This window comes from Nocardia brevicatena NBRC 12119, assembly GCF_000308495.1.
GTDB classification, from domain to species: Bacteria; Actinomycetota; Actinomycetes; order Mycobacteriales; family Mycobacteriaceae; genus Nocardia; species Nocardia brevicatena.
Window position 1 is genome coordinate 57,672 of sequence record NZ_BAFU01000066.1, and the last position, 47,580, is coordinate 105,251.

A 47,580-nucleotide genomic window follows, 5' to 3' on the forward strand; every position below is an offset into this window, starting at 1 on the left:
CCCGGGCAGTCACCAAGGCGCGCGTGGCACATGGCGGCGCGCAGCACCACCTCACCCCACACCTGCGGTTCGGCCGTCCGCATCGCGACCGGGTCGACCTGAGCGGACGACAAGATCTCCTCGAGCCGGTGACGGTGCACCCGCGCGGTTTCGTGGGCGATCTGCTCGGCACGGTCGGCGTCCAGGACTGCCGCGACCCCGTCCCCCGCTACTCGGACGAGTGAGATGCAGCTCCGGTCAGATATCGCCTTTGGCGGCCACACCCGTGATCAGCGGTCGAACAATCGGGGGCATTCCCCGCCACGACGTTTCCTGGACGTCTTCGAGCTCCAGCCCGCTTGCCCGGATCAGCTCGAGGGTGGCACGGTTGCAGTGGCAGCCCTCCGCAAACCGGCGCCACGGGCCGGCGAGGCGGTCTTGCCAATAGGCGAGTCGCGGCGACTGGGAACGTACGTGCTCGAGAAACAGCAGCCGGCCGCGGGGGTGCAACACGCGCTCGATCTCCCGCAACACCGGGTCAGGGTCGTCGACAGTGCACAACACGAGCGTTGAGACGACCGTGTCCACGGTTTCGTCCGCGAACGGCAGTCGTTCCGCCGATGCGTCGAGAACACGCGCCCGACGTCGACTGCGACGCAGCCTCCGCGCCAACTGCGCACGCATCGCGGCCTCCGGTTCGGTCAAGATCAGCTCGTCGAGGCCGTCAGGGTAGTACCCCAGGTTAAGACCGGTACCGCTGCCGAGTTCGACAGTCCGCCCCCTCGCACCGCTGAGCAAATCCCGACGACGAGCGCCCATACCCGCCCTCTCGCCCACCCACAGCAGAGGGTCATACAGCGCCGCGAACGCCCGCGCCCACAGGTTCGAGCCCTCCACCGTTACCGCCGGCACGGCACCACTGCTCACACACTCGACGGTACGCCGGTGGGCATCATCGCGCATGTCCAGCTCGTCGAGCAGGGTGGGCAGCCGCCGGAAGTTCGGCCGCGCCGTGTGCCGGTCACCGGTGCGCCTTACTTTGCGGCCGACGGTGCACATGCCGGGTGTTGATATGCCAGGGAAGGTGCGAACCGATACACCGGTCTCTCGGTCGGGTCGGGCGGTGTGACCGAAGGCCGGACCGCCGGGTACTGCGGTCGATGGAAGGTCACCGGCTCGCTGCTCGGCAATCGTTCTGTGGTGCAGCCATGCCAGGAGTACTGCACCGAGGGCAGTGGGTAGAGAGTCCCCGGCAATGACCAGAACGGTGTCTTCGGGAGCCGGCAGTACATACAGGTAGGTCAATAACGAGGCGACGAACATACCGACGAGCACTGCCGAAACGGTGTGCGAGATCCTGACGTGTGGAGCAACGTCCATCAATACGACAGTGCTTCCCTTCAGGACAACGGCGAGCCCCGCGATCGGGTCCGGTCTCTTCGCAGCGTCCGGTACTCCACACCAGGGCAATCGTCCGAAATCTGTCCTGTCACGTGTTCGGACGCTCGCTCACCGCAAGCGGAACGATGCGACCGACCGGGGCACATACGGCTCGGTCGACCGCCGGCGGGCCGCGAGCACTTGCCCAGTTCCGCACCACGATTCACCGGTGTTTCCCGAGCCGCTTGTATCGAGACCTCCTCGGCCGCCGACGGCATCTCGACAGCGGACAGGAGTGGCCGTTCGGATACATTGCCCAACAACGACAAACGCCCGGCGGGACGGGATCCACCGGACGTTTGTGCGAATCGTTCGCGGAAAACCGCGATATCAGCCCTTGTGCTTCTTGACCTCTTCGGTCAGCTGTGGAGCGACATTGAACAGGTCGCCCACGATGCCGTAGTCGGCGATCTCGAAGATCGGCGCCTCTTCGTCCTTGTTGACGGCGACGATGGTCTTCGAGGTCTGCATACCGGCGCGGTGCTGGATGGCACCGGAGATACCGAGCGCGATGTACAGCTGCGGCGAGACCGTCTTACCGGTCTGGCCCACCTGGAACTGGCCGGGGTAGTAGCCGGAGTCGACGGCGGCGCGGGAGGCACCGACGGCGGCGCCGAGCGAGTCGGCCAGCGACTCGACCACCGAGAAGTTGTCGGCGGAGCCGACACCACGGCCACCGGAGACGACGATGTTCGCCTCGGTGAGCTCCGGACGGTCACCGCCCACGATGGGCTCGCGGGAGACGATCTTCACGACGCCCTCTTCCTGTGCCGGGACCTCGACGGTTACCTTCTCACCGGCACCGGCCTGGGCGTTGATCTCGATCGAGCCCGGGCGCACCGAGATGATCGGGACATCACCGTTGGTCTTGGCCTCGACGGTGTAGGCGCCACCGAAGATGGAGTGCACCGCGGAGCCATCGGAGTTCACGGCGACGACATCGGACAGCAGCCCGGAGCCGATACGGGCGGCCAGGCGGCCCGACACCTCTTTGCCCTCGGCGGACGCGGCGACCAGCACGGCGGCGGGCGAGGCCGACTCCGCCAGGCCGGCGAGTACGTCGACCTTCGGGGTCACCAGGTAGCCCTCGGCGTCGTCGGATTCGGCGACGTAGATCTTCTCGGCGCCGGCGGCGGCGAGGGCGTCGGACAGTTTGTCGGTGGTGCCGGGGACACCGACCACCACGGCCGACGGTTCACCGAGAACCCGGGCGGCGCTGAGCAGTTCGGTGCTGATCTTCTTGAGCGCACCCTCGGCGTGCTCGATGAGCACAAGTACTTCTGCCATTGTCTTATCTCCTGAAGTTTCTCGACCGGTAGGGGCGCGGGTCAGATGATCTTCTGGGCGACCAGGTACTGGGCGATCTTGGTGCCACCGTCGCCTTCGTCGGCGACCTTCTCGCCCGCGGTGCGCGGTGGCTTCGGGGTGGAGGCGGTGACGGTGCTGCCCGCGTTCTCCACACCGACGGTCGACGGGTCGATGCCCAGATCGGCCAAGGCGAAGGTCTGCACTTCCTTCTTCTTGGCGGCCATGATGCCCTTGAAGGACGGGAAGCGCGGCTCGTTGATCTTCTCGGTGACGCTCACGATGGCGGGAAGGGTTGCTTCCAGCTTGAACACGCCTTCGTCGGTTTCCCGCTCGCCGGTGATCCTGTCCCCGTCCACGGTGAGTTTGCGCAGGTGGGTGAGCTGCGGAATACCGAGGTATTCGGCGATGATCGCGGGCACGGCGCCCATGCGGCCGTCGGTGGCCTCGTTGCCTGCGATCACCAGCTCGACACCCTCGACCTGGCCCAGCGCACCGGCCAGCACCCACGCGGTCTGCACCGCGTCGGAGCCGTGGATGGCAGGGTCGTTGATGTGGATGGCCTTGTCGGCACCCATGGACAGGGCCTTGCGGATGGCCTCGGTGGCGCGGTCGGGACCGGCGCACAGCACGGTCACCTCACCGCCCTGGGCCTCCTTGATGAGCAGTGCCTCTTCGACGGCGCGCTCGTTGATCTCGTCGAGCACCGCGTCGGCGGCCTCGCGGTCGAGGGTGTAGTCACCGTCGGTCAGCTTGCGCTCGGACCAGGTGTCGGGAACCTGCTTGATGAGTACGACGATGTTCGGCATCGGTCTTCGTCGACCTCCTGTTCTGGTTACCTGATGGTGGTCGCACGATCCGGGCGGCCGTACGTCCTTGTGAGTAGGTCAGGGCGAGACATTACCCTACGTTAAGTTACTGATGGGTAACTTACCATTCGAGTGTAGTGAAGGGCGCGTCGCAGGACCCTCCGACCACCCGAGCGGCGACGTCTACCAGTAACGTCAGTGGGATGAGCGAGGCCCTGCTTCCCGCCACACCCATCAATACCCACGCCGTCGAGCCACTGCCGCTGACCGGCGAACGCACCGTTCCCGGGATAGCCGAGGAGAACTACTGGTTCCGCCGGCACGAGATCGTGTATGCCCGACTGCTGGACCGCTGCGTCGGCAAAGTGGTCCTGGAGGCCGGATCGGGCGAGGGCTACGGCGCGGACATGATCGCGGCGGTCGCCGACCGGGTCGTCGGCCTGGACTACGACCGCGGCGCGGCCGCGCACGTGCGCGCACGGTATCCGCGGGTGGCGATGCTGCGCGGCAATCTGGCCGATCTGCCGCTCGCCGCCGACACCGTCGACGTGGTGGTGAACTTCCAAGTGATCGAACACCTCTGGGATCAGGCGCGTTTCCTGCGCGAATGCCTGCGGGTCCTGCGACCCGGCGGCGAACTGCTGATCAGCACTCCCAACCGGATCACCTTCTCCCCCGGGCGGGATACCCCACTCAACCCTTTCCACACCCGCGAACTGCACGCCGGGGAACTCACCGAACTGCTGGTAGAGGCCGGATTCCGGATCGAGCTGATGACCGGTGTGCACCACGGGCCCACCCTGCGGGCCCTGGACGCCAAGCACGGCGGTTCGTTCATCGATGCACAGATCGAACGCGCCCTGGCCGGGCAACCCTGGCCCGCCGAACTGACCGCCGACGTAGCCGCGGTCGGTATCGACGATTTCGACCTGACCCCCCACGATATCGACGCCGGCCTGGATTTGGTGGCCATCGCGGTGAAACCTTGAGCAACGCACACATCTCCGACGCGGTTCCCGGCCAGTTCACCCTGGTCCTGCACTCCCATCTGCCCTGGCTGGCCCACCACGGCCGCTGGCCGGTCGGCGAGGAATGGCTCTACCAGTCCTGGGCCGCCTCCTACCTACCCGTCGTCGACGTGCTGAGAACCCTTGCCGCCGAAGGCCGTTCACATCTGCTCACCCTCGGCATCACCCCGGTGCTGGCGGCGCAGCTGGACGACCCGCACTGCCTGGCCGGTATGCACCACTGGCTGGGCAACTGGCAGCTGCGCGCCGACGAGGCGGCCATGGCGGGCAATATCGCGCTCGGCCGGCATGAGCACCGCCTGGCCGCCGCCGCACTCACGGAATTCGAACGGAGCTGGCGACACGGGGCCGCCCCGGTGTGGCGGGAACTCGTCGACGCCGACGCCATCGAACTGCTCGGCGGGCCGCTGGCGCACCCGTTCCAGCCGTTGATCGACGAGCGGCTGCGGGAGTTCCAGCTGGTCGAGGGGCTGGCCGATGCCCGACTGCGCTGGGGCCACACACCCACCGGAATCTGGGCGCCGGAATGCGGTTTCACCCCCGGCATGGAGACCGGATACGCCGACGCGGGGGTGACGCATTTCATGGTCGACGGCCCGGCCCTGCGCGGCGACACCACCCTGGGTCGTCCGGTGCGGGATTCGTCGGTCCTGGCGTTCGGGCGGGATCTCCAGGTCAGTTACCGGGTGTGGTCGCCGAAGTCGGGATACCCGGGCCAGGGCGCCTACCGTGATTTCCATCACTACGACCACGACACGGGTCTGAAACCGTCGCGGGTTACCGGCAAGACCGTCGCCGGGCCGGACAAGGCACCCTACGATCCGGAACTCGCCGCCGCCGCCGTGGAACGCGATGTCACGGACTTCGTACGGACCGTGCGGGAACGGTTGATCGGCGAAACCGAGCGGACCGGCCGCCCCGCCCTGGTCGTCGCCGCCTTCGACACCGAACTGTTCGGCCACTGGTGGCACGAGGGGCCGCAGTGGCTGGCACAGGTGCTGCGCGCGCTGCCGGAGGCCGGGATCACCGTCGGAACCCTGGCCGACGCCCGCGACCGCGGTTTCGTCGGCGAACCGGTAGAGCTCACCGACTCCTCCTGGGGATCCGGCAAGGACTGGCGGGTATGGGCCGGAGACCAGGTGCGCGACCTGGTGGAACTCAACGCCGATATCGTCGGCCTCGCCCTGGACACCCTCGGTAAACTCCGCGCGAACGCCGCCGCGCCGGGCCGCGACCCGGTGGCCGACCAACTGCTGCGGGAGGCGATCCTCACCGTATCCAGTGACTGGGCGTTCATGGTGAGCAAGGACTCCGCTGCCGGCTACGCGCGCGACCGGGCACACCAGCACGCGCACGCGGTCCGGGAAATCGCCGCGGCCGTGGAATCCGGTCAGCTCGCCATAGCGCGCCGATTGGCGGCAGGATGGTCCGTGGCCGACGGCCTGTTCCCAGCCCTGGACGCGCGGCGCCTGCGTGTCACCCCGGCAGAAGGACAACGATGAAGATCTTGATGGTGTCGTGGGAGTACCCACCGGTCGTGGTCGGCGGGCTGGGCCGGCACGTCCATCACCTGGCCACCGAACTCGCCACCGCCGGGCACGAGGTGGTCGTACTGTCCCGACGCCCCACCGGCACCGATCCCACCACCCATCCCACGGCCTCCCATATCGCCGAGGGGGTGCTCGTGGTGGCAGTCGCCGAGGACCCACCGATCTTCGATTTCGGCGAGGACATGCTCGCCTGGACCCTCGCCATGGGCCATGCCATGGTGCGCGCCGGAATCGCCCTGAACAAACCCGGTATCGGCGACGGCTGGAGTCCCGACGTGGTGCACGCGCACGACTGGTTGGTCGCGCACCCGGCTATCGCGCTGGCCGAGTACTACGACGTGCCACTGGTGTCCACCATCCATGCCACCGAGGCCGGCCGGCACAGCGGCTGGGTGGCCGGGCGGGTGAACCGGCAGGTGCACTCGGTGGAATGGTGGCTGGCCAACGAATCGGACGCGCTCATCACCTGTTCGGCGTCCATGCAGGACGAGGTGGAGCGGCTCTACCGCCCCGACGGGGTGCCGCTGACGGTGATACGCAACGGGATCGATGTGGGGGCGTGGGCGTTCCGTCCGCGACTGCCGCACAGCGGACCGCCGAGACTGCTGTATGTGGGGCGCCTCGAATACGAGAAGGGCGTGCAGGACGCTATCGCCGCGCTGCCGCGGATCCGGCGCGCCCATCCGGGTACCACATTGACCGTCGCCGGGGTGGGCACCCAGTTCGAATGGCTGCGGGAACGCGCGCGGGCCCACCGGGTGACGCGGGCGGTGCATTTCGCGGGGCAGCTGGAACACGAGGAACTGCTCGGCTGGTTGCACGGCGCGGACGCGATCGTGCTGCCGAGCCGCTACGAACCGTTCGGGATCGTGGCGCTGGAGGCGGCCGCCGCCGGCACTCCCCTGGTGACCTCCACCGCGGGCGGACTCGGGGAAGCGGTGATCGACGGCGTCACGGGGGCCTCGTTCGAGCCCGCCGATATCGACGGACTGGTCGACACGGTGCGAGCCGTCCTCGACGATCCGGCCGCCGCGCAGCAACGCGCCTACGCCGCGCGGGAACGGCTCACCGAAGATTTCTCCTGGGATGTGGTGGCCGTCGAAACCGTCCAGGTGTACACGGCCGCGAAACGCCGCGTACGTACCCCGCTGGGGCGACCGGAGATCATACGACGCCCGCTTCCGGAGCGGGACCCGAACCAGCCGCTGTAGAGTACTCCCAACCCGCGGCGGGCACGGTCGCTTCCCGCCTCAGTCCGTGGGTTCGAAGGCGAAGACCTCACCGATCCGGGTCGCCACCACCACCTCACCGTCCTGGCCGACCGCCGTTCCGGCGGTGGTGCCCTGCCCGCCCGGCAGCAGGTCGGAGTCGATGGTCGCGCCGGTTTCCGTATCGAAGGTGACCAGGTGCAACCCGTCGCCGAGTGCCACGGTGACGTAACCGGTATGGCCCGCCGTCTGCACCGGCATACCACGTAACGCCAGATCCTTGCGCCCCCATACCGGTTCGGCCCGGTCACCGAGGTCACGCAGGGCGAGCAGATAGCCCTCGTCCCCGGCCGGAATGATCAGCCCGTCGTCGGAGACGGAGATCCCGCGACGCGGTTCCCAGTCGAGATCGGCCGCCCATTTGGTGTGTCCGTCGGCGGTGTCGAGGGCGAGCAGTCGCTTGCTGTTGTCGCCGACGTAGAGAGTGTTGCCGTCGGCCGACAGGGCCGGATCGGTGGCACTGCCGCCGTCCAGGATCTCCACCCGCCACTCCTGGTCTACCTTCCCGTCCGCATAACGCAACGCGACCAGCGCGGCCCGGGGATGGCCCGCCTCCCGGACGGTGACATAGACGCGGCCGGTATCGGTGTCGACGGCCGCGAGAGTGGCCACCGGGCATTCGGGGCCGCCGGTCGCGCAGTCCTCGAGCCCCTCACCCGGGGGCGGCCAGTCCAGGCCGGGATCGGCCAGGAAATCGGGCTGCCCCAGCAGCTGCCGGGTCGGGACCACGCGTTTACCGGTCTGCCGATCGATCACGTCGACCTGGCCCGTGTGGGTAATGCTGAGCAGATTGCTGTCGCCGGTGAACTGCAGGGTCACCGGCACCCCCGCCACCGGGATACGCCAGCGCGGCTGCCCGAGATAGTTCATCGAACCCACCCCGCTGTCGTCGCCGACATAGACGTTGGCCATCCCGTCGAGCAGCGTGGGCGAGTAGGCGGCATTGGGCCCCAATGGGTTGCAGAACCGTTTGCGCCCGGTCTCCATCTGGAAGGTGATGATGTTGCAGTCGGCGTCGGTGCGGGTGGTGACGAACATCTGTCCGTCGTGGGCGAGGGTGAGCGGTTGCACCACCGGTCCGCCCACCGGGCGCGACCAGCTCGGACGCAACGCCCGCGACCCGGTGATCGGGCTGGTGGCGCTGTTGCGCCCATCGTGTCCGGCCGCGGGCCAGCCGAGGCCGGGGCCCACGCCGATATCGTCGGTATCGGTGCCGCAGCCGGTGAGCGCGGCCGTCCCCATCACCACCAGCGCCGCCGCATACGCCAGGGCTCGTCCGGTCCCTGGCACGGCCCGTACGCCGCCGCCGATTCGCACCTGCCGTCTCCCTCTATCGTGGTCCTCACCCCGCGTCCGCGCCGTCCGAGGTTAACGGGAAGGGTATCGGCCCGGGACATGGACCGCGAAAGTAGGCTGTTGCGCAGTACCCGACGGATCGGCGATGACAGGAGAACAGGACGTGACGAGCATGTGGGGCGCACCGTTGCGTTCACGCCGGCGTGGCTCACGGCGGCGTGACCCGCGGCAGGCCCGTTTCCTCACCTCGGCCTCGCTGCGCTGGGTGCTCGCCAACCACGCCTACACCCCCTGGTATCTGGTGCGCTACTACCGGTTGTTCAAGTTCCGCCTGGCCAACCCGCACATCATCCTGCGTGGCATGGTGTTCCTCGGCCGCCGCGTGGAAATCCACGCCACCCCCGAGTTGGGTCGGCTGGAGATCGGGCGCTGGGTGCATATCGGCGACGGTAACGCCATCCGCTGCCACGAGGGTTCGCTGCGCATCGGCGACAAGGTGGTGTTCGGCAAGGACAACGTAGTCAACACCTACCTGGATATCGAGATCGGCGAGTCCACGCTGGTCGCCGACTGGTGCTATATCTGCGACTTCGACCACCGGATGGACGATATCCACACCCCGATCAAGGATCAGGGGATCGTCAAGAGCCCCGTACGGATCGGGCCCGATACCTGGATCGCCGCCAAGGTCACCGTATTGCGGGAGACCCGGGTCGGCCGTGGCTGTGTCCTCGGCGCGCACGCGGTGGTCAAGGGCGATATTCCCGACTACAGCATTGCCGTCGGCGCACCGGCCAGGGTCGTGAAGAACCGCAAGGAGGCCTGGGAGGCCGGGGCGGAGGCACGGGCCGCGTATGCCGTCGCGCTGGAGGACATCGAACGGAAGAAGAACGGTGCAGGCCGGCAGGCATGAACCGGCGGGCCGCGGCCCTACTTCAGCGACTCCATCTTCTTGACGACCCGCTGCACGGTGAGCCACGTGCGGGTGGTGATGTTCTTGCCGTGGGTACGCTCCAACCAGGCCATGAAGTTGGGGGTGGTGGGGGTGCTGTTGTCGATGACGGCGAGAAATACGCGGGCGGCGGGGTCGTAGCCGACGACACGGGTGCGCGGATCGGGATCGCCGGGTGGTTCGACCGGTGCGCGGCCGGCGCCCTTGAGAAAGGTCGCGGTCAGATAGGTGCTGCGGCCGTGCGTCAGCCCTTCGAACGGATCGCTGTCGAGCAGGGCGCGCAGTTCGGTGTGGTCACGGATGATCGTGCCGCCCGGGATACCGAGTTCGGCGTTGAGGGCGTTCTGGACCCGGTCCTCCAGAACGGAGACCTCGGCCGGGTCGGCACGGAATACGATATTGCCGCTGGCCAGGACCGAGGCCACCGATTCGAATCCGAGCCCGGTGAACACCGCGCGCAGTTTCTCATTGCTCATATTCGGGTTGCTGGGCATGATCCCCCGCAGCAGCGCCGTGTACATCATCATGGACAGACCGTAGCGCCGCGCACCGACAACCACTCGGCATTCGGCAGCCCCTCGATACACCGGGTGTGTTTTCCGGGTCCCGGATGTGTGCGGCCCCGCCGGCGACTCGGCGGTCAGCGCCCTGGGCGGGCACCACTCGGCACCCAGAGCTCTCCCCGGATACGTCCCACGACGTACGACGCGATCCGAACGAACGGTGACGCAGTGCGTTTCGGTTCGGGCACCGAAAGTGCCGCTTCCCTTCCCATCCGTGAACCCGGTGAAAACTGTTCATAAAATAGAGGGATAATCCCTATTGATAATTTCGCGCTCGTATCGTCCCGCGAACTCGCCGCAGACCTTCTGCAACCATCGGGAGCACCGAAAATTCCCGAAAATGGTGCTCTTACGCAATATTCATCGATAATCGTGGTCGCTCGCCGTTTGCCCGACCGTACGCGGACGGCAATATTTTCGCGCCGCGCTCATCGACTGTCCGCCTACGGTGACAATATGCCTTCCACACAATAGGAATACGGCTGTTCACGGATCTATAGACTCATCGCAATGACGGAGTTCCCCACGGGCACAGCAGAATCTACCTTCCCCGCGGTTACACGCATGCTGCTTCGATCCGACGGCTCGATGACAAAACTGTTGGAAGCCCTCCTCGGAGAACCGCTATTCCTCGACTTACTGGAACAGCGCCGTACAACCGCAGACGAACTGCCGGACGAGACGAGGTCGGCCCTGGGATGCCGGGAATCCGATCCGGTGATCCTACGCCGATCCGTCCTGGTCACCGAAAGCGGCAGGGCCGTTTCCGAGAACTCCGTCGCCATAATGGCAGAGCACGAACTCGCACCCGTCCTCACCGACAAACGAACGCCTATCGGCCACAGCATGTCCGCCGCCGGGCGGTATATCGCGCGAACGGTTCTCACCACCGGGGTCACCAACTGGACCGCATCGGGGCACCGGAACGGAGCTCGGTGCGTATACAAGGAAAGCGTTCTACATGACCATGTCTTCGCACCGGTGGCATACCTGCACGAAAGGATAGATCCCGCGTTCGCGCCGCTGGAGAGAAGTTCGTGAAGGTATTGGTCGTCGGTGCCGGAATAGATGGTCCGGCACCGACATCGAGCCCGCATGCCGGCGCCCATCGATGGTGTCCGAGAACTGCGACCACTGGACACCTTCGGCCGCAGTGTTCGGTGCATCGCGGTGAGTCGCAGGCCCTGCCGCTCGCGGAGGCACGGGACCGCCTCGACGACCCGGTGACCGGATCACGGGCGTACGAATCCGCCCGGCCGAACGCGGTGAACGCCATCGTGCTCGCCACTCCCGATATGCCGATGGGCCGAGCGCTGCGGCCGGTGGCCGAACGCGCGCCCGAGGGCTGTCACCGCACCGGCGCGGCGTAGCCTACGAGGTCCCGTGTTCCGCACCGCGGTGTGCGGTGCAGAGGAAAACGAGCGGGCTGCGGCCTATTCGGGTGATGACCACGGTATACGGTCGGGTACCCGCGGGCTTCAGGCGCTGTCGCAGCCGATCGGGGTCGACGTCCACCCCGCGGACCAGGATTTCCAGGGGTCCACAGTCGCGCCGGCGGAGCTCCGCGCGTAGCGACTTCTCCCGGAAGTCGAGGCGGTCCAGGATGCGGAACCCACGGACGCCGTCGGGGACCTGGTCGCCGGTGAGGTACGCGATTCGCGGATCAAACTGCCACAGACCGTACCGCGCCGCATAGTGGCGCACCAGGCCGGCGCGGACCACGGCACCATCCGGATCGATGATCCACTCTCCCGGTTCGCGCTCGGGAATATCGTCGGGGTCGGCGTCGGTGAGCGTCATCGTGGCGCCCCTCGTGGTGAGGACGGTCGCGCGGCGGGTGATGCCCGGATCGGTGAGACCGGCGGACCAGAGGCAGGCCTCGCGAACGGAGCCGTCCAGCGACACGAGTTCCACCTCGCCCGGCCAGGCCAGGCGGTCGAAATCCAGGCCGGGTGCGCATTTCACGGCCAGATCGCGTCCGGCGTAGGCGTCGAGCAGCTCCGGGAGCGGCGGTTGCAGTTTCGCCGGGTCGTAGGTGCGTCTGCCCTCCGCGCGGCGTGCCGGGTCGGCGATGACGACGGTGTCGGTACTACAGGGCCGCAGTGCATCGGCGCGGACCAGGACGATATTCCGCTTCGACGGGACCGCGCCCGTCGCCGTGGCCGCCGGCACATCCCGGTGCGCCAGGTTGTACCGGGCCATCCTGAGCCGGACGGTATCCAGATCGCTACCGATAACGGCCGGACAGACCCGCGCCAACTCGGCGAGCTCCGCACCGATGGAACAGGTCACGTCGTGCACGGCGCGACCGGCCAACCGCGCGGCCCGATGCCGGGCCACCGCAGTAGGGGTGGCCTGTTGCAGGGCGTCGTCGGTGAACAGCCACTGCCGCGCGTCGGTCAGCTTGGCCGCCGCACGGCGACGCAACCGCACCGTTTCGACGAGCGCCGCCGCCCGCGCACCGTGCTCTCGACGGACCCGCTGCACATCGCGCACACGGGTAGCCGGGGACAACTCCAATCGGTCGACCTCGAGCAGCGCGACACCACCGGCCGCACTGGTGAGGTATTCGATATCCGCCGGATCGAAGTCGTATCCCACTTATTCGGCGGTGACCGGTTTCACCCCGGTGATCATGGCGTTGTAGAAGAACCGGCGCGGCACCACACGGCGCATGACCTTCTCGTCCACCCAGCTCAGCCCCAGCCATGCCCGGTACATGGCCATCCGGTAGCGCCAGGTGAGCTTCTCCTCCGGAACGGCGGCCTCGAAGGTGCGCACCGGCCAGCCCCACAGGGCGGCGGCGAACTCCTCGGTGTGTGCGGCGACATCGACGGCGCCCGCGGAACGGGCCATGGCCTCGAGTTCCGACGGGTCGAAGGTGTGCAGGTCGACCACGGCCTCCAGTGCGGCAGCCCGGGAGGATTCGTCCAGCTCGGCCTGGGGCCGCCGCCAATCCCGCAGGAACGGGAGTTTGGTGATGGTGGTGGTGGCCTTCCAGGTGATGTTGCCCAGGTTGCGGGCATAGAGGTTGCCGACGGTGGTCGGCTCGCCGGCGAAGACGAAACGGCCGCCGGGCCTGAGGACGCGCAGACATTCCCGCAGCGACAGTTCCACATCGGGGATGTGGTGCAGGACGGCGTGGCCAACGACCAGGTCGAAGGTATTGTCGTCGTAGGGGATGGTCTCGGCGTCGGCGACGCGACCGTCGACGTCCAGGCCGAGGTTCTCGGCATTACGCAGCGCGACCTTCACCATGCCGGGCGACAGGTCGGTGACCGAACCGCGCTTGGCGACGCCCGACTGCATCAGGTTCAGCAGGAAGAAACCGGTACCGCAGCCGAGTTCCAGCGCCCGCTCGTACGGCAGCTGTACCGGGCCGACGGCGGCGTCGAAACGTCCGCGGGCGTAGTCGATACAGCGCTGGTCGTAGGAGATGGACCATTTGTCGTCGTAGGTCTCGGCTTCCCAGTCGTGGTAGAGGACCTGGGCGAGCTTGGTGTCCTCGAAAGCTGCTTCGACCTGCGCCGCGGTGGCGCGCGGGTTCGGTGCGGGGTCGTCTGGGCGTACCGTCATGGTGGCACAGCCTAATGGACAGGGCCGGACGCCGATCCGCCGCCGGTCACGGGCACGGCCCGGGCGTAGGCGACCGCCATCAGCGGCCGACGAACCGCGCGGAGCCGGGGCCGTTCCGGGCGTAGGAGCGGGTGCCGATCAGCCGGTCCTCGGTATCGAAGAGTTCCGCCCATTCGGTGCGAGCCCGGTCGTGGCCGTGCGCGCCGGCTTCGAATACGGCCTTCGCGGCGGCGAGGGCACGGGCCGGGCCGGCGGTGAACTGACGGGCCCAGGCGACAGCGGCCGGGTAGACGTTGTCGGGGGCGACGATCCGGTCGACCAGGCCGATACTCAGCGCCTCGTCGGGGGAGACGAAACGGCCGGTGTAGACGAGGTCCTTGGCGGCGCCGGAGCCGACGAGGCCGGCCAGCCGGCGGATACCGGCGAGCGGGATGAGTCCGGCGTGGATCTGCGGAAAACCCAGCTTCACATTGTCGCCGGCGATGCGGCGGTCGGCGCCGAGGGCCAACTCCAGACCGGCGCCGAGGGCGTAACCGCTGATGGCGGCGACCGTGGGCTGCGGGACACGGGCCAGGCAGCCCAATGCGTGCTGCAGATCCGCCGCCATGGCGGCGGCCCGGGCGCTGTCCAGTTCGGTGAGTTCGGCGAGGTCGTCGCCGGCGCAGAACACCCGTTCGTCGCCATAGACGACCAGGGCCGCGACCCGCGGATCGGCGGCCACTTCGGCGGCGGCCGCCGCCACCTCCCGCACCACCTGGGCATTCAGCAGGTTCACCGGCGGGCGGTTGATCCGCAGCACCGCTACCCGGCGCGGGTGCTCGCCGTCGAGCTGATCCAGGGTCACGAATTCGGCCATGGACCCAGACACTACCGGGTGCCCTCCGGTTCGTTCGCACCCGCGAAACCGCCGAGCAGCGACGGATCGGTATTCCGGATCCCCGTGGACCCGACCAGCCGCGACGGATCGGGCAGCTCGGCGAAATACCGCTCGTTGTTCGGGAACCGGAGCAGTTTCCTACCGGCCACCTCGCCGAACTCCGGCCGGATGGGCGTGATGTCGGGCTCCGCGGCGAGGATCTGCGCGGTGGAGTCGTAGCGGCTCAGCGCGTCGAGCTGCGACCAGGTGGGTGGCAGCAGCACATGCTCGCCGGCCCGCCAGGTATCCAGCGCGACGGCCGGGGTGCACCACTGCACATGATCGGTTTCCGAGGTCGCGCCGTCGGCCAGCTGTCCGTCGGGCAGTACCGCGACGAAGAAGTGGGTGTCGTAGCGGCGGGGTTCGACCGTGGGGGTGACCCAGCGCGCCCAGGGACGCAGCAGGTCGGCGCGCAGCACGAGTCCCTCCTCGGCCAGGAACCGCGCCAGTGTCAGTTCCCGGCTCTCCACTTTCGCCCGCGCCGCCCGGTAGCCGGCGGTATCGGCCACCACCGTATCGGCGGTGGGACCGGCCAACAGCACCCCGCATTCCTCGAATGTCTCCCGCACGACCGCACAGACCAGCGCCTTCGCCCGCGGTTCGGTGACCCCGTACCGCCGCGCCCACCACCGGGGCGGCGGCCCGGCCCATTCGATGTCGATCTCCGCGTCGGAGGGGTCGACCCGCCCACCGGGGAACGCCGTCATCCCCGCCGCGAAGGCCATGGCCCCCGCCCGCCGCTGCAGGAACACCTCCGGCCCCCCGGCGCCATCCCGGACCAACATGACCGTCGAGGCGTCCTTGGCCTCCGGCACCTCCGAAGAATCCGGCACTGTCGTCTCACTCACACCAGCACACTAACCGCCTCACCACCTCGGCACCCGGCTCACCCCGTGTTCCCCGCCCCCACGGCACAACTTCCACGAACTGCCGCGTATCCGCTCCGAGTGTCCCGCGTTCGAACCGCACTGTCCGGCGCATACACGTAGAGACCGAAGTCGGCCAGGATCGGACGAACACGAAACCACGACAAGGAAGCCCCGGTCGAGAGCCGGCGAAGGCAACCGGCACGAATGTGCCCCCTCACCTCCGTACGACAGGCGCACCCTCGTGTAGAGACCGCACCTTCGTATAGGGACAGGGCTCGAACACCCGCCGCTGCGCGACGGACAAACCCCGGGATCACGCCCCTGCTGCCTCGCGCTGGTCCAACCGAAGCGACATCACGCGGAAAGGGAAGATCCGAGATGGCAGGGGCACAACCCACGCCACCAGGAGGCGACACAATCCGACATGGCCCGTCCCGGCGTCCGAACCGCCCGGAGCGACGTCACGCACCGGCGGCACAGGGGAAGACAAACCCCAGGCTCACGAGACCATAAAGGGTTGCGGCCCGTCTCGCGTTTCAGCGACCGAAGCGCATGCGCCGAAGGCGGCGCCATTAGACACGACTGCGGTGGCGGCCCAGACGGCGCGCGCGGCGGGCGAAATAGCGGCCCTCGACACGGTCCAAGGCGATGGACTGGCGGAATGCCTCGCTGAGGTTCTCGGCGGTCAGGACGTCGCCGAGCAGCCCCTGGGCGACGACCTCACCCTCGTTCAGCAGCAGACAGTGGGTGAAGCCGGGCGGGATCTCCTCGACATGGTGGGTGACCAGGACGGTGGCGGGGGCGTCGGGGTCGGCGGCCAGATCGCCGAGGCGTTCCACCAATTCCTCGCGACCGCCCAGGTCCACACCGGCGGCCGGTTCGTCCAACAGCAGCAGTTCCGGGTCGGTCATGAGGGCGCGGGCGATGAGGACGCGTTTGCGCTCGCCCTCGGACAGGGTGCCGTAGGTGCGGTCCAGGAGATGTTCGGCGCCGAGGCTTTCGAGCATGTCGATGGCGCGGTCGGTATCCATGTCCTCGTAGCGTTCCCGCCAGCGGCCGAGAACCGCGTAACCGGCGGAAACCACCAGGTCGAGAACCCGTTCATCGGCCGGCACCCGGGCGGCCAGCGCCGCCGAGGACAGGCCGATCCGTGGACGTAGCTCGCTGATGTCCACTTTGCCCAGGATTTCGCCGAGCAGGTGGGCGGTCCCGGAGGTGGGATGGGTCTCCGCGGCGGCCACCCGGAGCAGCGAGGTCTTGCCCGCGCCGTTGGGGCCGAGGACGACCCAGCGTTCGTCGAGTTCGACCCGCCAGGTCACCGGGCCCACCAAGGTGTGCCCGGAACGGCGGACGGTAACGTCGGTGAAGTCGATGAGCAGATCGGGATCGGGGTGTGGCACGCGCTCCATCTTGGCTCGAGGTGACCGGGTATGCGCCATCGGGCCACACCGTACTCAGGAAACCGGACCGGCCGGTGTGGCGATAACCGTCATGGAACCGGGGGCAACTTCGGTGAAACCGGCATCGCGGACCGCCACGGCCGTGCCGGCGGCGACCATACGGCTCAGCCGGGCCCAGTGCTCGGAGTCGGCTTCTCGGACGGCACAGCCCAATCCCCGCTGCGCCCACTGCCTCGCCTCCTCCAGGGGCAGGGCACCGGCGAGCAGCATACCGGCGTGGCCGACCTGGGCGGCGGCCTTGCCGAGGGTCATCTCGAGAGCCGAGTTCACCCACAGCACCGGCACATCGGATGGCGGCGGACCAGGGTCGTCGTGTTCCAGGTCGGTGCCGCCGATCTGCAGCCGGCGAATACGCTGATCGACCGCCCCCACCGGGCCTGGCACGAATGCCCGCGCCTGCGCCCCGTCGATATCGACGGTGACGCCCTCCACTTCGTTCGCGGCACGCCACTGCGCCCCCCGGGCCCGCCGCGCCACCTTCCGGATACGGGACCGCTTCCAGGCCAGATACCGCTGCTCCCACTCCCCGCCCGGCCCCACTCTCGGGTCCAGACACAGCGCCACGGCCGCGGCGGCCGCCGCGGCGAGCAGCGCGCTACGCGGCGGCGGATCGGTTTTGGGCAGGTGCAGCACCATCTGCATGGCCTGGACCAAAGCGGGATCCTCGGGGTCGCCGCCACCGCCGTAACCGGCCGCCAGTTCCGCGTGGCGCGCGGAGAAACCGCTGTCCGCCGCCACCGAAAACACCGGCCGCGTCGATTCGTCGGTCCGGAGACAATCGTCGGGCCCCTGCCCCACGGAGTCATATTCTCGGCAGCTCACCGCACTGTCCGGGTTGATCGGTTCCACCCACTCTCCCATGCCAAAAATCGACTTCGGTCAGCCTACCCAGCGACCGCGAGCGATTTTCTCTCGTGCGGCGCCGCCGGGCGCCCGATCGAATCCGTCACCGTCGGACCCACCTCGGCCCTGAACCGCCCGCCCCGATGTGCCGAGTCTTACGAGGCCCACAAAGGGTTGCGGCCTGTCTCGCGTTTCAGCGCCCGAAGCGCATGCGCCGAAGGCACGAGTCTCGGGCGCCGAAACGCGAGACCCGCCAGGGCCGCAACCCCGCGCCGCCGGAGGCGGCGCAATCAGACACAGCGCCATTAGAGCGGCACTCGGCGCAGCAGCCCGTCCTCGGCGTCGGCGGCTTCCACCTCGTCGCGGGTGACACCGAGAATGAACAGCACCGCGTCCAGGTACGGCTGCGACAGCGCGGTATCGGCGACCTCCCGCAGGGCGGGTTTGGCGTTGAACGCCACGCCGAGACCGGCCGCGTTCAACATATCGATATCGTTGGCGCCGTCACCGACGGCGATGGTCTGTTCCATCGGAACCCCGGCCTCGGCCGCGAACCGGCGCAGCGCCGACGCCTTGGCGGCCCGGTCGACGATATCGCCGACCACCCTCCCGGTGAGTCGCCCGTCCACGATTTCCAGGGTGTTGGCCTGCATGAAATCGAGTTCCAGCTCGTGGGCGAGCGGTTCGATCACCTGCCGGAAACCGCCCGAGACCACCCCGCAGCGAAAACCCAGCCGCCGCAGCGTGCGGATGGTGGTGCGCGCGCCCGGGGTCAGCTCGATACGCGCGGCGACCGCCTCGATCACCGACTCGTCCAACCCGGCCAAGGTCGCCACCCGCTGGCGCAGGGATTCGGCGAAGTCGATCTCGCCGCGCATGGCCGCTTCGGTGACCTGCCGGACCTGCTCCTCCACCCCGGCGTGCGCGGCCAACATCTCGATCACTTCCCCCTGAATCAGGGTGGAGTCGACATCGAAGACGATCAGCCGCTTGGCCCGCCGCGCCAGACCCGCCCGCTCCACCGCGATATCGACCCGCTCGGCGACCGCGACATCGGCCAGTGCTGTACGCAGCTGCTCGTCGGCGGCGGACTCGGGCACGGTGACCAACAGCTCCATCCCGGTCACCGGATAGTCGGCAATACCCCGGATGGAGTCGATATTGACCCCGAGTGTGGCCAGCTGCCGGGATACGGTGCTGAACGCGTGCGCGGTCACCGGGGCGCCCAACACCACGACGGCGTGTGTGGAGACGGGGCCGCGGGTGGGATCAGCGTCGATATCCACCTCCACGGTCATACCAACGGTGTTCATCGCCTCCTCGAGTTCGTCCTGCAGCGCCTCCGGATCGCTCGGGCGGGTGATGAGCACCCCCAGGGTCAGTCGACCACGGATCACGACCTGTTCGACGTCGAGCAGACTCACCCGATGCCGCGACATGGTCGCCAACAGCACGGACGTCACACCGGGCCGGTCGGGTCCGGTCACGGTGACGAGAACGGTGGTCTCGGCCAAATCAGTGCGCTCCTGTGTCTGATTGCGCCGCCTGCCGGCGGCGCGGGGTTGCGGCCCTGCGGGTCTCGTGTTTCAGCGCCCGAGACTCGCGCCTTCGGCGCATGCGCTTCGGGCGCTGAAACGCGAGACGGGCCGCAACCCTTTGTGGTTTCGCGAGCCCGGGGCCTTGCCCTTTCTGCGCGGTGTCGCCGGCGCGACGTGGGTCCGGTCGGCCGGGGCCTGGAGTGGGTCCCGACCACCAGGGTTGGGCCGTGCGGGGAGAGGGCGGGTGTCATCCGTGTCTCTACACGAGTGTGCACCCGCCGTGGGGGTGACGGGTGCACACTCATTGCGAACTGATGGCTTCCGCTAGCTCTTGACCAGGATTTCCTCGTCGTGGGTTTCGTGTTTGCCCGTGCCCCAGCCGACATGGGCCTCCGCGCGCATGCGCTCGACCATATGCGGGTAGTGCAGTTCGAACGCGGGACGCTCGGAGCGGATCCGCGGCAGTTCGTAGAAGTTGTGCCGCGGGGGCGGGCAGGAGGTGGCCCATTCCAGCGAGTTGCCGTAACCCCACGGGTCGTCGACGGTGACCACCTCGCCGTACCGGTAGCTCTTGAAGACATTCCACAGGAACGGCAGCATCGACGCGCCCAGGACGAAGGCGCCGATGGTGGAGACGGTGTTCAGGCCGGTGAAGCCGTCGCTGGGCAGGTAGTCGGCGTAGCGACGCGGCATGCCCTCGGCGCCCAGCCAGTGCTGGACCAGGAATGTCATGTGGAAACCGATGAACGTGGTCCAGAAGTGCCATTTCGCCAGGCGTTCGTCCAGCATGCGGCCGGTCATCTTCGGGAACCAGAAGTAGATACCGGCGTAGGTGGCGAACACGATGGTGCCGAAGAGCACGTAGTGGAAGTGCGCGACCACGAAGTACGAGTCGGTGACGTGGAAGTCCAGCGGCGGGCTGGCCAGGATGACACCGGACAGACCACCGAACAGGAAGGTGACGAGGAAGCCGATGGAGAACAGCATCGGTGATTCGAACGTCAACTGTCCCTTCCACATGGTGCCGATCCAGTTGAAGAACTTCACCCCGGTGGGAACCGCGATGAGGAAGGTCATGAAGGAGAAGAACGGCAGCAACACGGCGCCGGTGGCGTACATGTGGTGCGCCCACACCGCGATGGACAGGGCCGCGATACCCAGGGTCGCGTAGACCAGGGTGGTGTAGCCGAAGATCGGCTTGCGGCTGAACACCGGGAAGATCTCCGACACGATACCGAAGAACGGCAGCGCGATGATGTACACCTCGGGGTGGCCGAAGAACCAGAACAGGTGCTGGTAGAGCAGGATGCCGCCGGTGCCCGGATCGTAGATGTGGCCGTTCAGGTGACGGTCGTAGGCCATACCCATCAGCGCGGCGGTGAGCAGCGGGAAGGCGAGCAGCACGAGCACGCTGGTGACGGCGATGTTCCAGGTGAAGATCGGCATCCGGAACATGGTCATACCGGGTGCGCGCAGGCACACCACGGTGGTCAGCATGTTCACACCGCCCAGGATGGTGCCCAGACCGGAGACGGCCAGGCCCATGATCCACAGGTCGGTGCCCACACCCGGCGAGTGCAGGATGTCGGTGAGCGGCACGTACGCCGTCCAGCCGAAGTCCGCGGCGCCGCCCGGGGTGATGAAACCGGCGGTCGCCATGGTGGCGCCGAACGCGTACAGCCAGTAGCTGAACGCGTTCAGGCGCGGAAAGGCGACGTCGGGGGCGCCGATCTGCAGCGGCAGGATGATGTTGGCGAAACCGAACACGATCGCCGTCGCGTAGAACAGCAGCATGATCGTGCCGTGCATGGTGAACAGCTGGTTGAACTGTTCCGGGGAGAGGAACTGCAGGCCGGGACGTGCCAGTTCACCACGCATCATCAGGGCCATCAGGCCGCCGATGAGGAAGAACGCCATCGAGGTCGTCAGGTACATGACACCGAGGACCTTGGGGTCCGTGGTGGTGACCATCTTGTAGATGAACGACCCCTTGGGACCGGTCCGCGCCGGGAATGGGCGAGCCGCCTCCACTCGAGGGACTGGCTTCTGGGGCTCTACGGCAGTCACTGATCCTCCTGAAGGTGCCTCGGGTCGCTCCGCAGGCTCCACTGTCAGCGGCCCTCCCGCGTACGGGAGGGCCAAGGGTTCGCTTGCGCTCTTCGAATCGTAGACCGTGCCTCATCGCCGGGCCGATCGGGTCCTACTCTGTGTCGTATACGGCGGGCCCGACGGGGCGGGTGGTCCATCGGAGCCGGCCCGATCGGGCCCTGTCCGGCACCGATGAGTTCCGGAGCCCGGACCGGGTGTTCCCGCCGGGGGCGGCCGATCCGGCCGGATGACGGTGCCGCTCGGCCCGAGCGGAGCCGGGTTCGGCGTCGGCGGCGAGAAGAGCCGAACCGCTTCGGGCATGTACCCTCACCGGCATGCCGGTGAGCGCTGTACGCACCCGAATCCGCACTGTTCGCCCGGGCAGGCCGCTCGGGCGGACCGGCCGCCTGGTCGGCCGGTCCGTGATCGCGGCTGCCTGTGTGGCGTTGGGCGTCTCCGGTTGCGCCGGCACACCGGACGATTCCGCGTCCATCATCCGCACCACCACGAAGATCGCGGGCGCCGGAGTGGTCGGGCCGGGGCGCGATACGACGCGCGCGTGCGCGCTGCCCACCGCGCCCGACCCGGCGGCCGGCCCCACCCGCGCCATCACACACGCCGCGGGTGTCTCCGAGGTGCCCGCCGATCCGCAGCGCATCGTGGTGCTGGGGACTTCGGCACTCGACGCCACCTGCGCCGTCGGCCTGTGGGAGCGGGTGGTCGGCGCCACCACGGTGCCGGGTCCGGTCACCCAGCCGTCCTATCTGGGTTACGGCGTGCTGGAAATCCCGGGCGTGGGCACGGCCAACGCTCCCGATCCGGCGCTCATCGCGCAGCTGAAGCCGGATCTGATCCTCGGTGGGGTTTCCACCGACAGTGCCGGATACGACGCGCTGCGCGCCATCGCGCCCACCGTTCTGGTCGGCGAGCACGACTCGTGGCGGGACGAGTTCACCGCGCTGGCGACCGCCATGGGCCGCGCCGGCGCCGCCGACGCCGCGCTCGGCGCCTACCGCACCGAGGCCGGTGAGATCGGCGACACCCTCCATTCCCGGCTCACCCAGGCCTCGCTGGTCCGTTTCACGGCCGACGGCGGCGAGGTCGTGGGGTCGGATACCTTCGCCGCGGGTGTGCTCGCCGATATCGGCGCCCAGCGCCCGACCGCGCAGCGGGGTCGTTCGTTCCCTCTCGACGAGGCCGACCCCGTGCAGGCCGAAGGCGATGTCATCTATGTCATGTTCGCGGGTGAGGCCGGGCTCGAACACGGTAAGTCCGTGATGGAATCCGATCCGTGGCTCGAACTCGGCGCGGTGAGCGATCAGCGGGTCTTCGTGGTGGACGACGCACTCTGGCACACCACCGGCCTGACCGCGGCCCGGGCGCTGCTCGGCGATATCGCCGATACGCTCAACGCCTACGGCGGCGACTGAACCGTCAACCACCCCTTGGGGGTGTGGTTTGCCCACCTGTGGTGGGTGTGGACCAGCGCTGCGGGGGGCTGTCGTAACCCCGCGGTGGCAGGATTCTCGGATACATACCCATCCGGCTCCTCAACCCGAGGGATACCCGCCATGTATACATGGTCCGCATCGCTTGTCGCCAACCTCCCCACCGTGGCGTCGCCCCAGGCGTTTCCCGAGGTCGATCCGAACGCGGTGGTGGTGTCGAGCGTTGACTGTGATCTCACCTATCCCGAATCGGACCGCCGACCCAACCGCCTCGCCCGGGTACCGCTGCGGCACCGGGACGAACCGGGCACCCGAATAGCGATCTCGGTCGACTCACCGATCGAACGGGTCATGGTCGAACACGCCGTCCTCGAGATCGACGGCACACCGGTGTACACCGATTCCGACGCCCCGCTCACCACAGGCGACCACCCGGCGGCCCAGGGATCCGCCTGACCCTGGTTCCGCGCCGGCCGCGCGATCCGTCCACTCGGGCGCGCGGCCCGATATTCACCGGTACCGCCGTGCTCCGCGCGCTGCGGTACCGCAGCCTCCTTCAGAGAGCACCGGCCCGATCGGAAGGTAGGACACTTCATGGCACAGCCTTCTTCTCCGTCGACCTATACCGCTGTCCTCCTCCCCAACGGTGCGTTCGGACTCTCGGCGGCCCAGCGCGGGATCTGGTTCGCCCAGCACATCGCGGGCGATACTCCCATTTCCATCGCCCAGTACGTCGAACTGAGCGGTCCGGTCGATATGAATCTGCTCGAAGAGGCCTTCCGCCGCGCCGGTCGCGAATTCGGCACCGGATATCTGCGGCTCATGGAGGTGGACGGGCACCCGTTCCAGTTCGTCGACCTCACCCTGGAGGACAGGCGGCGCGTCATCGACCTGCGCGGCGAGCCCGATCCGGAGGCGGCCGCCCAGTCCTGGATGCGCGCCGAGTACACCGCACCGCTGGACCCGCTCACCGATCGCCTGGTGTGCGTGGTGATGCTGCGGGTCGGTGCCGAGCGCTGGTTCTTGTATTCGCGGATCCATCACCTCGTGCTGGACGGGATGGGCGCTCTTGTGCTGGTGCAGCGTACGGGCGAGCTCTACAACGCGGCGCTGGAAGGCCGGGAACCTCCGGACACCAGGGCCGACGAGCTGTCGAAGATCGTCGAGTCGGATATCGCCTATCGCGGCTCGCGACGCTTCACCTCCGACCGCGAGTACTGGCGTGAGCATCTGCGGGGTATGGCCGATCCGGTGAGCCTGGCCGGTCGCACCACCGAGGTGAACGCACATCCGAACCGGGTGTCGGGTGCGCTGTCCGACGAGACGGCCGCGCTGCTCGACTCGGTCGCGGCCGCGGTGTCCTCCGGTATCGCACCGACGATGGTGGCGGCATTCGGTGCGTACCTGTCCGCGATGACCGGCGCACCCGAGGTGTCGTTGAGTCTTCCGGTGTCGGCGCGCACCACCGCGAGCCTGCGCCGCTCCGGCGGAATGGTCGCCAATGTGGTTCCGCTGCGGCTGCGCCTATCGCCGACCACCACCGTGGGCGAGCTGATCCGCGCCGCACAGGGCGAGCTGACCGGCGCGCTGCGGCGGCAGCGTTATCGGCAGGAGGACATCATCCGCGATCTCGGGCTGCCGATGGACGAGAGGGCATCGTTCGGGCCGTCGGTGAACCTGATGATGGTGGACACCCGGGTCCAGTTCGGTTCCGTCACCGGACGGCTGCACGTATTGACCTCCGGGCCGATCGATGACCTGTTCGTCAACCTGTATCCGGGGGTGGGCGCGAACACCACCCATATCGATTTTCAGGGCAATCCGGACCTGTACAGCGATGAGGAATTGGCGGCGCAGCATCACCGGTTTCTGCGCTTTCTGCACCGGTTCCTGGAAGCGGGCCCACACGCGCCGCTGTCGACGGTATCGGTGTTGTCCGAGGACGAGTGGGCGGAGCTGGTGCCGATTTCCGGTCCCGCCGCGGACGAGATCCGAACGCTGCCGGAGATACTCGCGGCGGGCGCCGCGCGCGACCCGGACGCGCCGGCGCTTGTGAGCGGGTCGACCACGCTGAGCTACCGCCGGGTCGACGAGTACACGAACAGGCTGGCCCGGACGCTGATCGCCGCGGGCGCGGGACCGGAGCAGAGTATCGCGATTTCGATTCCCCGGTCGATCGAATCGGTGTCGGCGGCGATCGCGGTGATCAAGACCGGGGCGGCGTTCGTGCCGATCGACCCGAACTATCCGGCCGATCGCATCGAGCACATGGTCTGCGACAGCGGTGTGATCGCGGGGGTGGTCGTCGAGGCGACCCGGACCGTGTTACCGGATACGGTGCACCCGCTGATCTTGGACGATCCCGACACCGAACGGGCCGTGGCCAAACGGGACGCGTCCGCGATCACCGGTACCGAGCGCCGGTCCACTCTGCGACCGGACCATCCGGCGTATGTCATCTACACCTCGGGTTCGACCGGCCTGCCCAAGGGCGTGTCGGTATCGCATCGCGGGTTGGCGAACCTGACCGCGAGTATCGTGGCCGGCGCGGATGTCGACGCGGAGGCGGTGGTGGCGCACACGGCGTCGCCGAGTTTCGACGTCTCGGTCGAGGAGCTGCTGCTCGCGCTGTCCATCGGCGCCACTGTGGTGGTCGTTCCCCCGGCGGCGTATGCGGGCGAGGAGTTGGCGCGGGTGTTGCGCGCGCATCGGGTCACCCATCTGGATGTCACGCCGGCGGTCGCGGAATCGCTGGCTCCGGAGAGGGTGCCGCAGCTGCGCACGGTGATCGTCGGGAGCGACGCCTTCGCCCCGAAACTACTCGACATATGGGCCGGTCGCAGGCTGATCAACGCCTACGGACCGACCGAGACCTCGGTGACGGCCACCATCACCGAGCCACTCGCCCCCGACGAGGAGGTCTCCATCGGCTCTCCGGTGCGCGGCGCGACAGCGGTAGTGCTCGACCCGTGGCTGCGGCCGGTGCCGGTGGGCACGACCGGCGAACTGTATCTCGGCGGCCCCGGGACGGCCCGCGGCTACCACCGCCGCCCCGGGCTCACCGCCGAGCGTTTCGTCGCCGATCCCTATCGCCTCGGTGCCCGGATGTATCGGACCGGAGATCTGGTGCGGTGGCGCCGCCGCGCCGGCCGGTTGGAACTGGAATACCTGGGCCGTGGCGATTTTCAGGTGAAGGTGCGCGGTTTCCGGATCGAGCTCGGGGAGATCGACGCGGTCCTGCAACGGCATCCCGACGTGGACTTCTCGATCACGGTCGGCACCCCGGCCACGTCGGGTGCCACCGCGCTGGTGTCGTATGTCCTGCCCGCACCGGGAGCCGATATCGTGCCGGAGGGGTTGCGTGCCGCGGCCGGCGCGGCGCTGCCCGCCTTTATGGTGCCCGCGGCGGTCATGGTGTTGGACCGGATTCCGCTCACCCCGCTCGGGAAGGTGGACCGTACGGCGCTGCCGGCACCGGATTTCGGCGCCCGGGAGCCGGCGGGCCGGGCGCCTTCGACTCCACGCGAGAAAACCCTGGCCATGTTGTTCACCGAGGTGCTCGGACTGGAATCGGTGGGCGTCGACGAGAGTTTCTTCGCGCTCGGCGGCGACAGTATTGCCTCGATCCAGCTGGTGTCCCGGGCGAAGGCGGCCGGATTGGTGTTCGGTGCGCGGGATGTATTCGAACGCAAAACCGTGGCCGCGCTGGCCGAGGTGACGGGTGAGGCCGCCACGCCCGAGGTGCGGGAGCTGCCCGGCGGCGGGATCGGCGAGATCGAGCTCACCCCGGTCGTGCGGGCCATGCTCGACCGGGGAGATACCTGGCGACGGTTCGCTCAGGCCGTGCTGGTCGGGCTACCCCCGCGAACGGACCGGACGCACCTCGTCGCGGGGGTGCGGCGCCTGCTGGATCACCACGATCTGCTGCGCTCGTCGCTGCGACGCACCGGATACGACTGGAAATGGTTTGTCGCCGAACCGGGTTCGGTCGAGGCCGACGCGCTGGTGGAGGTGGTGCCCGGGGGTCCGGATATCGAGTCGACCTGCGAGCGCGAGGTGCGGCGCGCCGCCGATCTGCTCGATCCGGAGGCCGGTATCGTGGCGCGGTTCGTACTGATCGAACGAGCCGACGCCGATCCGCTGTGCTGGCTGGTACTGCACCGCCTGGTTACCGACGGTGTTTCCTGGAGAATCCTGCTGCCCGATCTGGCGACCGCGGTGAGCGCCCCCGATACCGGGGTCCTCGCACCTATCGGCACCTCGTTCCGGCGCTGGGCGAAAGGCCAGGTCGAGCATGCGCGCGAGCGAATCGGTGAACTGCCGGTCTGGCAGCGCGTCCTGGCGACACCCGACCGGCCGTACGGTTCGGCCGGCCTGGACCCGACGGTCGACACGGTGGCCACCATGGCACGGCGGCGCACCGTTCTCGCACCGGATCTCGCCGATACCGCGCTCACCACGATGCCCGACCGTTTCCACTGCGGCGCCGACGATGTCCTGCTCGCCGCGCTGGCCCTGGCCGTGGCACAGTGGCGCGGCCGTGACCGGATGCTGTTCACCCTGGAAGGGCACGGCCGCACCGACACCGTGGTACCGGGCGCCGATATCGCGCACACCGTGGGCCGGTTCGCCGGCGTGTATCCCGTGGCCATCGATCTCACCGGTATCGATACGACCGCCGCGTTCTCCGGTGGTGCCGCGGCGAGCGAGGCCGTCGAAACCGTCAAGGAGCAGTTGCGGTCGCTGCCGGACAAGGGCATCGGCTACGGCATGCTCCGCTACCTGTGCGCCGAGACCGCCGAAGCGCTCGCGGACGCGCCCACCCCCCAGCTGAGTTTCGACTACCGAGGCCGGGCGAGCGCCGGCAACCATTCCGTCGGGCCGTGGCTGCCGCGCCGCTTCGAGACCACCCAGGACGACCGGGCGCCACTGGCAGCCGTCGTCGATGTCGATGCCGTGCTCACCGACGCGGGCCTGGAGGTCACCTGGGCCTACGCCTCCCGACTTCTCGACGCCGCCGATATCGACGCACTGGCCGGGCTATGGGCCGACGCGGTGCGCGCACTCACCGAGCATGCGCGCACCCCGGACGCGGGCGGGTATACCCCGTCGGATTTCCCGCTGGTCCCGGTGACCCGGCAGCAGATCGACACCTGGGAACGCGAGTACCCGAATCTCGTGGACGTGTGGCCGCTGTCGCCGCTGCAGCACGGCCTGCTGTTCCACGCAATGTACGACCCGGATACCGCCGACGGCTATACGGTGCAGTCGCGGCTCACCCTCGCGGGTACCGTCGACCCGACCCGCCTGCGCGGGGCCGCCCAGGCGGTGGTCGACCGGTACGACAATCTGCGTGTCGCCTTCGTCGAAACCGCGGACGGCCCCCGGCAACTCGTCCTCGCCGCCGCCGAGATCGCCTGGCAGGACATGGATCTCACCGATATCACCGATCCCACGCTGCGCCGGCGGGAGCTCGACCGGATCATTGCCGCCGACGCGCGCACCCGTTTCGGACTCACCCGTCCCCCGCTGCTGCGCTGCACCCTCGTCCGCACCGAACCGCAGATCTACACCCTCATCCTCACCAACCATCACCTCGTCCTGGACGGCTGGTCGGCACCGCTGCTGGTCCGCGAACTGCTGACGCTGTACGCCACCGCGCACGACACCGTCGATACATCCGTGCTGCCGCCGGCGCGCTCCTACCGGGACTTCCTGGCCTGGCACAGCACCATCGACACCGCTGAGTCCCTGGCGGTGTGGACCGAATCGCTGGCCGGTGTCGACACCCCGACCCGCGCCCTACCCACCCCGGCCGGGGTCGAGGGCACCGGCACCGGAACGGTTTCCACCGACCTGCCGCACGCCACCGTCGCCCGGCTGGAATCCGCAGCCCGCGAGGCCGGCGCCACCGTCAACACCTTGGTTCAGGCGGGCTGGGCCATGGTGTTGTCCGTACTGACCGGCCGCACCGACGTGGTGTTCGGTTCGACGGTATCCGGCCGCCCACCGCAACTGGCGGGAGTCGAGGAGATGATCGGCCTATTCATCAACACCCTGCCGGTGCGCGTACGACTGGACCCGTGGGAGCGGGTGCGCGACCTGTTGGCGCGGGTACAGAGCGAACAGGCACGTCTACTGGATCACCAGCACATCGGGCTGGCCGCGATCCACCAGGCCGTCGGCCTCGCGGAACTGTTCGACACCCTGACCGTCGTCGAGTCGTACCCGATCGACCGTACCGCCCTGTCGGACGCGCTCGATATCGCGGGGATGCGGGTGTTCGACATCGACTGCACCGACGCCACACCGTATCCGCTGAGCCTCATGGTGATACCGCTGCGGGGCCGCGAGGGCCGCGACACCCTGCGAATCACGGTGAAATACCTGGTCGACCACCTGGACGACAACGCCGCCCGAACCCTGCTGGACCGTTTCGTGCGGATGCTGACCCAGTTCGCCGAGAACCCGGACAGCCCGGTGGCCCGGGTGCAGTCCTGCGACGACACCGAACGCACCGCGCTGCTACCGGTGCGCGGTGCGCCCTCGGGGCCGCCACGCACCCTGCCCGATATCCTCGCCGACGGCGCTCGGCTGGGTGGTGACGCCATCGCGGTCACATCCGACGGGTTCACCATGAGCTACACCGAGCTCGATGCCCGGTCCAACCGTTTCGCCCGGCTGCTGCTGCGACGCGGGATCAACCGCACGGTGTTCGTGGTGGTGGCGCTGCCCCGGTCGCCGGAGTCGGTGGTCGCGGTATGGGCGTTGGCCAAAACAGGGGCGGCGCTCATTCCGCTGGACCCGAAACACCCGGTGGAGCGGATCGAGCATATCCTCGCCGATTCGAAGGCACCCCTCGGTGTCACCGTCACCGCGATCGGCGAAACCCTACCCGGCACCGTCGACTGGTTGCTGCTCGACGATTTCGACACCATCCGCCGGATGATGGCCGTGTCCGACGCACCGCTCACCGACTCCGAACGCGGCGGGCCGATCGCACTCGATCAGGCCGCGTACCTGATCTACACCTCCGGTTCCACCGGTAAACCCAAGGCCGTACTGATCGGTCACCGCGGTGTGGCGAATCTCGTGCGGTGGCAACAGGAAACCCTGGACCTGGACCCGACCGCACGGATACTGCAGGTGGCCTCACCGGGATTCGACGCCTCGGTGTTCGAACTGCTCACCGCGCACGGCGTGGGCGGGCGGCTGGTGGTCGCGCCGCCGGACGTCTACGGCGGCGCCGACCTGGAACGGCTGCTACGCGCCGAACAGGTGACGCATGCGGTGATCACACCGTCGGCGCTGACCACCATGAACCCTGATGGACTGGATCGGCTGCGGGTGCTGTCGGTCGTGGGCGAGGCGGTATCTCCGGAACTGGTCGAACAATGGGCACGGGGCCGGCGCATGGTGAACCTGTACGGCCCCACCGAATTCGGTATCTGGGCGACCGGTCCGGCCGAACTCGCCGCGGGCGAGCCGATCACCATCGGCGGACCCGTCCGCGGCGCCGACGCCATGGTGCTCGACAGCTGGCTGCGTCCGGTGCCGGTAGGGATGGTCGGTGAGCTGTATCTGGCCGGGGCCGCCCTCGCGCGCGGCTATTTCAACCGTTATGCCCTGACGGCGGGACGTTTCGTCGCCGACCCGTACGGCACACCCGGTGAGCGGATGTACCGCACCGGCGATATGGCACGCTGGACCGTCGGCCGCGACGATACGCTCGAACTGGAGTACCTGGGACGCAGCGATTTCCAGGTCAAGATCCGCGGCCTGCGTATCGAACTCGGCGAGATCGACGCGGTGCTGTCGCAGGACGCACAGGTCGAGTACGCGGTGTCCGTCGGCCGGGCCGGGCCGACCGGGGAAACCGTGCTGGTGTCCTATGTGCTGCCGATCGACGGTGCGGCTGTGGATGCCGACCGGCTGCGCGAGCGGGTCGCCGCCGAACTGCCAGGATATATGGTGCCGAGCCATATCGTTGTCCTGGATTCCATTCCGCTCACCCCTGTCGGCAAACTGGACCGCGCCGCCCTCCCGGTACCGGATTTCACCGACACCCGCCGGCCCTATCTCGCACCGCGCACTCCGGTGGAGGAAACCGTCGCCGCCGTATTCGCCGAAGTGCTCGGCATCGAGCGGGTGAGCGCCGAGGAGTCGTTCTTCGAACTCGGCGGCAACTCCCTGAGCGCCACCCAGGTGATCGCCCGGGTGAATGCGGCCCTGGGCTCCATGGTCACCCTGCGCGATCTGTTCGACGCACCCACGGTCGCACGGCTGTCATCGCGGGTCCGGTCCGTCGGTGACGGCGGTACCGGCCACGTCGCGCTCGCTCCTCGGGTCCGCCCGGACCGGGTTCCGCTCTCCCCCGCCCAGCAGCGTATGTGGGTGCTCAACCGGATGGACCCGACCACCACCGCCTACAACATCGTGGTCCCGCTCCGGCTCACCGGCGAGCTCGATATGGCCGCTCTGCGCTCGGCTCTCTCCGATGTGGTGGGCCGGCACGAAACCCTGCGGACCGTCTACCCCGCGGATGCGGAGGGCCCGCACCAGGTGGTGATCGACACCGAAACCGCCGCACCGCGCGTCACCGTGGTCGACACCGCCGACGGCGCCCCGCTGCGCGCATGGGTCGATGCCCTGGCGGGCGCCGGTTTCGATATCACCGCCGAGCCTCCGCTCCGCGTCGGCGTATTCCGTCTCGGCACTTCCACCCACGGGACGACGGGGGCGGAGGCCCCGGCGACCGATGGCGTCCCAGTGCACGTCGTCGTCCTGGTGGTGCACCACATCAGTGCCGACGGGGCGTCCATGGTGCCGCTGGCCGCCGATCTGGTGGCCGCGTACTCCGAACGCGTATCCGGCGTCGGCACCACCCGTGTCCCGCTCACCGTGCAGTACGCCGATTTCGCACTCTGGCACCGTGAAGTCCTCGGCGAGGAGTCCGACCCGAACTCCCTCGCGGCACGGCAACTCCGGTTCTGGACCGACGCCCTCGCCGACGCACCGGAACTCCTGGAACTGCCCACCGACCGTCCGCGCCCGGCGGTGCAGTCCTTGCGCAGCGCCGATATCGGTTTCACGCTGGAGGCCGACCGGCATCGCGCTCTGGTGGAATTCGCGGCAGCGCACGGTATCAGCCTGTTCATGGTCGCGCACGCGGCGCTGGCGGCCCTGCTGGCCCGGTTGAGCGGCACCGGCGACGTGGTGATCGGCACCGCGGTCGCCGGACGTGGGGACCGGGCGCTGGACACGCTCGTCGGCATGTTCGTCAATACGCTGGCCTTGCGCACCCGGGTGGATCTCGACGCCGAGTTCGCCGAGTTCGCCGCCGCCGTGCGGTCGACGGACCTGGACGCGCTCTCCCATGCCGATATCCCGTTCGAACGGCTGGTGCAGGTGCTCGACCCGAATAGGTCGACGGCCCATCACCCGGTGTTCCAGGTATCGCTGAGTCTGCAGAAATTCATCGAACCAGAGTTCGAACTGCCGGGGCTGCGCATCGATATCGCGGATTTCGACCGAAGTTCCTCACCGTTCGATCTGATGCTGGACCTGCGCGAACATATTGTCGGCACCGAACCGGCCGGACTGGACGGCGTGCTCACCTACGCCACCGATCTCTTCGACGAGGCCACGGCGCTGTCACTGGTCGCCCGGTGGCGTCGCGTACTCGACGCCGTCTGCGCGAACCCGCGGGTGCGGCTCGCCGATATCGATATCCTCGACGATCTCGAACGCGCCACGCTCACCCCGGCGCGCGGTCCCCAAAGCGTCACGCCGACAACGCTCACCCAGGTGTTCGCCGGCGCCGCCGCCCGGTATCCGGACCGCCCGGCACTGGTCGTCGACGGGGATACGACGACCTACCGTGAACTCGATACCCGCGCGGGAGCGCTGGCCCGCCGGCTGTGTCGGGCGGGTATCGGCCCGGAATCGGTGGTGGCGCTCGGGCTGCCCCGTTCGGCCGAACTGCTCACCGGGATCTGGGCTGCGGCGAAGATCGGGGCGGCCTTCCTGACGGTCGACCCGAAACACCCGGTGGAACGGGTCGACCATATGCTCACCGACTCCGGCGCCGCGGTTGGCCTCACCCTCTCCGCCTACCGCCCGCTGCTGCCGGACAGCACACAGTGGATCGTGCTCGACGCCCGCGAGGCAGCCGAATACCGGTTCGGCGCCGAGGATTCGCCCGGGTACGGCGACGAACCGCCCACCCCGCCCCATCCCGACCACCCGGCGTGGCTCGTCTACACCTCCGGGTCGACCGGAACCCCCAAGGGTGTTTCGGTAAGCCATCGCGGTATCGCGGATCTGACCGTGGCGCAGCGCGAGCTGCTCCGCCTGGACGAATATTCCCGGGTATTGCACGTGGCCTCACCGAGTTTCGATGCCTCGGTCTTCGAGGAGATCATGGCGTTCGGCTCCGGCGCCGCTGCCGTGGTAGCGCCGCCGGAGATGTGCGGCGGTTACCCGCTCGCCGACCTGGTCCGCGCCGAGCGGGTAACCCATATGGTCATCACCCCGTCGGCGCTATCCACCCTGGACCCGGCCGAGGTGAGCGGTGTCCGGGTATTGGCGGTGGTCGGGGAGGCGGTGAGCACCGAACCGGTCGCGCGGTGGGCTATCGACCGTACGGTGGTCAACCTGTACGGACCGACCGAATCCACCATCTGGGCAACGGCTTCCGCGCCGCTGGTGGCCGGCGAACCGGTATCCATCGGTACCCCGATCCGAGGCACGTCCGTGCTGGTACTCGACGACCGGCTACATCCGGTGCCCGTCGGGGTGCCCGGTGAACTGTATCTCGCGGGCCCATCCCTGGCCCGCGGCTATCACGCGCGAGTCGACCTCACCGCCGACCGTTTCCTCGCGAATCCGTTCGGCGCGGCGGGCGAACGGATGTACCGCACGGGGGATCGGGTTCGGTGGACGCGCGGCGCCCGCGGTTTCCACCTGGACTACCTGGGGCGCACCGATTTCCAGGTGAAGGTCCGGGGCCGACGCATAGAACTCGGCGAGATCGACGCGGTGCTCGGTCGTCTCGAAGGTGTGGAGACCGCGGTGACCCTGGGTGTTCCCGGCCCCACCGGGGCGATGGCCCTGGCCGCCTATCTGGTGCGCGTCCCCGGCGCGGAACTCGATATCGCCCGGATCCGGTCCGCCGCCGCGGAAATCCTGCCCGATAATATGGTGCCGTCCGCGTTCACGGTCCTCGACGAGCTCCCCCGCAACACCGTCGGAAAGCTCGACCGTGACGCCCTTCCCCCACCGGTATTCCGCACCGACCGCGCGGAATACCGGGCTCCGGCGACACCGACCGAGCAGGCGCTGGCCGCCCTCGTGGGCGAACTCCTCGGCGTCGACCGGGTAGGTGCCGAGGATTCGTTCTTCGCGCTCGGCGGCGACAGTATCCTGGCCATCCAACTGGTGTCGCGAGCCCGGCAGCGGGGCATCCACTGCACGCCGCTGCAGGTTTTCGAACACCGCACGGTGGCCGCCCTCGCCGCCGCGGCCGATAACACCGGCCCCGCGCCGACCCTCGACGAACTGCCCGGCGGCGGTATCGGCGAATTCCCGCTCCCCCCGATCGGGCGCTACATGCTCGACCGCGGCGGCGACTACAACCGTTTCGCCCAGACCGCCGTCCTGGAACTGCCGATCGGTATCGAGTTCGATCGGCTCGTCACGACCCTGTCGGCCGTCGTCGACCGGCACGATATGCTCCGCGCCCGGCTGATCGTCGACGACGAGCCGCGGGTGTCGGTGCGCGAACCCGGTTCGGTCGATGTGGCGTCACTGGTGCACCGTGTCGAGTTCACGGCCGCCGACAGCATCGAATTGCGCGAATACGCGGCCGGTGAACTGGACACCGCCATGAACCGGCTCGATCCGGCCCAGGGCATCGTCGAGCAGTTCGTCTGGCTCGACCCGGTCGGCGATGCGGGTGCCCGGCACCGGCCGGGCCTGCTCATCGTGGTCGCGCACCATCTGGTGATCGACGGTGTCTCCTGGCGTATCCTGATCCCGGACCTGATCGCCGCTTGGGCTCAGGTATCGGCCGGCACCGAGCCCGTCCTCGCCGAGACCGGCACGTCGATGCGGCGCTGGGCGCATGCCCTCGTCGAGGAGGCACACAGCGAACGCCGGGTCGCCGAACTTGCCTACTGGCGCGATATCGTTGACGGTCCCGACCCGCTGGTCGGCTCCCGCGAACTCGAGCCGGCCGTGGACCGCACCGACACCCTGCGCACAGTCGAACGCGAAATACCCGGCGAGACCACCAAGACGCTGCTCACCACGCTGCCCGAGCTCACCGGAGGCACAGTGGACGATATCCTGCTCACTGCCCTGTCCTTGGCCCTCATACGCTGGCGTACCCCCGCGACGGGGCCGATAGAGGCCCCCGAACCCGGCGCGCTGATCCGGCTCGAAGGACACGGCCGCCAGGAGAACGTGGTTCCCGGCGCCGACCTGTCGCGCACTATCGGCTGGTTCACCAGCCTCTACCCGGCGCGGTTCGATCTCACCGGGATCGATATCGACGAAGCGCTCGCGGGCGGCCCGGCACTGGGCGAGGCCCTGTGCACGGTGCGTCGGCAACTGCGCGCGGTACCCGACAAGGGCATCGGTTTCGGCCTGCTGCGCTATCTGAACCCGGATGCCGCCATATGGCTGCCGGGCCGCCTGCCCGGACGGGTCGGCTTCAACTATCTCGGCCGTTTCTCAACCGGCGATATCCCCGCCGGTCTGGCGGGGCTCGGCTGGGTGCCGACCGACGAACTCGGCGATCTGCGCGCCGACGAATCCCCCGACGTACCGCTGCACACCGCTGTCGACGTGAACGCGGTGGTCATCGGTGACCGACTGCGGGCGGGTTTCGGCTATCCCGCGACCTTGCTCGACCGCGACGAGGTCACCGCCCTGGCCGACCTGTGGTCGGTCGCCCTCGCGGCCATGGCGGGGTTCGCCGAAACCGCGGCGGCACGGACGTTCACCCCGGACGAGCCGCCGGCGCACCGGGTGGCCACCGCGGAGACACTCGGCCGTACGGCGCTCGGCGCAGGCCCGGAACCCGCACCGAGCAGGCTCGGTCTGGACGTGGTGCTGCCCATCCGCCTCGGCGGCACCGCGCCCGCGTTGTTCTGCATTCACCCGTCCTCCGGTATGGCCTGGCCTTATCTCGGCCTCGCGAATACGCTGCGTCCCGGCCGCCCGATCTACGGCCTGCAGGCCCCCGGTCTGAGCGGCCACGAATCACCGGGTTCGATCGGGGAATTTGCCGCATGTTACGTGCGGGAGATCCGCACCCTCCAGCCGACGGGCCCCTACCATCTGCTGGGCTGGTCGTTCGGCGGGCTCATCGCCCACGCCGTCGCCGATGAACTCGAACGGTCGGGCGCCGAAGTGGGCGTGGTCGCCCTCTTGGACACCGATACCGCCGATATCGACGGCGACAGCATCGAACGGCTCACCCCGGCGGCGTTCGTCAACACCTTCGGCTCGATATTCGATATCCCCAGCGTCCCGCCGGAGGCCACCGCGCACGAGACCACGGAACTGATCCGGGAGCACCTCGGCGGGGTGGCGCTGATCGACGCCGAAGCCCTCGAGCGGATGGCCGTATCCTATAACGCGTCCGCACGCACCCGGACCGGCTATCGGCGTCCGGTGTTCGACGGCGATATCGTGTATTTCCACGCAACTGTGAACAGCTCCCCCATTTTCACGCCTTACGGCTGGCGGCGGTACGTCACCGGCCTGATCCACAATCACGAGATCGACGTCGCCCACGACGAACTGGCCACACCCACTGTCCTGCCGATCATCGCGCGGATCCTCGACGAATACCTGGGAGACGAAGTATGAGTTCGGAAAACGGTGTCATCGTCGCCGGAATCGAGAAATCATTCGGCGCCGTGCAAGCGCTGCGTGGCGTGGATTTCACGGCGGAACCGGGCGAAGTGCTCGGTATACTCGGCCCGAACGGCGCGGGCAAGACCACCGTCGTGAATATTCTGTCCACCCTTATCGCCCCCGACGCCGGCCGCGCGATCGTCGCCGGACACGATGTGGTCGCCGATCCCGCCGCGGTGCGTCGGTCGATCATGCTCACCGGTCAATACGCCGCACTCGACGATATGCTCACCGGTCACGCGAATCTGGTGATGTTCGGCCGGCTGATGGGCCTGCGCAAACGCGCCGCCCGCGTCCGCGCCGACGAACTTATCGCCGAATTCGACCTGGAACACGACGCGCACCGCCCGGTGGGCACCTATTCGGGCGGTATGCGCCGGCGGATCGATATCGCGTGCGGGCTCGTGGTCCGCCCGGATGTGGTGTTTCTCGACGAGCCCACGACAGGTCTCGACCCGCGCAGCCGGCAAGGGGTGTGGGATCTGGTGGGCGGTTTCAAGAAGGCCGGTATCACCACTTTGCTGACCACCCAGTATCTGGAGGAGGCGGACGCCCTCAGCGACCGCGTCATCGTTATCGACCACGGCCTGGTGATCGCCCAGGGCACCGCCGACGAACTCAAATCGAGTACCGGCGACAGCTACTGTGAGATGGTCCCGCGGACTCTCACGGACCTGCCCGCCATCGCCGCGGCATTGGGTGCGCTGCTTCCGGACGAATACCGGACGGCGCTGGGCCCCGAGTCCGATCGGATCACCATCCCGGCACCCGATGGCGCTGTCACCCTGGCCGAGGCACTGCGCCGGCTCGACAGCGCCGGAGTGGAACTGATCGATATCGCCTTGCGCAGACCGTCGCTCGACGATGTCTTTCTCCACCTCACCGGGCGTATGGCGAGCGGTACGAAAACGGCGGACACGTCGACCGACACCGCCACACCCGACGACGCTTCTCCGCTGCAGCGTCCCGCGCAGCGGTCGGTGACGCGATGACCACGGCGGTCTGGTTGGCCCAGACACGGGCAGCCCCGGCGCGGGCCCAGCAGTGGTGGGTCCTCACCGCCCGCCTGATCATCCCCGCGGTGCGGTCCGGCGAGGTGTTGACCTCGGTCCTGGCGCCCGCCGCCTTCACCGCCAGTTTCTATATTCCACTGAAAACGATCATGACCTTCTCCGGCACCGGTTTCAGCAGTTACGGGCAGTTCATGATGCCGCTGGTGGTCCTGCAGGCGGCGGCGTTCACCTCGATATCGGCCGCCTTCCGGGCCGCCACCGACGCGGTCGCCGGTATCAACCGCCGCTTCGGCGCCATGCCGATCGGCCCGCTCGTCCCCACCGCGGCCCGCATGTCCGGTAATGTCTTCCGGCTGCTGATCTCCCTGAGCGCCGCCCTGGTCTGCGGGCATGTCATCGGTTTCCGTTTCTACCTCGATACCTGGCACACCCTCGGATTCCTGCTGCTGGCCCTGCTCATCGGGGCCGGGTTCACCCTGGGTGCGGATGTGCTCGGCACCCTGTCCCGCAGCCCGGAGGGCACCTCCGAGGCGCTGGTGCTGCCACCGTTGATCTTCGGCATGCTGTCGACGGGGCTGGCCCCGGTACACCAGTTCCCGTCCTGGGTGCAGCCGTTCGTCCGCAACCAGCCGGTGTCCCAGTTCGCCGCCGGGCTGCGTGCCCTGGCCGGGGACGCCCCACCCTATGCCGGACACGTCACGTGGTCGCTGATGCTTCCACCGCTGGCCTGGGCGCTGGGGGCGATCGCCGTCTATATCCCGATTTCGCTTCGTCTCGGCTCGAGGAGGCTCTGATGCCGCCCACCGCCATTACGGCCGAGCCGGCGACCACGGCTCGAAACGTTTCGGAGCATTCGGGGTTTGCGTTCGTACTGCACACCATGATCCAGACCCAACGCCTGCTGTACCGCTGGGTCCGCAGCCCGGTCACCCTACTGGAGGCGCTGATCATCCCGTGCCTGCTGCTGCTCATCGTGGACACCGTGGTCGGCAACCAGATCAGCCGGTTCACCGGTGAGGACGCCCTCTTCGGTTCGGTGCCGATGGTCGCCCTCGTGGGCGCGCTCGCCGGGGCGGTGGCGAGCGGGGTGCTGCTCGGCCGGGAACGCGAGGCGGGCCTGCTCGCCCGGTTCTGGGTGCTGCCGGTGCACCGCGCCTCCGGTCTCGCGGCCCGTGTCCTCGCCGAGGGCTGCCGGATTCTCGTGGGCACTCTCGCCGTCGTCACGGTCGGCTTCCTGCTCGGGTTCCGGTTCGAACGCGGCGTGGCGGCCACGCTCGCCTTCTTGGGCATCCCGATCCTGTTCGGCCTGGCCTTCGCCACCCTCGTCACCGCCGTCGCCGTCTACACCGCCAAATCCGGATTGGTGGAGGGCATCACCCTCCTGACCTCGCTGATGATGTTCTTCAGTACCGGGTTCGTCCCCCTCGCCGCCTACCCGAACTGGATCCGTCCCGTGGTCGGCAACCAGCCCCTGTCGGTGGCGGTCGACGCCATGCGCGCCCTCGCCTACGACGGCCCCCTGGCCCGGCCGCTCACTCTCACCCTGCTCTGGTCGCTCGGGGCCCTCGCCGTGTTCACCGTTCCGGCCGCCATCGGCTACCGCCGCGCGAGCCGCCGCTGACCCGCGGAGCGGCTCTCGACGTGAGCGGCAGGCCGCCGCCAACGGGCACGGGTGCTCACCCACGCACTCCACCACTTCGGACCGGCCCTCCAGGCCGCGCACGACCTGCCCGGCGGTGGCCGTGCGACCACGCTCGGTGAGGAAGATCCCACCGGTGCGCCCGCGATGGGAATCCACCAGCCCCAGCTCGACCAGTTCGGTCACCGCTTTGGCGATGTAGTGCTCCGACGCGATCACCTGTCGGGCAACCGGCTCGACGGTGACCCGCTCCACCGCGACCCCACTGACGGCCAGACGCATCATCACGCGCAGACCGAGGTCGGTGAACGGGACAGATGCATGAGAGCACCCTAATGAATTCGGTGTACCTAAGACGGATTTTGCTCACGGGCGGTGCGGTGAGCGAACGCCCGCACCCACCTCCGAACTGAGAAACGCAGGGTTTTCCCTACATTGCGCGCAAAGGTCTTCACATCGAAGAGAGGAAAAGTTATCAATGAGGCTTGTCCCCCTCGGTGCTCCGAGCCACCGACGCAGTGTAGAAGTCCCGCATGTCACCTGTCCCCCTGTCCTCACCGATCCCCGCGCGTCGGCACATCGAGATCCGGCAGCCCGAGATGCACCCCGCCCGCCCCGCGATCGCGGAGGTGGACGGCCGCATCGGTGAGTACCGCATGGGCACCCGGCGATCCCCCCGACCCGATCATGTGACCAGAGAGCGTCCCCTATGAGCAGTACCCGTTTGATAACCGCGGCCCTGTGCGCCGCCGCCGGATCGACCGCGTTATGGGGTTGGCGCTCGTACCGCACACCCTCCCGGGTCCCGTCGGGTTACACGGCCGCGCCACTGGTGCTCGAGGGGGCGGACGCGATTCCGTTTATCGGCGTCGTGAACCGGCTGCGCAATGTGGTGACCCGTCCCGTGGACATGGTGCACGACGCGGCACGGTCACACGGCGCGGTGTTCACCATCCGCATTCCGACCCGGTTCGACCTGACCTATCTGCTGGATCGGTCCGCATACGACATGGTGCTCTCGCTACCGGCCGACCACGCGGCGATGGGGCCGGTGTTCGGCAATGTCCCCACCGTGGGCTTCTGGTTCCCCCGGCGGTTCGACGACCATGATTCCCTGCAGGAGTTGGCGCTCACCGGCAGACGGATCATGGCCGGCCTCGTCTCCCCGCAGCGGCTCGCCGACCTGGAGCCCTTGACCAAAACCGTCATGCACGCGCACATGGGCCGTTGGTCCGGCACCGTCGACCTCGCTCGCGCACTGCATCCGGCGATCTACGAGATATCGGGCCGCTTCTTCACGGGCGACGAGTTCTGGGATCGCTACGGTGCCGACATCACCCCCGCCCTCCGGGCCATCGCCGACGGTATCGACGTTCCGCGCGCGACACTCGCGGTGACTCCCTGGAAACTGTTCATGCCGGAGTTCCATGGAACCCGCCGACTGGTGCGCGTCCTGCGGGATGCCGACCGCCATATGCCGGATTCACCGCTTTTCCAGGCCATTCGGAAGGCGGGAATCCATGAGCAGGATGTGCTGTGGATGGCGATGTACATCCTGTGGAACGCCGTCACCTACCCGGGCAGCTACGGTTTGTGGACACTCGTGGACATCGTGAGCGAACCCCGCGTCCGCGATGCCGTGCTGAACTCCACCGACCGTACGACGTACCTGAGTTGGTGTCTGTGGGAGACGATTCGGCTCAATCCGGTGTCGTCTCTCGTCCGCGCGTTGCACGAACCGCTGGTCTACGAACGCGAGGATATCCGGTACTACCTTCCGGCCGGGACGATCGTCGGCGTGGCGCCGTCACTGCTCAACCGTGACCCGGCGATATGGAGCGAACCCGACTCCTACCGGCCCGAACGGTTCCGCGACATGCCCAATCCGCGCCGCGCGCTGTTCGGTGCCGGGCCGTTCGGGTGCGTCGCGACGGAGTTCTCCCGGCTGCTCGTGGCCGGTGTATGCGAGGAGATCCTCGACAACGACTCGGTCCGACTGCTCGGCGATCTGCCGCAACGTCGCTGCCGCGTCCACCTCACCTATCCATCGGGACCCGTGCACACTCTGCTCACACCCGTCGGCGAGACTCAATGAGCCGAGCGGCATTCGACCTGGCGGTCTATATCGCGGCCGAACCCGCGGCCGTCAGGGAAGTCCTGGTGGACATCGACGGATACACGCGAATCCATCCGCTGGTCACCAGGGTGGACCGGTTGCCCGCGACCACCTCGTCCGCGGATTCGGGGACGGATCGCTACCGGGTCCACGACCGCATGAAACTCGGTTCCCTGACGGTCTCTTTCGCCTATCGCGTGGATATAGCGGTCACCGAGACGGGAGACATCGTCTCCGATTCCTACCGTTTTCCGGGTATCCGTCTGCACCATGTCACCACGTGCAGGCCCGAGAAGGAAGGCTCGCTCGTCTACGAGCACGTCGATATCGTGGCTCCCCGCCCGCTGGTGGCGACGGTTCACCGGAAGGGACTCCACGCGCATCGCATCATGTTCGGGCAGCTGAAAGCCATCCTGGAGAACGGATAGATGTACGAGGCTGTGACATATTCACAACGAGGCCTGCCGTCCTCGCCGGATATCGAAACCACTTTTGGGGGAACGCGGTTCGGCGTGTTGGACCGGCAGGTCCCCGACGGTCGGATCGACCGTGTGCAGTGGCCGACACCCCCACCCGCGGGCAGCCGCGCAGGCAGGCGTCAGGTGAGTCGGGTCGGTGCGGTGGGCGAATTTTTCGGGTTACCGATCCAGGTACTGGACCGGACATGCTCGATCGGTGACGCGGCGTTCTGCCACGCTCGGATCGAAACCGACGAATTCTTCCTGGCAGGCAAGCCCGCGCCGGTGTCCCGGTTCGCCGGCCCGATCACAGTGGTCACCGGGTCCTGTCTCCTCCCTTATGGCACCGTACGCTGGTATACGGCCGACGGTGACACGGTGCCGTATCGAGACGTGTTCGAGGCCGGGGCGCCGCTGGCAGGAGTTGTCGCCGACGAGTGCCTGTCGCTGTACGAGGCCGAAACCGTCCTGCGGCTCAGCAGGGTCATCACCCGACTGGGGCTCGCGCACCAGGTGGTGCTCGATGTGCCGCGTGAGCAGTACTACCTGACCATAGCGGCGATTCGGGCGCGACGGGAGGTATCGGCGGAGACCGCCGCGGCATGGTGTGAACTGGTCGATCGGCGTCACCGGCTGCTGGTCCACGCCTTCCGGGTGGCGTTGGGCGTCAATGCCCCGGTAGCGCTCGCCCTCAGCGGTGTCGGCGAGTTGTTACGGGAGTCGACCGTGACCGCCGCTCCCATAGACCTGCGCTCTGTGCACGAGATGTTGCGGGGGCCCGAGCCGATGTGGCGTCTGCTCGGACCCGCCGCCGACCTACACGATCTGCAGATCCTCTCCTATGTCGCGACGCTGCTGCCTCGGCCGGGGCAGGCGACGCTGATGGTGGACAGCCCCTCCGAACGCAAGCTGGTTCGACGTGCCCGCGAGTTTTCGCCCAACGCTCCTCTGGCGGCCCTGTTCGCCATGGAGCAGTTCCGGGTGGCGGGGAGGGGCCCGTTCCAAAACCTCTACTACGGAGATATCGGCCGGGTCTTCCACGACGAGGCCGGGAACTCGTTCGACACCGCGGGCCTGCTGGCAGCTGCCGGTGTGCGACCACGATCGCATCGGCTCGCCGAGGTGCTGTTCGGCGGCCACGACCCGGAAGGTCGATGCGGATGCGTTGTCGACGGGCAAGGTCCCACCGAGGCCGGGGTGTTGTCGTGCGGTTCGGGCAACGCCCCATAACCGAACCGAGCGCACTTCCGCCACCGGCTCCGTCGTGATGTACCCGCCGGGCTCGTGGATGGGCGCGAGGGGCACGGGACCACCCCGTGACCCCGGCCGGGGAGGTTATGGCGCAGCCCGCAATACAGCGCGCGCTTCCATCAGTGCGAACCCGAGCAGATTCAGCCCCTGCCACCGAGTCGGGTCCTCGGCACGTGGATCCTCGGCCGTCAGGCCGATACCCCAGATCCGGTCCACTGGACTGGCTTCCGCCAGCACGCGGTCGGCGGTGTGCACGAGGAAGTGTCGGAGCTCTTCGTGCCGACCGAATTTGGCGATGTTTCCGGCGACCACGATTTCGTAGCGGTGTGCCTCCCAGAGCGATTCGTCGAATCCGCTGATCCGGCGGCCCAGGGACTTGGCCTCTCCGGGGTGCGCGGCCGCCCGCACCTGTTCGGCGACCTCCAGATCCCCGAACAACATCGCCTTCCGCCACATCATGTAGTGCTCCGCCGTGCGGAAGGACACTCCGTCGACGGTGAATTCCGCCGGCCACCACTGGCTCAGGCGGCCGGCCCCGATCGTCCCGTCCCTGCGGGGACGATGCCCCCAGAACAGCAGATATTTGACTCGCTCCCCGTTGGCCAGAACGTCGATCAGCTCGGTGACACTACGCGCCCGCATCCCGGTAAGTCTGCCCGGCTGTCGCCCCGACCGCACTCGGATTCTCGCCGGTGCCGGCCGACTGTGGGCGAGGGTTTCCGATCCGGGCCGCGCGGCCGATGCCTCCGGTCGCTTCCTCTTCGCCACGGCATAGTGTGTCGTCGGTCTCTGTTCAGCGAATCAGGCCCGGGCACGTGGTCCCTCGGGGCTTGTGAGATTGCTCGCCGGTTCTGTGTGGGCGTTTGGTCTCTTCGGCGCGAACCTGGCCGAGATGTTCTGGAGGAACGAGTTTTACGATGTCCTGACGTGAGGTGACCATGAGTTTCCGGAAGATCGTTGCCATTTGTGCGTCGACCGTTCGGGAGGAGGTACCTCGACGGACCGCGATGGCGGGGTTGGTCCATCCCGCTGCGGCCAAGATCGCGACCTCGCGTTCGGCGGCCGAGAGTTCCTCCCACCGTGACGGGGCGTTCTTCCTGGCGGGGTGGTCTATCGCCATCTTCTCGATGGACAGTGTGCCCAGCGCCAATGCATGCACCTCGCCGAGTTCGGAACGCAACAAGGAACCCTGCCGGTAGGCGGTCGCGAACGCCTCCTGCCCCAGCACTCGGCGGCAGACCTCTATGGTCTTGTTCATTTCGGCGGCGATGAGCGCCAGATCACCGAAATTGATACCCGGCCCCACGTACAGCACCGCAGCACCTCCGACGAGTCGAGCGGTCTCGGTCGCCTGTTTCTCGAGCTCGGCCGGGTTCGCGTTCCCGGCGGCGATCGAATTGCTGATGATCTGAGCCCGTGCACGGTGCAGAATGTGTAGCGCGAACGCCCCACCCCACTCATCACGCGCGTCCACCTGGAAGGCCAGTGCCGAGCGACCGACGGTCAACGCTTCGGCGGGATCGCCATATTTGGTCAACGCGACCGCTCGAGCCAACTGGGCCCATATCTTCGCCAACCCGGCTTCAGACCTGGTGGCATGATCGAGGTGACGCTGGGTGATTTCCAAGGCCTGCCGTGCGGTGCCGAGGAAACCGGCGGCCAGTGCCTCGTAGAGCTCGCTCCTCCCCTCCCCACCGCGATCACCGAGGGTGCCGAATTTTTCGCGGGCCCGTTGCAGCACGGTGATGGCTCTCGGGTCGCGGTGGGCCATCAGCAGTTTCGTTCCCCACAGGAATTCGACAGCGGCGGACAGGCCGATATCGCTTTCCGGGTGCTGCCGCCAACCGCGCTCTGCGTCCGGATCGTCGATGCAGGCGGCCATGCATTCGTCGAGTATCCGGTCGGTGTCTTCGTTCCGACCCTGCAGTACGGAAAGCCACCCGAGCGTGGTCATGGCGGCTATTTGAAGTTCGGTCGGCTGTACGTCCAGGGCACGGGTCCCCTGTAGTGTGCGCTCGATCCATCGACGCATTTCCCGGGGGGAGCCCTTGATGATCGGCAGGGCGACCAGTCCTGCGGCGATTTCTAAACCCACTTGCGGCTCGTCGGAAGTAAGACTTTTCTCGATCGCGGTCACGATATTGTCCCAAGCCGTGCGAGCTCCCCAAATATCTTGACCCGAGCTGAACCATTCGACCTGTGCTTTTACGACTTTATCCCGGTAATAACGGCGGTGGCGGCGCTCGAGCCGCGCCGTTTCATCTACTTGGTCGGTAGAACGTTCCTCCAGCCGTTGCGCGGCGAAAATTCTAATACTCTCCAGTAGGGAATAACGCACCATCGTCGGGGTGATATGAGCCGCCACCAGCGACTGGTCCACCAACCCCTCGAGCAGGCCCTCTATTTCCTGTCGTGTCAGGTGTAGGCCCCGGTCATCGTCGGGTGGGACACCCTCATCGTCCGCACACACCACCTCGATGGCTTCCAACCCGGCACCGATATCGGAAAGGGAGTCGGTGCCATCCTCGGGATTGGTGTCGTAGCCGGCGGCGAAAACGGACATCCGGTCCAATAAGAGCTGTTCTTTGGCCGAACACAGATCGTAGGACCAGGCGATGACATCACGGATCCCCTGATGGCGTGGGTCGGCTCCCACCCGTGGCCCATGGGACCAATCCATCCGCCTGTCGGTGGCCTCACCACTCAATTCCCGAGCGATCGCCGCCAACGGCCGGTGAAGTAGCCGGGCGGCCGCCAAGCGAATATACAGCGGGTTGCTGTGCGCGTGTCGACAGATCAGATCGGCCATCTCGGCCTGGCGGGTGTCGGTTAGCGGATGACCGGTGAGTTCGGCGCGCCACCGGAACAAGGCGACGGCCTGGCGCTGCGACAACGGCGGAACCACGACGACATGCTCATCGACCCACCTTATGGGGTGGCGACTGGTCGCCAAGATGGTCAAACCCGGCACCGCTTCCGTCAACTCCATGATCAGCTCACCGACAGCGTCCAGAACATGTTCGCAGTTGTCCAACACCAGCAACGTCTGCAGATCCCGTCCAACCTCATCGGTGCTGGTCAACGCATCGACCAACGCATCCCAGGACGAGCGGTCCGCGACATCGGGAGCAACGACCGAACGGGTGACCTCGTCCTCGACGGCGGCCATATCGGCACCTTTGGCCAGTCGGGCCAATCGCGCCCAATACACCGGTCTGTGCGTGGCCCTCCCGAATCGACGACCGGCCTCCGTGGCGAGCCGTGTCTTTCCGATACCCCCGGGACCGATCAAGGTGATCAACCGGGCGGAACCGGTCAGCAGGGCACCGATCCGGTCCAACTCCGGATCACGTCCGATGAAGTCGTCCATGGCAGGTATCTGATCTCCACGCCGCCCGGAACCTGTCATCATGCCACCCCAGCTTAGCCACACCTCCGAGTTTCGCCGGCGGCGGTCCCGTACCTGTCGGCGCCCGGCCCGAAATCCGGAGGGGCGGGCCGAGCCCGGCCGACCACGCCCAAACCCGGGGTGACTCGGCCGGTATCGGTCGGCCGACCGGGCTTTTCTGCCGAACGCGACCGATTCGGCGAATTGCCGCCAATCGACTTGACGAGCGGCGGACCGGGATGTCATTATCGAAATGGGAAGACACCGAGAAATCGGTTGTCTATTTTTTCACGCCCTCGACATCTGTTGATTTTGGGTGTAATTTCAGACATCGCGCCGGGTCGCGTGCTGTCCAGCTCTCGAAATACGAAATGACTGTGGAAGGGCACTTTCTGCGTGTCGCTTCCACCCGTTGGTGTCGAGTTGCGTTCGGTCAGTGTCCAGCACGGTGCGCAATCCGCAATACCGGCCACAGGACAAGCAGATATCGTGACCGCCGCGCGTATGCGTGGGCGGCGCGAGGTGCTGGAAGGACGCATCTTGGCAGTCTCGAGTCAGACCCAGGTCAATGCCGCGATACCCGTAGATACCGGGGTTCCCGGAGCACCGAAGCGGGTCTCTTTCGCCACACTCCGTGAGCCACTGGCTGTTCCGGGGTTGCTGAATGTCCAGACCGAGTCGTTCGAATGGTTGATCGGTGCGCCTGCCTGGCGCGAACGAGCAGCGGCGCGCGGCGACTCGCTCGCGAGTGGACTGGAGGAGATACTCGAGGAGCTCTCCCCCATCGAGGACTTCGCCGCGACGATGTCGTTGACGCTGTCCGAACCCCGCTTCGAGGAGGTCAAAGCCTCCATCGAGGAA

Annotated in this window: 33 protein-coding genes and 2 pseudogenes; 19 read left to right on the forward strand and 16 right to left on the reverse strand. The window is 67.8% G+C overall.

Going from position 1 to position 47,580, the window contains the following annotated elements; all coding sequences use genetic code 11:
• Positions 1-23: 23 nt before the first annotated feature.
• Entirely contained in the window at positions 24-224 is a 201-nt protein-coding gene (locus ON20_RS17895) for a hypothetical protein (RefSeq protein ID WP_157228879.1), read from the forward strand.
• A 13-nt stretch (positions 225-237) separates the two neighbouring features.
• On the opposite strand, the gene ON20_RS17900 is transcribed toward ON20_RS17895, so the two are convergent.
• The 3 genes from ON20_RS17900 to ON20_RS17910 form a co-directional block, all read right to left on the reverse strand.
• Positions 238-1,038 (reverse strand): class I SAM-dependent methyltransferase, encoded by an 801-nt coding sequence (locus tag ON20_RS17900; protein WP_245547296.1) that lies wholly within the window; start codon positions 1,036-1,038, stop codon positions 238-240.
• A gap of 711 nt (positions 1,039-1,749) precedes the next feature.
• Positions 1,750-2,706 (reverse strand): electron transfer flavoprotein subunit alpha/FixB family protein, encoded by a 957-nt coding sequence (locus ON20_RS17905; protein WP_040836971.1) that lies wholly within the window; start codon positions 2,704-2,706, stop codon positions 1,750-1,752.
• Positions 2,707-2,747: 41 nt separating this feature from the next.
• A complete protein-coding gene (locus ON20_RS17910) occupies positions 2,748-3,533 on the reverse strand; it encodes an electron transfer flavoprotein subunit beta/FixA family protein (protein WP_040836973.1) in 786 nt (261 codons plus the stop codon).
• 203 nt (positions 3,534-3,736) lie between these two features.
• On the opposite strand from ON20_RS17910, the gene ON20_RS17915 reads away from it, so the two are divergent.
• Genes ON20_RS17915 through ON20_RS17925 form a run of 3 tightly spaced genes read left to right on the forward strand, consistent with a single transcriptional unit; the run spans position 3,737 to position 7,322 of the window.
• A complete protein-coding gene (locus tag ON20_RS17915; protein WP_040836976.1) occupies positions 3,737-4,522 on the forward strand; it encodes a class I SAM-dependent methyltransferase in 786 nt (261 codons plus the stop codon).
• A gap of 11 nt (positions 4,523-4,533) precedes the next feature.
• Entirely contained in the window at positions 4,534-6,063 is a 1,530-nt protein-coding gene (locus ON20_RS17920; RefSeq protein ID WP_086009019.1) for a 1,4-alpha-glucan branching protein domain-containing protein, read from the forward strand.
• On the forward strand, positions 6,060-7,322 hold the full coding sequence (locus ON20_RS17925; RefSeq protein ID WP_040836979.1) for a glycosyltransferase family 4 protein: 1,263 nt from the start codon (positions 6,060-6,062) through the stop codon (positions 7,320-7,322). Before ON20_RS17920 ends, ON20_RS17925 begins: the two co-directional genes overlap by 4 nt.
• 39 nt (positions 7,323-7,361) lie before the next feature.
• Here ON20_RS17925 and ON20_RS17930 read toward each other — a convergent pair whose 3' ends face one another.
• The gene (locus ON20_RS17930; protein ID WP_245547297.1) at positions 7,362-8,696 is read right to left on the reverse strand and encodes an outer membrane protein assembly factor BamB family protein; all 1,335 of its coding nucleotides are present in this window, start codon (positions 8,694-8,696) and stop codon (positions 7,362-7,364) included.
• 142 nt (positions 8,697-8,838) lie between these two features.
• Between ON20_RS17930 and ON20_RS17935 the strand changes: the two genes are divergently transcribed.
• Positions 8,839-9,588, forward strand: coding sequence for an acyltransferase (locus tag ON20_RS17935; protein ID WP_040837034.1), 750 nt, complete (start codon positions 8,839-8,841; stop codon positions 9,586-9,588).
• Positions 9,589-9,605: 17 nt separating this feature from the next.
• Here the strand turns inward: ON20_RS17935 and ON20_RS17940 are convergent, their stop codons facing one another.
• Positions 9,606-10,154, reverse strand: a complete 549-nt coding sequence (locus tag ON20_RS17940; RefSeq protein ID WP_040837036.1) for a DUF1697 domain-containing protein — start codon at positions 10,152-10,154, stop codon at positions 9,606-9,608.
• Between the two features lie 600 nt (positions 10,155-10,754).
• On the opposite strand from ON20_RS17940, the gene ON20_RS17945 reads away from it, so the two are divergent.
• Entirely contained in the window at positions 10,755-11,231 is a 477-nt protein-coding gene (locus tag ON20_RS17945; protein ID WP_157228880.1) for a chorismate pyruvate-lyase family protein, read from the forward strand.
• 119 nt (positions 11,232-11,350) lie between these two features.
• On the forward strand, positions 11,351-11,560 hold the full coding sequence (locus tag ON20_RS17950) for a hypothetical protein (RefSeq protein ID WP_040836982.1): 210 nt from the start codon (positions 11,351-11,353) through the stop codon (positions 11,558-11,560).
• Position 11,561: 1 nt separating this feature from the next.
• On the opposite strand, the gene ON20_RS17955 is transcribed toward ON20_RS17950, so the two are convergent.
• The 4 genes from ON20_RS17955 to ON20_RS17970 all read right to left on the reverse strand — a co-directional run bounded on the left by ON20_RS17955 (position 11,562) and on the right by ON20_RS17970 (position 15,467).
• A complete protein-coding gene (locus ON20_RS17955) occupies positions 11,562-12,791 on the reverse strand; it encodes a class I SAM-dependent methyltransferase (protein ID WP_040836984.1) in 1,230 nt (409 codons plus the stop codon).
• Positions 12,792-13,766 (reverse strand): class I SAM-dependent methyltransferase, encoded by a 975-nt coding sequence (locus ON20_RS17960; protein WP_040836986.1) that lies wholly within the window; start codon positions 13,764-13,766, stop codon positions 12,792-12,794.
• A 79-nt stretch (positions 13,767-13,845) separates the two neighbouring features.
• On the reverse strand, positions 13,846-14,622 hold the full coding sequence (locus ON20_RS17965; protein ID WP_040836989.1) for an enoyl-CoA hydratase-related protein: 777 nt from the start codon (positions 14,620-14,622) through the stop codon (positions 13,846-13,848).
• Positions 14,623-14,633: 11 nt separating this feature from the next.
• Positions 14,634-15,467 (reverse strand): NUDIX hydrolase, encoded by an 834-nt coding sequence (locus ON20_RS17970; RefSeq protein WP_169332353.1) that lies wholly within the window; start codon positions 15,465-15,467, stop codon positions 14,634-14,636.
• A 103-nt stretch (positions 15,468-15,570) separates the two neighbouring features.
• Between ON20_RS17970 and ON20_RS39020 the strand changes: the two are divergent.
• Positions 15,571-15,798 (forward strand): annotated as a pseudogene (locus tag ON20_RS39020) (cytochrome c oxidase subunit I); the annotation flags it as partial.
• A 325-nt stretch (positions 15,799-16,123) separates the two neighbouring features.
• On the opposite strand, the gene ON20_RS17975 reads toward ON20_RS39020, so the two are convergent.
• The 4 genes from ON20_RS17975 to ctaD all read right to left on the reverse strand — a co-directional run bounded on the left by ON20_RS17975 (position 16,124) and on the right by ctaD (position 21,459).
• Positions 16,124-16,960, reverse strand: coding sequence for an ABC transporter ATP-binding protein (locus ON20_RS17975; RefSeq protein ID WP_040836991.1), 837 nt, complete (start codon positions 16,958-16,960; stop codon positions 16,124-16,126).
• A 45-nt stretch (positions 16,961-17,005) separates the two neighbouring features.
• A complete protein-coding gene (locus ON20_RS17980; RefSeq protein ID WP_083865014.1) occupies positions 17,006-17,872 on the reverse strand; it encodes an aminoacyl-tRNA hydrolase in 867 nt (288 codons plus the stop codon).
• Between the two features lie 287 nt (positions 17,873-18,159).
• The gene (gene serB, locus ON20_RS17985) at positions 18,160-19,368 is read right to left on the reverse strand and encodes a phosphoserine phosphatase SerB (RefSeq protein WP_040836993.1); all 1,209 of its coding nucleotides are present in this window, start codon (positions 19,366-19,368) and stop codon (positions 18,160-18,162) included.
• Between the two features lie 348 nt (positions 19,369-19,716).
• Positions 19,717-21,459 carry an aa3-type cytochrome oxidase subunit I gene (ctaD, locus tag ON20_RS17990; RefSeq protein ID WP_040836996.1) on the reverse strand — a complete coding sequence of 581 codons (1,743 nt, stop codon included), beginning with the start codon at positions 21,457-21,459 and terminating at the stop codon, positions 19,717-19,719.
• 356 nt (positions 21,460-21,815) lie between these two features.
• Here ctaD and ON20_RS17995 point away from each other — a divergent pair, with 356 nt between their 5' ends.
• The 6 genes from ON20_RS17995 to ON20_RS18020 all read left to right on the forward strand — a co-directional run bounded on the left by ON20_RS17995 (position 21,816) and on the right by ON20_RS18020 (position 39,488).
• Positions 21,816-22,910: a helical backbone metal receptor gene (locus ON20_RS17995; RefSeq protein ID WP_083865015.1), complete on the forward strand. Its 1,095-nt coding sequence runs from the start codon at positions 21,816-21,818 to the stop codon at positions 22,908-22,910.
• A 141-nt stretch (positions 22,911-23,051) separates the two neighbouring features.
• Positions 23,052-23,384: a hypothetical protein gene (locus ON20_RS18000; RefSeq protein WP_051162726.1), complete on the forward strand. Its 333-nt coding sequence runs from the start codon at positions 23,052-23,054 to the stop codon at positions 23,382-23,384.
• Positions 23,385-23,522: 138 nt separating this feature from the next.
• A complete protein-coding gene (locus ON20_RS18005; protein WP_040836998.1) occupies positions 23,523-36,806 on the forward strand; it encodes a non-ribosomal peptide synthetase in 13,284 nt (4,427 codons plus the stop codon).
• Positions 36,803-37,846, forward strand: coding sequence for an ATP-binding cassette domain-containing protein (locus tag ON20_RS18010; protein ID WP_083865016.1), 1,044 nt, complete (start codon positions 36,803-36,805; stop codon positions 37,844-37,846). The genes ON20_RS18005 and ON20_RS18010 overlap by 4 nt, the downstream gene beginning before the upstream one ends.
• Positions 37,843-38,661 (forward strand): ABC-2 transporter permease, encoded by an 819-nt coding sequence (locus tag ON20_RS18015; RefSeq protein WP_040837000.1) that lies wholly within the window; start codon positions 37,843-37,845, stop codon positions 38,659-38,661. The genes ON20_RS18010 and ON20_RS18015 overlap by 4 nt, the downstream gene beginning before the upstream one ends.
• Entirely contained in the window at positions 38,661-39,488 is an 828-nt protein-coding gene (locus tag ON20_RS18020) for an ABC transporter permease (RefSeq protein WP_040837002.1), read from the forward strand. The genes ON20_RS18015 and ON20_RS18020 overlap by 1 nt, the downstream gene beginning before the upstream one ends.
• Before the next feature lie 27 nt (positions 39,489-39,515).
• On the opposite strand, the pseudogene ON20_RS34545 reads toward ON20_RS18020, so the two are convergent.
• A pseudogene (locus tag ON20_RS34545) lies at positions 39,516-39,800 on the reverse strand (RrF2 family transcriptional regulator); the annotation flags it as partial.
• Between the two features lie 239 nt (positions 39,801-40,039).
• On the opposite strand from ON20_RS34545, the gene ON20_RS36495 reads away from it, so the two are divergent.
• The 4 genes from ON20_RS36495 to ON20_RS18040 are packed head-to-tail and all read left to right on the forward strand — an operon-like array spanning position 40,040 to position 43,310.
• Positions 40,040-40,219, forward strand: coding sequence for a hypothetical protein (locus ON20_RS36495; protein ID WP_157228881.1), 180 nt, complete (start codon positions 40,040-40,042; stop codon positions 40,217-40,219).
• Positions 40,216-41,601: a cytochrome P450 gene (locus tag ON20_RS18030; protein ID WP_040837004.1), complete on the forward strand. Its 1,386-nt coding sequence runs from the start codon at positions 40,216-40,218 to the stop codon at positions 41,599-41,601. Before ON20_RS36495 ends, ON20_RS18030 begins: the two co-directional genes overlap by 4 nt.
• Positions 41,598-42,050, forward strand: coding sequence for an SRPBCC family protein (locus ON20_RS18035; protein ID WP_040837005.1), 453 nt, complete (start codon positions 41,598-41,600; stop codon positions 42,048-42,050). Before ON20_RS18030 ends, ON20_RS18035 begins: the two co-directional genes overlap by 4 nt.
• 12 nt (positions 42,051-42,062) lie before the next feature.
• Positions 42,063-43,310 (forward strand): hypothetical protein, encoded by a 1,248-nt coding sequence (locus ON20_RS18040; RefSeq protein ID WP_218002543.1) that lies wholly within the window; start codon positions 42,063-42,065, stop codon positions 43,308-43,310.
• Positions 43,311-43,415: 105 nt separating this feature from the next.
• Here the strand turns inward: ON20_RS18040 and ybiA are convergent, their stop codons facing one another.
• Both ybiA and ON20_RS18050 read right to left on the reverse strand, forming a co-directional pair.
• Positions 43,416-43,973, reverse strand: a complete 558-nt coding sequence (gene ybiA, locus ON20_RS18045) for a riboflavin biosynthesis intermediates N-glycosidase (RefSeq protein WP_040837007.1) — start codon at positions 43,971-43,973, stop codon at positions 43,416-43,418.
• Positions 43,974-44,124: 151 nt separating this feature from the next.
• A complete protein-coding gene (locus ON20_RS18050; protein WP_218002544.1) occupies positions 44,125-46,743 on the reverse strand; it encodes a LuxR C-terminal-related transcriptional regulator in 2,619 nt (872 codons plus the stop codon).
• 498 nt (positions 46,744-47,241) lie between these two features.
• On the opposite strand from ON20_RS18050, the gene ON20_RS18055 reads away from it, so the two are divergent.
• On the forward strand, positions 47,242-47,580 hold a 339-nt coding region (locus tag ON20_RS18055; RefSeq protein ID WP_245547301.1), incomplete at its 3' end, for a hypothetical protein.

Excerpts from the sequence above, each read along its gene's own strand:
- ON20_RS17945 (WP_157228880.1), top strand. The coding sequence starts at position 10,755 with ATGCTGCTTCGATCCGACGGCTCGATGACAAAACTGTTGGAAGCCCTC.
- ON20_RS17910 (WP_040836973.1), bottom strand. The coding sequence starts at position 3,533 with ATGCCGAACATCGTCGTACTCATCAAGCAGGTTCCCGACACCTGGTCC.
- ON20_RS17925 (WP_040836979.1), top strand. The coding sequence starts at position 6,060 with ATGAAGATCTTGATGGTGTCGTGGGAGTACCCACCGGTCGTGGTCGGC.
- ON20_RS17970 (WP_169332353.1), bottom strand. The coding sequence starts at position 15,467 with ATGTTGGTCCGGGATGGCGCCGGGGGGCCGGAGGTGTTCCTGCAGCGG.
- ON20_RS17915 (WP_040836976.1), top strand. The coding sequence starts at position 3,737 with ATGAGCGAGGCCCTGCTTCCCGCCACACCCATCAATACCCACGCCGTC.
- ON20_RS17975 (WP_040836991.1), bottom strand. The coding sequence starts at position 16,960 with ATGGAGCGCGTGCCACACCCCGATCCCGATCTGCTCATCGACTTCACC.
- ON20_RS18005 (WP_040836998.1), top strand. The coding sequence starts at position 23,523 with ATGGCACAGCCTTCTTCTCCGTCGACCTATACCGCTGTCCTCCTCCCC.
- ON20_RS18030 (WP_040837004.1), top strand. The coding sequence starts at position 40,216 with ATGAGCAGTACCCGTTTGATAACCGCGGCCCTGTGCGCCGCCGCCGGA.
- ON20_RS17980 (WP_083865014.1), bottom strand. The coding sequence starts at position 17,872 with ATGGGAGAGTGGGTGGAACCGATCAACCCGGACAGTGCGGTGAGCTGC.
- ON20_RS18015 (WP_040837000.1), top strand. The coding sequence starts at position 37,843 with ATGACCACGGCGGTCTGGTTGGCCCAGACACGGGCAGCCCCGGCGCGG.
- ybiA (WP_040837007.1), bottom strand. The coding sequence starts at position 43,973 with ATGCGGGCGCGTAGTGTCACCGAGCTGATCGACGTTCTGGCCAACGGG.
- ON20_RS36495 (WP_157228881.1), top strand. The coding sequence starts at position 40,040 with ATGTCACCTGTCCCCCTGTCCTCACCGATCCCCGCGCGTCGGCACATC.
- ON20_RS17900 (WP_245547296.1), bottom strand. The coding sequence starts at position 1,038 with ATGTGCACCGTCGGCCGCAAAGTAAGGCGCACCGGTGACCGGCACACG.
- ON20_RS17965 (WP_040836989.1), bottom strand. The coding sequence starts at position 14,622 with ATGGCCGAATTCGTGACCCTGGATCAGCTCGACGGCGAGCACCCGCGC.
- ON20_RS18000 (WP_051162726.1), top strand. The coding sequence starts at position 23,052 with ATGTATACATGGTCCGCATCGCTTGTCGCCAACCTCCCCACCGTGGCG.
- ON20_RS18020 (WP_040837002.1), top strand. The coding sequence starts at position 38,661 with ATGCCGCCCACCGCCATTACGGCCGAGCCGGCGACCACGGCTCGAAAC.
- ON20_RS17960 (WP_040836986.1), bottom strand. The coding sequence starts at position 13,766 with ATGACGGTACGCCCAGACGACCCCGCACCGAACCCGCGCGCCACCGCG.
- ON20_RS18050 (WP_218002544.1), bottom strand. The coding sequence starts at position 46,743 with ATGATGACAGGTTCCGGGCGGCGTGGAGATCAGATACCTGCCATGGAC.
- ON20_RS17995 (WP_083865015.1), top strand. The coding sequence starts at position 21,816 with ATGCCGGTGAGCGCTGTACGCACCCGAATCCGCACTGTTCGCCCGGGC.
- ON20_RS17905 (WP_040836971.1), bottom strand. The coding sequence starts at position 2,706 with ATGGCAGAAGTACTTGTGCTCATCGAGCACGCCGAGGGTGCGCTCAAG.
- ON20_RS18035 (WP_040837005.1), top strand. The coding sequence starts at position 41,598 with ATGAGCCGAGCGGCATTCGACCTGGCGGTCTATATCGCGGCCGAACCC.
- ON20_RS17940 (WP_040837036.1), bottom strand. The coding sequence starts at position 10,154 with ATGATGATGTACACGGCGCTGCTGCGGGGGATCATGCCCAGCAACCCG.
- ON20_RS18010 (WP_083865016.1), top strand. The coding sequence starts at position 36,803 with ATGAGTTCGGAAAACGGTGTCATCGTCGCCGGAATCGAGAAATCATTC.